62 protein-coding genes, 1 riboswitch and 1 other annotated feature (2 of these 64 only partly in view) are annotated in these 57,671 nt (G+C 39.3%); of the genes, 8 read left to right on the plus strand and 54 right to left on the minus strand.

Annotated elements, in window-relative coordinates; genetic code table 11:
• From NSQ84_RS12420 to NSQ84_RS12500, 17 genes are all read right to left on the minus strand, one after another.
• A protein-coding gene (locus NSQ84_RS12420) for a pyruvate, water dikinase regulatory protein (protein WP_063388051.1) crosses the window boundary here: on the minus strand, positions 1–45 show its 5' portion. The gene continues 765 nt to the left of window position 1, outside the view; 45 of the gene's 810 nt are visible here — the first part of the coding sequence; it begins with the start codon at positions 43–45; its stop codon lies beyond the left edge, outside the window.
• Positions 46–60: 15 nt separating this feature from the next.
• A complete protein-coding gene (locus NSQ84_RS12425; protein ID WP_094246231.1) occupies positions 61–699 on the minus strand; it encodes a helix-turn-helix transcriptional regulator in 639 nt (212 codons plus the stop codon).
• A gap of 125 nt (positions 700–824) precedes the next feature.
• Positions 825–2,888, minus strand: coding sequence for a glycine--tRNA ligase subunit beta (gene glyS / locus NSQ84_RS12430; RefSeq protein ID WP_063388049.1), 2,064 nt, complete (start codon positions 2,886–2,888; stop codon positions 825–827).
• Positions 2,881–3,771 carry a glycine--tRNA ligase subunit alpha gene (gene glyQ, locus NSQ84_RS12435; RefSeq protein ID WP_063388048.1) on the minus strand — a complete coding sequence of 297 codons (891 nt, stop codon included), beginning with the start codon at positions 3,769–3,771 and terminating at the stop codon, positions 2,881–2,883. The genes glyS and glyQ overlap by 8 nt, the downstream gene beginning before the upstream one ends.
• Before the next feature lie 69 nt (positions 3,772–3,840).
• Positions 3,841–4,014 (minus strand) — a binding site (T-box leader).
• 116 nt (positions 4,015–4,130) lie between these two features.
• Complete coding sequence (gene recO, locus NSQ84_RS12440) at positions 4,131–4,883, minus strand: DNA repair protein RecO (protein WP_063388047.1); 753 nt, start codon at positions 4,881–4,883, stop codon at positions 4,131–4,133.
• 30 nt (positions 4,884–4,913) lie between these two features.
• Entirely contained in the window at positions 4,914–5,054 is a 141-nt protein-coding gene (locus tag NSQ84_RS12445) for a YqzL family protein (protein WP_065095532.1), read from the minus strand.
• A gap of 112 nt (positions 5,055–5,166) precedes the next feature.
• A complete protein-coding gene (gene era, locus NSQ84_RS12450) occupies positions 5,167–6,072 on the minus strand; it encodes a GTPase Era (RefSeq protein WP_063388046.1) in 906 nt (301 codons plus the stop codon).
• Positions 6,065–6,463 (minus strand): cytidine deaminase, encoded by a 399-nt coding sequence (locus tag NSQ84_RS12455; protein WP_063388045.1) that lies wholly within the window; start codon positions 6,461–6,463, stop codon positions 6,065–6,067. Before NSQ84_RS12455 ends, era begins: the two co-directional genes overlap by 8 nt.
• Positions 6,464–6,561: 98 nt before the next feature.
• A complete protein-coding gene (locus NSQ84_RS12460; protein ID WP_066247547.1) occupies positions 6,562–6,921 on the minus strand; it encodes a diacylglycerol kinase family protein in 360 nt (119 codons plus the stop codon).
• 2 nt (positions 6,922–6,923) lie between these two features.
• Entirely contained in the window at positions 6,924–7,400 is a 477-nt protein-coding gene (gene ybeY, locus NSQ84_RS12465) for an rRNA maturation RNase YbeY (RefSeq protein WP_066247546.1), read from the minus strand.
• Positions 7,397–9,529 carry an HD family phosphohydrolase gene (locus NSQ84_RS12470; RefSeq protein WP_063388042.1) on the minus strand — a complete coding sequence of 711 codons (2,133 nt, stop codon included), beginning with the start codon at positions 9,527–9,529 and terminating at the stop codon, positions 7,397–7,399. Before NSQ84_RS12470 ends, ybeY begins: the two co-directional genes overlap by 4 nt.
• 60 nt (positions 9,530–9,589) lie before the next feature.
• Positions 9,590–10,552 carry a PhoH family protein gene (locus tag NSQ84_RS12475; protein ID WP_327873392.1) on the minus strand — a complete coding sequence of 321 codons (963 nt, stop codon included), beginning with the start codon at positions 10,550–10,552 and terminating at the stop codon, positions 9,590–9,592.
• A 3-nt stretch (positions 10,553–10,555) separates the two neighbouring features.
• Positions 10,556–11,749 carry a sporulation protein YqfD gene (yqfD, locus tag NSQ84_RS12480; protein ID WP_066247544.1) on the minus strand — a complete coding sequence of 398 codons (1,194 nt, stop codon included), beginning with the start codon at positions 11,747–11,749 and terminating at the stop codon, positions 10,556–10,558.
• A gap of 10 nt (positions 11,750–11,759) precedes the next feature.
• A complete protein-coding gene (gene yqfC, locus NSQ84_RS12485; protein WP_063388039.1) occupies positions 11,760–12,044 on the minus strand; it encodes a sporulation protein YqfC in 285 nt (94 codons plus the stop codon).
• A 63-nt stretch (positions 12,045–12,107) separates the two neighbouring features.
• A complete protein-coding gene (locus NSQ84_RS12490; protein WP_144596765.1) occupies positions 12,108–12,485 on the minus strand; it encodes a hypothetical protein in 378 nt (125 codons plus the stop codon).
• A 28-nt stretch (positions 12,486–12,513) separates the two neighbouring features.
• On the minus strand, positions 12,514–13,506 hold the full coding sequence (gene floA / locus NSQ84_RS12495) for a flotillin-like protein FloA (RefSeq protein WP_066247540.1): 993 nt from the start codon (positions 13,504–13,506) through the stop codon (positions 12,514–12,516).
• Positions 13,507–13,522: 16 nt separating this feature from the next.
• A complete protein-coding gene (locus NSQ84_RS12500) occupies positions 13,523–14,806 on the minus strand; it encodes an NfeD family protein (protein ID WP_242009267.1) in 1,284 nt (427 codons plus the stop codon).
• 193 nt (positions 14,807–14,999) lie between these two features.
• Positions 15,000–15,115, plus strand: a riboswitch (TPP riboswitch).
• 134 nt (positions 15,116–15,249) lie between these two features.
• On the opposite strand from NSQ84_RS12500, the gene thiC reads away from it, so the two are divergent.
• Positions 15,250–16,992 (plus strand): phosphomethylpyrimidine synthase ThiC, encoded by a 1,743-nt coding sequence (gene thiC, locus NSQ84_RS12505; RefSeq protein WP_327873391.1) that lies wholly within the window; start codon positions 15,250–15,252, stop codon positions 16,990–16,992.
• Positions 16,993–17,039: 47 nt separating this feature from the next.
• On the opposite strand, the gene NSQ84_RS12510 is transcribed toward thiC, so the two are convergent.
• Positions 17,040–18,149, minus strand: coding sequence for a galactosyldiacylglycerol synthase (locus NSQ84_RS12510; protein WP_094246241.1), 1,110 nt, complete (start codon positions 18,147–18,149; stop codon positions 17,040–17,042).
• 142 nt (positions 18,150–18,291) lie between these two features.
• Between NSQ84_RS12510 and NSQ84_RS12515 the strand changes: the two genes are divergently transcribed.
• Positions 18,292–18,846 (plus strand): hypothetical protein, encoded by a 555-nt coding sequence (locus tag NSQ84_RS12515; RefSeq protein WP_063388033.1) that lies wholly within the window; start codon positions 18,292–18,294, stop codon positions 18,844–18,846.
• Positions 18,847–19,326: 480 nt separating this feature from the next.
• Here NSQ84_RS12515 and NSQ84_RS12520 read toward each other — a convergent pair whose 3' ends face one another.
• On the minus strand, positions 19,327–19,773 hold the full coding sequence (locus NSQ84_RS12520) for a GatB/YqeY domain-containing protein (protein ID WP_063388172.1): 447 nt from the start codon (positions 19,771–19,773) through the stop codon (positions 19,327–19,329).
• A 19-nt stretch (positions 19,774–19,792) separates the two neighbouring features.
• The gene (gene rpsU, locus NSQ84_RS12525; RefSeq protein ID WP_063388032.1) at positions 19,793–19,966 is read right to left on the minus strand and encodes a 30S ribosomal protein S21; all 174 of its coding nucleotides are present in this window, start codon (positions 19,964–19,966) and stop codon (positions 19,793–19,795) included.
• 342 nt (positions 19,967–20,308) lie between these two features.
• Between rpsU and NSQ84_RS12530 the strand changes: the two genes are divergently transcribed.
• Positions 20,309–21,256: a Na/Pi symporter gene (locus NSQ84_RS12530; RefSeq protein WP_311066340.1), complete on the plus strand. Its 948-nt coding sequence runs from the start codon at positions 20,309–20,311 to the stop codon at positions 21,254–21,256.
• A gap of 72 nt (positions 21,257–21,328) precedes the next feature.
• Here the strand turns inward: NSQ84_RS12530 and deoC are convergent, their stop codons facing one another.
• The 13 genes from deoC to gpr all read right to left on the minus strand — a co-directional run bounded on the left by deoC (position 21,329) and on the right by gpr (position 35,994).
• Entirely contained in the window at positions 21,329–21,988 is a 660-nt protein-coding gene (gene deoC, locus NSQ84_RS12535) for a deoxyribose-phosphate aldolase (protein WP_311066341.1), read from the minus strand.
• 69 nt (positions 21,989–22,057) lie between these two features.
• A complete protein-coding gene (gene mtaB / locus NSQ84_RS12540) occupies positions 22,058–23,404 on the minus strand; it encodes a tRNA (N(6)-L-threonylcarbamoyladenosine(37)-C(2))-methylthiotransferase MtaB (protein ID WP_066250569.1) in 1,347 nt (448 codons plus the stop codon).
• Positions 23,405–23,409: 5 nt separating this feature from the next.
• A complete protein-coding gene (locus NSQ84_RS12545; RefSeq protein ID WP_066250567.1) occupies positions 23,410–24,165 on the minus strand; it encodes a 16S rRNA (uracil(1498)-N(3))-methyltransferase in 756 nt (251 codons plus the stop codon).
• 11 nt (positions 24,166–24,176) lie between these two features.
• Positions 24,177–25,112, minus strand: coding sequence for a 50S ribosomal protein L11 methyltransferase (gene prmA, locus NSQ84_RS12550; RefSeq protein WP_063388027.1), 936 nt, complete (start codon positions 25,110–25,112; stop codon positions 24,177–24,179).
• 18 nt (positions 25,113–25,130) lie between these two features.
• Positions 25,131–26,261 carry a molecular chaperone DnaJ gene (gene dnaJ / locus NSQ84_RS12555; RefSeq protein WP_063388026.1) on the minus strand — a complete coding sequence of 377 codons (1,131 nt, stop codon included), beginning with the start codon at positions 26,259–26,261 and terminating at the stop codon, positions 25,131–25,133.
• A gap of 142 nt (positions 26,262–26,403) precedes the next feature.
• A complete protein-coding gene (dnaK, locus tag NSQ84_RS12560) occupies positions 26,404–28,236 on the minus strand; it encodes a molecular chaperone DnaK (RefSeq protein WP_063388025.1) in 1,833 nt (610 codons plus the stop codon).
• A gap of 33 nt (positions 28,237–28,269) precedes the next feature.
• Entirely contained in the window at positions 28,270–28,902 is a 633-nt protein-coding gene (gene grpE / locus NSQ84_RS12565) for a nucleotide exchange factor GrpE (protein ID WP_268753470.1), read from the minus strand.
• 52 nt (positions 28,903–28,954) lie between these two features.
• Complete coding sequence (gene hrcA, locus NSQ84_RS12570) at positions 28,955–29,980, minus strand: heat-inducible transcriptional repressor HrcA (RefSeq protein ID WP_063388023.1); 1,026 nt, start codon at positions 29,978–29,980, stop codon at positions 28,955–28,957.
• A gap of 81 nt (positions 29,981–30,061) precedes the next feature.
• The gene (hemW, locus tag NSQ84_RS12575) at positions 30,062–31,207 is read right to left on the minus strand and encodes a radical SAM family heme chaperone HemW (protein WP_327873390.1); all 1,146 of its coding nucleotides are present in this window, start codon (positions 31,205–31,207) and stop codon (positions 30,062–30,064) included.
• Positions 31,208–31,270: 63 nt separating this feature from the next.
• Positions 31,271–33,100: a translation elongation factor 4 gene (lepA, locus tag NSQ84_RS12580; protein ID WP_327848029.1), complete on the minus strand. Its 1,830-nt coding sequence runs from the start codon at positions 33,098–33,100 to the stop codon at positions 31,271–31,273.
• A 184-nt stretch (positions 33,101–33,284) separates the two neighbouring features.
• Positions 33,285–33,632, minus strand: a complete 348-nt coding sequence (locus NSQ84_RS12585) for a DUF3679 domain-containing protein (protein ID WP_063388020.1) — start codon at positions 33,630–33,632, stop codon at positions 33,285–33,287.
• A 23-nt stretch (positions 33,633–33,655) separates the two neighbouring features.
• Positions 33,656–34,825, minus strand: a complete 1,170-nt coding sequence (locus tag NSQ84_RS12590; RefSeq protein WP_063388019.1) for a stage II sporulation protein P — start codon at positions 34,823–34,825, stop codon at positions 33,656–33,658.
• A 74-nt stretch (positions 34,826–34,899) separates the two neighbouring features.
• A complete protein-coding gene (gpr, locus tag NSQ84_RS12595) occupies positions 34,900–35,994 on the minus strand; it encodes a GPR endopeptidase (RefSeq protein WP_327873399.1) in 1,095 nt (364 codons plus the stop codon).
• A 195-nt stretch (positions 35,995–36,189) separates the two neighbouring features.
• On the opposite strand from gpr, the gene rpsT reads away from it, so the two are divergent.
• Positions 36,190–36,456 (plus strand): 30S ribosomal protein S20, encoded by a 267-nt coding sequence (gene rpsT / locus NSQ84_RS12600; protein WP_063388018.1) that lies wholly within the window; start codon positions 36,190–36,192, stop codon positions 36,454–36,456.
• Between the two features lie 15 nt (positions 36,457–36,471).
• On the opposite strand, the gene holA is transcribed toward rpsT, so the two are convergent.
• On the minus strand, positions 36,472–37,524 hold the full coding sequence (holA, locus tag NSQ84_RS12605; RefSeq protein ID WP_339211953.1) for a DNA polymerase III subunit delta: 1,053 nt from the start codon (positions 37,522–37,524) through the stop codon (positions 36,472–36,474).
• A 288-nt stretch (positions 37,525–37,812) separates the two neighbouring features.
• Between holA and NSQ84_RS12610 the strand changes: the two genes are divergently transcribed.
• Positions 37,813–37,944, plus strand: coding sequence for a YqzM family protein (locus NSQ84_RS12610; RefSeq protein WP_065095531.1), 132 nt, complete (start codon positions 37,813–37,815; stop codon positions 37,942–37,944).
• A gap of 100 nt (positions 37,945–38,044) precedes the next feature.
• Here NSQ84_RS12610 and NSQ84_RS12615 read toward each other — a convergent pair whose 3' ends face one another.
• Genes NSQ84_RS12615 through NSQ84_RS12625 form a run of 3 tightly spaced genes read right to left on the minus strand, consistent with a single transcriptional unit; the run spans position 38,045 to position 41,663 of the window.
• Positions 38,045–40,354 (minus strand): DNA internalization-related competence protein ComEC/Rec2, encoded by a 2,310-nt coding sequence (locus tag NSQ84_RS12615; protein WP_327873388.1) that lies wholly within the window; start codon positions 40,352–40,354, stop codon positions 38,045–38,047.
• A gap of 25 nt (positions 40,355–40,379) precedes the next feature.
• Positions 40,380–40,940 (minus strand): ComE operon protein 2, encoded by a 561-nt coding sequence (locus NSQ84_RS12620; protein ID WP_063388016.1) that lies wholly within the window; start codon positions 40,938–40,940, stop codon positions 40,380–40,382.
• Positions 40,941–40,973: 33 nt separating this feature from the next.
• A complete protein-coding gene (locus tag NSQ84_RS12625; RefSeq protein WP_063388015.1) occupies positions 40,974–41,663 on the minus strand; it encodes a helix-hairpin-helix domain-containing protein in 690 nt (229 codons plus the stop codon).
• A gap of 94 nt (positions 41,664–41,757) precedes the next feature.
• Here NSQ84_RS12625 and comER point away from each other — a divergent pair, with 94 nt between their 5' ends.
• Positions 41,758–42,582: a late competence protein ComER gene (gene comER / locus NSQ84_RS12630; protein WP_063388014.1), complete on the plus strand. Its 825-nt coding sequence runs from the start codon at positions 41,758–41,760 to the stop codon at positions 42,580–42,582.
• Positions 42,583–42,654: 72 nt separating this feature from the next.
• Here comER and NSQ84_RS12635 read toward each other — a convergent pair whose 3' ends face one another.
• From NSQ84_RS12635 to NSQ84_RS12670, 8 genes are read right to left on the minus strand one after another with little or no spacing between them, the layout of a single operon-like run.
• Positions 42,655–43,404: a class I SAM-dependent methyltransferase gene (locus NSQ84_RS12635; protein ID WP_235600443.1), complete on the minus strand. Its 750-nt coding sequence runs from the start codon at positions 43,402–43,404 to the stop codon at positions 42,655–42,657.
• Positions 43,392–43,745 carry a ribosome silencing factor gene (rsfS, locus tag NSQ84_RS12640; RefSeq protein ID WP_063388012.1) on the minus strand — a complete coding sequence of 118 codons (354 nt, stop codon included), beginning with the start codon at positions 43,743–43,745 and terminating at the stop codon, positions 43,392–43,394. Before rsfS ends, NSQ84_RS12635 begins: the two co-directional genes overlap by 13 nt.
• A gap of 13 nt (positions 43,746–43,758) precedes the next feature.
• Entirely contained in the window at positions 43,759–44,319 is a 561-nt protein-coding gene (yqeK, locus tag NSQ84_RS12645; protein WP_063388011.1) for a bis(5'-nucleosyl)-tetraphosphatase (symmetrical) YqeK, read from the minus strand.
• Positions 44,309–44,878, minus strand: a complete 570-nt coding sequence (locus NSQ84_RS12650; protein WP_063388010.1) for a nicotinate-nucleotide adenylyltransferase — start codon at positions 44,876–44,878, stop codon at positions 44,309–44,311. The genes yqeK and NSQ84_RS12650 overlap by 11 nt, the downstream gene beginning before the upstream one ends.
• A gap of 22 nt (positions 44,879–44,900) precedes the next feature.
• Complete coding sequence (gene yhbY / locus NSQ84_RS12655) at positions 44,901–45,197, minus strand: ribosome assembly RNA-binding protein YhbY (protein ID WP_063388009.1); 297 nt, start codon at positions 45,195–45,197, stop codon at positions 44,901–44,903.
• A complete protein-coding gene (gene aroE / locus NSQ84_RS12660; RefSeq protein ID WP_063388008.1) occupies positions 45,194–46,039 on the minus strand; it encodes a shikimate dehydrogenase in 846 nt (281 codons plus the stop codon). Before aroE ends, yhbY begins: the two co-directional genes overlap by 4 nt.
• 26 nt (positions 46,040–46,065) lie before the next feature.
• Positions 46,066–47,166, minus strand: coding sequence for a ribosome biogenesis GTPase YqeH (gene yqeH / locus NSQ84_RS12665; protein WP_232515576.1), 1,101 nt, complete (start codon positions 47,164–47,166; stop codon positions 46,066–46,068).
• Between the two features lie 5 nt (positions 47,167–47,171).
• Positions 47,172–47,687, minus strand: coding sequence for a YqeG family HAD IIIA-type phosphatase (locus NSQ84_RS12670; RefSeq protein WP_063388006.1), 516 nt, complete (start codon positions 47,685–47,687; stop codon positions 47,172–47,174).
• Positions 47,688–48,003: 316 nt separating this feature from the next.
• Between NSQ84_RS12670 and NSQ84_RS12675 the strand changes: the two genes are divergently transcribed.
• Both NSQ84_RS12675 and sigK read left to right on the plus strand, forming a co-directional pair.
• On the plus strand, positions 48,004–48,144 hold the full coding sequence (locus NSQ84_RS12675; protein WP_063388169.1) for a sporulation histidine kinase inhibitor Sda: 141 nt from the start codon (positions 48,004–48,006) through the stop codon (positions 48,142–48,144).
• 278 nt (positions 48,145–48,422) lie between these two features.
• Complete coding sequence (gene sigK / locus NSQ84_RS12680; protein ID WP_063388005.1) at positions 48,423–49,142, plus strand: RNA polymerase sporulation sigma factor SigK; 720 nt, start codon at positions 48,423–48,425, stop codon at positions 49,140–49,142.
• Between the two features lie 461 nt (positions 49,143–49,603).
• Here the strand turns inward: sigK and NSQ84_RS12685 are convergent, their stop codons facing one another.
• The 9 genes from NSQ84_RS12685 to mltG all read right to left on the minus strand — a co-directional run.
• The gene (locus NSQ84_RS12685; RefSeq protein ID WP_063388004.1) at positions 49,604–49,837 is read right to left on the minus strand and encodes a YrhC family protein; all 234 of its coding nucleotides are present in this window, start codon (positions 49,835–49,837) and stop codon (positions 49,604–49,606) included.
• A gap of 90 nt (positions 49,838–49,927) precedes the next feature.
• A complete protein-coding gene (gene mtnN, locus NSQ84_RS12690; protein ID WP_063388168.1) occupies positions 49,928–50,623 on the minus strand; it encodes a 5'-methylthioadenosine/S-adenosylhomocysteine nucleosidase in 696 nt (231 codons plus the stop codon).
• 109 nt (positions 50,624–50,732) lie between these two features.
• Positions 50,733–51,401: a YrrS family protein gene (locus NSQ84_RS12695; RefSeq protein ID WP_063388003.1), complete on the minus strand. Its 669-nt coding sequence runs from the start codon at positions 51,399–51,401 to the stop codon at positions 50,733–50,735.
• Between the two features lie 53 nt (positions 51,402–51,454).
• Complete coding sequence (locus tag NSQ84_RS12700) at positions 51,455–53,212, minus strand: penicillin-binding protein 2 (RefSeq protein WP_063388002.1); 1,758 nt, start codon at positions 53,210–53,212, stop codon at positions 51,455–51,457.
• Between the two features lie 70 nt (positions 53,213–53,282).
• A complete protein-coding gene (gene greA, locus NSQ84_RS12705; RefSeq protein WP_063388001.1) occupies positions 53,283–53,759 on the minus strand; it encodes a transcription elongation factor GreA in 477 nt (158 codons plus the stop codon).
• Positions 53,760–53,954: 195 nt separating this feature from the next.
• Positions 53,955–55,226 carry a U32 family peptidase gene (locus NSQ84_RS12710; protein ID WP_063388000.1) on the minus strand — a complete coding sequence of 424 codons (1,272 nt, stop codon included), beginning with the start codon at positions 55,224–55,226 and terminating at the stop codon, positions 53,955–53,957.
• Positions 55,227–55,250: 24 nt separating this feature from the next.
• Positions 55,251–56,180, minus strand: a complete 930-nt coding sequence (locus tag NSQ84_RS12715; RefSeq protein ID WP_063387999.1) for a peptidase U32 family protein — start codon at positions 56,178–56,180, stop codon at positions 55,251–55,253.
• On the minus strand, positions 56,177–56,827 hold the full coding sequence (locus NSQ84_RS12720; RefSeq protein ID WP_063387998.1) for an O-methyltransferase: 651 nt from the start codon (positions 56,825–56,827) through the stop codon (positions 56,177–56,179). The genes NSQ84_RS12715 and NSQ84_RS12720 overlap by 4 nt, the downstream gene beginning before the upstream one ends.
• A gap of 120 nt (positions 56,828–56,947) precedes the next feature.
• Positions 56,948–57,671, minus strand: partial view of an endolytic transglycosylase MltG gene (gene mltG, locus NSQ84_RS12725; protein ID WP_327873387.1) — the 3' portion only. It continues 407 nt past the right edge of the window; 724 of the gene's 1,131 nt are visible here — the last part of the coding sequence; the start codon falls outside the window, past its right edge; it ends in the stop codon at positions 56,948–56,950.

Consider the following 57,671-nt stretch of genomic DNA (forward strand, 5'->3'; position numbering starts at 1 on the left):
TTCCCCGACTGAGTCTGAAACAATATAGATCGTACGATTATTCATTCGGATCCCCCATTCTTACATAATATCGTCATCAACTAATCTTACCAATATTTTTGTAATGTTTGTTTTCGTAATTCTTCCTATCACTTCAAATCCGCCGTCCACTTCTTTTACAACGGGCAGTGCATCGATTTGCTTTTCAATTAAAATCCTTGCTACATCAATAATAAGATCTTCCTTTTTGCATACGGTTATATTTGGCATTCTAGTCATAATAATATTGACGGGGATTTGGGTTAATTCCTGTTTGCCGATGCTTGCCCGGAGGAGATCTTTTCTCGACAGCACTCCCACTAGCAACGATTGATTATCTACCACAAATAATGTCCCGACATCTTCCAAAAACATTGTACAAATTGCATCATAAACAGAAACATTATCGTTGACAACGACTGGGATCGACTGAAAATCTTTTACTTGGAGCTTTTTTAATTTCTCTGCAAGCAAATTGGCGCCTGATTTCCCTGTATAAAAATAGCCGACTCGCGGCCTTGCGTCAAGGTATCCAGCCATTGTTAAAATTGCTAAATCAGGTCTTAGCGTAGCTCTTGTCAAGTTTAAACGATCTGCAATATGTTCACCTGTAATTGGCCCATGCTCCTTAACGATTTGCAATATTTGTTCTTGCCGTTTATTAAGCTCTATTGTCCTCACCACCTTGAAAAAGAGGCTGCATTATAAAAATATTATATATGATTTCAATATTTTGAAAAGGTTTTCTATTGCTCATTACGGCGAAAGGAAAGACGATTATCCTCGGGATAATCGTCCATTTGCATTTATTTTACGATAATTTCATTCACTTTGGCAAAAGATGTGATTATTTTTGTTAATTGTACCATTTGGGACAGCCTGTTTTGTTTAACCGATTCATCCTCTGCCATTACCATAATATTATCAAAATAACGATCAATCACCGGCTTTAAAGCTTTCATTTCCAAAAATGCTTCTTTAAAATTACCCTCTTTTTGCAATTTTACAAAATTTTCTTCAAGCCGTAAATACGCTTGATACAATGTTTTTTCTTCTTCCTTCTCGAACAGCTCTTCTTTAATATTGCCCTCTTGGCCCTTAGACGAGATGTTGACAACACGAGACAGCGATTCAATTACTTCTTTAAAGTCACCCTTTTGGCTTTCTTCTGACAGAACGGCAGCCCGCTCAAAATATGCATTAACTTCATGGTAATTGGATTGTAATACCGATTCAATTATATCATGGCGGACATTTTCTTCATGAAGCGCAAATTTGACTCTCATTTGGAAGAACGACAGCAATTCTTTTCTCAAATTGTCTTTATTTTCTAAACCATATACATTTATAGCAAGGTCGAACAATTCCTCCAATTCAAGCCGCCATTGTTTGGCTCGAAGAATTTGAACAATGCCACTTGCTTGTCTTCTTAATGCATACGGATCTTGTGAGCCAGTTGGAATCAAACCGATCGAAAAAAATCCTGCAATTGTATCCAGCTTGTCCGCAAGCCCTACAATGGCTCCGCTCAACGTTTCAGGCGTCTTGTCGGAAGCATGCCGCGGCATATAATGCTCATTTATTCCTTTTGCAACCTCTTCCTGTTCACCCTTTAAAAGAGCGTATTTTTCTCCCATAATTCCTTGAAGCTCAGGAAATTCATAAACCATTTGCGTAACAATGTCAAATTTGCAAATGGAAGCAGTCCGTTTAATATAAGCTTTCTCCTCATTGGAGCATTCAAGCTTTTCGCTAAGCTTTTCTGATAATTTTACAATTCGGCGAACCTTGTCACCGATGGAGCCCAGTTCTTCATGAAAAACAATTTTTTCAAGCTTCTCCAGTGCGGTATCGATGGCAAGCTTTTTGTCTTCTTCGTAGAAGAAATTTGCATCGGAAAGTCTTGCCCGAAGGACCTTTTCATTCCCCTTGGCAATCGTTTCAATGTTTTGATCATTCCCGTTTTTTACGGTAACAAAAAACGGAAGCAGCTTTCCATCTTTATTTTTGACAGGAAAATATCGCTGATGCTCCTTCATCGTCGTCACTAACACTTCTTCAGGCAATGTTAAAAACCGGTCTTCGAATGAACCGTACAGGGCGGTCGGATATTCCACCAAGTTTGTAACTTCCTCGAGCAAATCTTCATCAACAGGGATGATCCAGTTTTCCTTTCTTTCCAGTTCCTCCAGCTGTTGAATGATCATTTGTTTTCGTTTTTCATAATCGGCGACAACAAACTGGTTCAACAAAGTATTTTCATAATCGCGTGGAGTGGAAATTTCCGCTTTCGTTCCTAAAAAGCGATGGCCATACGTAACATTTCCTGTCGGAACATCGGTAATGGAAAACGGAATGATGTCTTGTCCAAATAAGACAACTAACCATTGTATCGGACGGATATAGCGAAGATTCCAATTTCCCCAACGCATATTTTTCGGAAAATGGATGGTTTGAATAATCTCTTCTAACCCTGGGAGCAGTTCTTTCGTTTCTTTCCCTTTTTGAAATGTTTGAACAAAAGCGTACTCAACACCGTTTACTTCTTTAAAGGATATGTCGTTTGTGGAAGCTCCTTGGCTCCGTGCAAAGCCTAACGCTGCTTTTGTCCAATTTCCATTCTCATCAACCGCAATCTTTTTTGCCGGTCCTTTTGCTTCGCCAAGCAAATCTTCCTGTTTTTCATTTACATCCTCTACAAGGACGGCAAGACGTCTAGGAGTTGAATATTTTTTTATTTTGGCGTAAGAAATGCGATGTTCATCCAGCCAAGCTCCTACTTTGTCAGCCAGCTGATCAATCGAAGACAGGATGACGCCGGCAGGCATTTCTTCAAGCCCGATTTCGATAAGTAAATCCCGTTTATTCATGATTTTCGGCCCCCTTGTTTTTCAGCATTGGAAAACCGAGTTTTTCCCGTTCTTCATAAAACGTTTTGGCAACTTTTCTTGCCAGCTTTCTCACTCTGCCAATATATCCGGTTCGTTCTGTAACAGAAATAGCTCCTTTTGCGTCAAGCAAATTAAATGTGTGCGAGCATTTTAAAACGTAGTCGTACGCTGGATGAACGAGACCTAATTCCATCTGTCTGTGCGCTTCTTTTTCATACGTATTAAACAGTTCAAATAGCATGTTTGTATCGGATGTTTCGAACGTATACTTGGAATGCTCATATTCAGGCTGATAAAAAATGTCCCGGTATGTAAATCCGTTTGTCCATTCAAGGTCAAATACATTTTCTTTTTCTTGAATATAAGACGCCAAACGCTCTATTCCATAAGTAATTTCAACAGAAATCGGTTTGCATTCCAGTCCTCCGACCTGCTGAAAATACGTGAATTGAGTAATTTCCATTCCGTCAAGCCAAACTTCCCAGCCAAGCCCTGCGCAGCCGAGAGAAGGATTTTCCCAGTTATCTTCCACAAAGCGGATGTCATGTTCAAGCGGATCAATTCCAAGAGCCTTTAATGAATCTAAATAAATTTCTTGTATGTTTTTCGGAGACGGCTTCATAATGACTTGGAATTGATGGTGTTGATAAAGGCGGTTCGGATTTTCCCCATACCTTCCGTCAGCAGGTCTTCTTGACGGCTCCACGTAAGCAACATTCCACGGTTCTGGCCCGATGGAGCGAAGAAATGTGTATGGGCTCATGGTTCCGGCACCTTTTTCTACATCATATGCCTGCATCAAAATACATCCATGATCGGCCCAATGCTTTTGCAGCGTCAAAATCATTTCTTGAATGTTCATTCATCATGCACCTCCACAATTAAGTTATGTTCGAACAAAATAAAAACCGTCCCTAATGCAACAAAGTTGCATAGGGACGGGATGACCCGCGGTTCCACCCTATTTGCTGAAAAACGTTTCAGCCTCTCGTAAACCGTTATTGCTCTGGAACGCCGTTCCCTGCATCCTCATACCTTAGCTCGCACCATCCTAAGGTCGCTTTCTATGAAGATTGCAGGTACTCTTTTCCTTCATCGCATTTTATTATTCAATTTGACATGTATCATTTCCGCTCATTACATGACATTAAATCGCTTTTTCTAACAGCATGAGGGGGGATAAATCCTTCATTTGAAAGGTTTCACATCCATGTATATGGTTTACAACATTTCTTTTAAACTGTCAAGCTGATTTAAAAATTTTTTCGATTTCAGCGATAAACCTGCATATTCCTGATAATATTGATCAAGAACAAATCTCAGTTCTTTTTTTGTCTCAGGGGAGACGGATATTTGACCAATGCGGTTTAAGTCAATAGAATAAAACAGCCGCAACAGCTTCACTGTCTTCTGAGAAATATTGAGTCTGTAAGGATCTTTTTCAAAACAGCGGCTGCAAATCAATCCGTTTTCTTTTAATGAAAAATGAAACGGTCCGTTTGTTTCACCGCTTACTGCACATTTGTTTAATTCGGGATATAAACCGAGAACGTTGAGCATCTTTATTTCAAATATATTGGTCAAAATTTCCGCATCCTTTTCTTCATTCAGCAGATGAAGTGTTTGAAATAAGAGCTCAAACAAAAAAGGGTTTCTGTCTTTTTCATCTGTTCCTTTATCAAGGAGCTCTACAATATATGAAGCATATGCAGTCAAAAAAATATTTTCCTTAATCTCTCTAAAAGCGGAAATGATTTCTCCTTGGCTTAAATTGCCCAATCCAGAAGATTGATGATACAAAAAATTTCCATACGTAAAAAGTTGGGTAACAGCTGCGAGGCGGCTGTTCGGTTTATTTGCGCCCCGTGCCATTACACCAACTTTCCCAAACTCCCTTGTATATATTGTAACAACTTTATTGGTCTCACCATATTCCGTTGTACGAATGACAATTCCTTCCGTCTTTACAAGCATTTCTCCACCATCCTATTGGATACAGCACTACTAAACAGGGAGATCAACCTCAGTCCGCTCTTCTTCCTTCATTTGACAATCTTTCGTCCGCTCCTTTTCAAGCTCTTTAAAAAGGAGATATGTGTCAATATTACCTGTAAACGTGAATACTTTCCAGGTAAAATCTAACATATTGTCCCCACCTTTCTGTCGTTGTTCCTAAGCTATATCCAATTCATTGTTATCATAGCCTTTTTGACTCATTTTCATGTTTTGAAAATATTTCTAACTTCCTTCAAGTCAATTAATATTCGTCTTCCCTAAATCCAAAATCTCGCAATTGCGACAGGCGATTTCTCCAATCTTTTTGCACTTTGACCCACAGCTCTAAAAAGACTTTTGATCCGAGCAAGTTTTCAATGTCAACCCTTGCCCTTTTCCCAATTTCTTTCAACATTCTTCCTTGCTTCCCAATGATAATACCTTTTTGAGAGTTGCGTTCCACAACAATTGTTGCAGCTATATATACTGCATGGTTTTCTCTTTTTTCAATAGAATCAACAACAACTGCGACAGAATGCGGGATCTCTTCTCTTGTCAAATGCAATACTTTTTCGCGAACTAGTTCAGAAATGATAAAACGTTCCGGGTGATCTGTCACCTGATCACTAGGATAATATTGCGGACCTTCCGGCAAATACGCTTCAATTTGCCCTAGCAACGTTTCAATGTTGTTTCCTTGCAGGGCAGAAATTGGAACAATTTCCTGAAACTCGAACTTTTCCCTGTATTGGTCAATAAGCGGCAATAAATCATCAGGATGAACCCGATCGATTTTATTGACAACTAAAAATACAGGAGTATCGGTTTCCTTCAATCGTTCCATGATATATTCATCACCGCGGCCTAATCCTTCTTCAGCATTAATCATAAACAGAATTAGATCCACTTCTTTGAGCGTATTTTGAGCGACTTTCATCATAAAATCGCCCAATTTATGCTTTGGTTTATGAATACCGGGAGTGTCGATAAAAATAATTTGTGAGTTTTCCGTCGTATAAACCCCTTGTATTTTGTTTCTCGTTGTTTGAGGTTTATCGCTCATAATCGCAATTTTTTGACCGATTACACGGTTAATAAAAGTCGATTTGCCGACATTCGGACGGCCGATGATTGATACAAATCCTGATTTAAATTTTGTCTTATTCATGTAAATCCTCCGATGTAAATGCTTCTGGTAATAGTTGTTCAACTGTTAGCTCGTTATAGTCTCCGTTAAGATTCGCCAAAATCACCTTCATATTTTTAGGACAGAGCTCTGCTATGACTTGCCTGCAAGCGCCGCATGGCGATACAGGGCGCTTTGTATCCGCAACTATGGCAATAGCTGCGAATTCATTTTCACCTTCTGAAACCGCTTTATATATAGCAGTGCGCTCGGCACAATTGCACATGGAATAAGCTGCGTTTTCAATATTGCATCCTTTGTATACTTTTCCATCCTTTGTCAGAAGTGCTGCACCTACTTTAAATCGAGAGTAAGGTGCATAAGCAAATTCTCTTGCTCTTTTTGCTTCTTCAATCAGTTGATGGGAGTCCATAGCTTCCTTCCTTTCGTTTACGTTGCAGCTTATACTCATTATTTTACATCATTTTTCATTTAATTTCACGTTTATTTTTTCAGAAAATTCTACATTTTTCACGAAAAAACTTCAATTATTTTGGGGGCAAAAATGATGAATCCGATGACAACCGAAACGGCTGCATAAACCAATACTGCTCCTGCAGCTGCATCTTTTGCAGTTTTAAGCAGAGGATGAAATTCTTTCGACACAGCATCAGCGATTCGTTCAATGGCAGTATTGACCAGCTCTAAAGCTAACATTCCGCCAATTAATAGGAGAATGACAATCCATTCAATTAAGCTAATGTTGAAAAATAATCCGGCTGCGATCACGATGATCGCAGCTGTCACATGAATTCTAAAGTTCCGCTCGGATTGGAAGGCTGCAGCTATTCCTTGTACGGCAAAACAAAAGCTTTTCAACAAAGTCTTCATGTTTATCCTGTTCTTTTCAATCCAAATTTCTCTAAAATTTCCTTTTGCCTTGAAAACATTTTTTCTTCTTCTTCTTTTGTCATATGATCATAACCTAATAAATGCAAAAAGCCGTGAACAGATAAAAATCCGAGCTCTCTCATAAATGAGTGGCCGTATTCTTCTGCTTGCTCTTTCGCTTTTTCTATTGAGATAATGATATCCCCTAAATGAGGGGGGAGATCAGCACCTTGGATCTCCACTTCATCTTCTCCTGTTTCTTCAAGCGCAAATGAAATCACATCAGTCGGCTGATCTTTTCCCCGGTAATCCCGATTGATCTCTTGAATGTCTTTATTAGTAACAAAGGTTACAGATACTTCCGAATCTTTGGGAACACGTTCTTCTAAAGCAGCAAATTGCAGCAAATTTTCGATCGTTTCTATTTCCTCAGAAGAGAGTGTTTCCGTCTGGTCGAAAATGTCAATGGATAATGTCATGTTTTCTTCACCTTCTTTTCATGAAATTCCGGATATTCAATTCTTGAATGAAAAATCCCCTTCAATGTTTCACACAATATTTTTGCCACCGTTTCAAGCTCTTTAAACGTTATATCACATTCATCGAATTGCCCGTCTTGAAGTTTATCTTTTATGATGGAACGAACAAGCTTTTCAATTTTTTCGGGCATCGGATTTTTCATTGAACGAACAGCTGCTTCTACACTGTCAGCGATACAAATAACGGCAATCTCCCGCGTTTGCGGCTTCGGACCCGGATATCTAAACTCACTTTCCAAAATAGGCTGATCACTATTTTCTTGGGCTTTATGGTAGAAAAATTTTAAAAGCGATGTTCCATGATGCTGCAGAGCAATATCGATAAATTCTTTCGGCATTTTATGCTTCCTTAACATTTCTGCTCCCTCTTCAGCATGAGCAATAATAATGTTTTTGCTTAGCTGAGGGGACAATTTATCATGCGGATTTTCCATGTTCATTTGGTTTTCAATAAAATAGCGCGGCCGTTTCGTCTTGCCGATATCGTGATAGTAGCTTCCAACCCTTGCCAACAATCCATTCGCACCGATCGCTTCGCAAGCAGCCTCGGCTAGATTGGCCACCATTACACTGTGATGATAAGTACCAGGCGCCTCCGTTAATATTTTCCTTAATAAAGGATGATTCGGATTCGACAGTTCAATCAGCTTCATCGTCGATAAAATGCCAAAACCTGATTCAAAAAAAGGCATTAAACCGATTGTCAAGACGGAAGAGATAACACCTGATACAATCGCCATAAGAAAATAAGAACCGATCTCTAGATTCGAATAAATTCCATTTTGAATGAATAAAATAGCGGTGATCACAACAATATTAACAGCCGAAACGAAAAGACCAGCTTGTAAAATTTTCGAACGGACGTTATGTTCCCCTAGAAACAGAATGGCTGCGATGCACCCGCATAAGTAGTAAAGACCAATTGTAAAATTAAATGTGCCAGTGACTCCATCATTAAAAATCAAGCTTCCGCAAAAAGCATATATAATGCTTGTCACGAACGCAAGGCGGTCATTAATCAAAAGCTTTGTCAACATGACTCCCATCAGCACCGGGACAATAAAGCCGATATGAGAATAGTCCATTTTTTGAAATAAGCTGATAATCTTCATGACCGTTAACGTTATCGCTAGGATGATGGTAAAGAGAAGCAATGACTGGTTTTTACTCGTAAAGAACGAGTTCTTTTCTTTTTCAAAAAAATATGCAAGATAGATCATCACTAATAAGACTAAAATGAAAAGACCAATGATCGGCTGAAATGTGTACTTATTATCTAAAAGGCCCAACAATTCCAGCTTTCTATATACTTCCCTGTCAATTAATTGGCCCTCTTCGACTATAATTTGACCTTGCTTAATTTGAACCTCCTGCACTTTTTCTTTTGCTTCTTCCCGCTTTTCATCTGTTGATTTTGGGTCAAATACATAATTGGAAATAATTGCGCTGCGTCCAATCTCTTCAGCTGCTGAGCGTATCTTATCCGGCAAATTCACGTTTTGAAGCCGTTCTTTCACTTTGTTTCTCGCTTCTTCTAATTTTTCAGCCGGAATCGGCTCGCTCATCGTTTCATTGACAGCCGTAACAACCGCATCTTTCGCCAGCGTAAGCTGTCCTTCATTTGCACTTAACAACGATGTATATACGCTTTCAGGATATTTATCATACATATCTCCTAAACTGCTTTTAAGCCTGTCAAGCTTCTCTTTGCTGCTCATTTCGGCATTAGAAGAAGCCTCCATGATGGCATCAAATAAAGATTCGACCAAATCCACACTGTTGTCCGCATATTCTTTTTTTAGCACATATTGATCTTCCACGCTTTCAGCAGCTTCTTCTCTTCTCTTTTCCGTCATTTCCTTATCGACAACGGTAACAGGTGCGTAAATCGTTTGGTCGGATACTGAAAATAATTTGGCATCAAACGTGTCCGGTTCTACATTGCTGTATAAAACGGTAAACAAAATTACTCCAATAACGGGATATAAGAAAAGATGAAGGGATTGCATTTTTTTCAAAAAATGGAATATCGGCTGTTTCCTGTCTTTGCGATCCATTTTTCTTTTCATTTGTCACAGCACCTCCGATCAATTCTATGCAAAAAATGACCCGGTCATGATGAGCGGGTCTTACTTATCATCTTTTTCATAAGCCTCAATAATTTTTGAAACGAGCGGGTGCCGCACGACATCAGTTTCCTTTAAATATACGAATGAAATGCCCCGAATGCCTGATAATTTTTCATTCGCTTCAAGCAGTCCTGATTTTACTCCTTTTGGCAAATCCACTTGTGTCAGGTCGCCTGTAATGACCATTTTGGATCCAAAGCCTAAACGGGTTAGAAACATTTTCATTTGCTGAGTTGTTGTATTTTGCGCTTCATCTAAAATAACGAACGCATCCTCAAGTGTTCTTCCGCGCATATACGCCAATGGAGCAATTTCAATAACTCCTCTTTCTAACAAGCGCTCCGTATGGTCCACGCCTAAAATATCGTGTAGAGCATCATATAAAGGTCTTAAATAAGGATCTACCTTTTCTTTTAAATCGCCGGGCAAAAAACCTAAATTTTCACCAGCTTCAACGGCCGGCCGCGTTAATATGATTTTATTTACAAGCCCATTTTTCAAGCAATGGACGGCCATGACAACAGCGAGAAACGTTTTTCCTGTTCCTGCTGGACCGATTCCAAATACTAAATCATGCGTTTTAATTGCTTGAAAATACTTTCGTTGACCTAGCGTTTTTACACGAATGGTTTTTCCTTTTGCATTTTTCGCAACTTCTTCATCGTATAGGGATTCAAATTCATCGATCTTCCCACTTTTCGCCATTTTTGTTGCATAAAGCACGTCTTGTTCGTTAATCGAAATTCCTTTTCGAATAACCGAAAGAAGGGATTTCAAGATGTCTTCAACCAGTTCAGCTTTTTCTTTATCTCCTGAAACATATACCGCTTCACCGCGCGAAATGATCGATACGTTTAACTCTTCTTCAATTCTTTTTAAATGAACATCATGAATCCCAAATAAATTAATGGCTTCATTCGGATTTTCTAAACTCTGGCTGATTGTGACTAAATCTTCTGTCATTCTCTAATCTCCCTGAACCCGTTTTATTTTTACAATGTTTTCAATAACTTGGAAGTGTATTTTCAATCTTACTTTACCATTCTCGACGTCTTCGTGCAAAACTTTTTCGCCAACAATTTTGACATCTTTTCCAAGTTTTCGAAACAAGTCATTTTTCCCGGCAGCAATCGCTTGCCGTTTCGCTTCATCCACAGAATATTTTCTGTGAAAGGTTTCCGTCTCCCGAATCGTTTCTTTCTTATAGTTAACTGGAAGATCCCATTTTAAAAATTTTAATGGACGCTCGTCTCGCTCCACCGCATATTGCGGATATTCCGATTCATCATTGCGAAACATCCCCCAAATAGGAATGGAAAAAGAACGAAAGGAGAGAAAATGCTTCGTGACTGACTTTCCTGAAAATAACTGGAAAGTTGTTTGAAGCGGCACCTCCACTGTTGAAATATACCAAGTTTCGCCTAATACTTCTCCGTCTGCTGCCACTTTTCGTATTTTATCACCTTCTCCAACTACACCGGAAACTAATATTTGTCCTTTTTTCACAAAATCATGAACGTCTACTAAAGGTTGTCCTTTTTCAACATACATTTTTGCTATAACAGCTTCCTTCGCGGCCACTAAATGCCTCGGCCCCTCCACTTTGCTTTTTTGCTCTTTTTTCTTTTCGGCTACTTCCAGAGAATATGTCGTTCCTTTTAATTTGACACCGATCCATGTTATATCATCTATTTGGCTCATCAAACGATTTTGAACTGTTTGATTGCTCGATGTCAAAAACTGAAACGTCCCTCTTTTAATTCCTATTTTGTCCAATTCTTTTTGTATTAAATGCTCTGTTTTCGGACTAGCCCCTTTTATTTCAATATGCCAAATCATGTTGGATAAAAGAAATGTAATGGCAATGAACAGAACAATTCCAATAACAAAACCAAAATTTCTCCATGATTTTTTTAATAAAAATGGAAATCCTATCCTTTGGTGAAAGGTGCACTTACATTCATGTTTACGAACTACTTTTCGTAAAGCCTGTACATCTTTAAGGCGTATAAAAAAAGAAATTGCACCGTTTTCCAGCCGCTTTACATTTATTGTGACAATGCCAAGCCGCGTGCAATCGTTCAACATTCTTTCTGAGCCGGTTCCTTCCGCTATTACCTGAACGAAGCCTGTAAAATATAACAACCAATTGTTCCGCATCCCGATCCCCCTACTGATCAATATATAATACTTGTTCAATTTTCCCTTCTACAAGGAGCTCTTCTGGCAATATCGCTTTCATCACAAAATCGCTTCCTTTAATGAGCATCTGGCCTTGCTGCAGCAGAACTCGAATCTCTTTATCTGTAAAAGAAAGCAGTCCTTTATGATTTTCTATATATATATGCAATGTACCGATCATCGTAACACGGGGAAGATCCATCATGACGTCAGCTGGTATTTGCAATCCTTCTGTCAATATGCTTTTTATTCGCTGATGCCATTTTTTGCCCATAAAAGAACCCCCTTCATCCTCATATTTATGAGAGACAAAAGGGGATTAACACCATTAATTCATTTATTTTATGAAATTCGACCGATGGGGCTTTTTGGATCGGGGTTCATCTAAAATGACGCTCCAAATGACTCCTTTTGCAGCTGAATGCATGTGTAAAGCTGATGGTTTCTGTTTTTTATTTTTATTATGAAAAGATTTCATATTCGATTTGTCTTTTTCAGCTTTTTTTAGTTGGCTGGATAGGCCTGTGTGTACATTTTGAATTTGATTCCATTCATTTGGAGGGCTTGTCGAAACATTTTTAACCCTTTGTTTTATTTGTTTTGCAGCTTGTTTCCTTTTTTTCTGCTGCTCTTGATCTTTTTTATTTCTGCCAAACAAAGAAGAAATAATCCCGATTAAAATAACAATGAACAGCGGATTTTCAAATATTTCCATATGACACCTCCTTTGATGGACAGAAAGATCATTCTTCTTCATCACCAGCAGAGTTTTTTGTCATTTTTCCGATAGAATCACGCATATTTGTATCAGCGGTAATGTTTTTGATGTTCATATAATCCATAACTCCAATATTTCCTGATTTTAAAGCTTCCGCCATTGCCAGCGGAACTTGCGCTTCCGCCTCAACAACTTTTGCCCGCATTTCTTCAACTTTAGCGCGCATCTCCTGCTCTCTTGCCACCGCCATCGCCCTGCGTTCCTCCGCTTTAGCTTGCGCGATGTTTTTGTCTGCTTCCGCTTGATCTGTCTGCAGGATCGCACCGATGTTTTTGCCGATGTCAACGTCCGCGATGTCGATGGATAAAATTTCAAAGGCTGTTCCTGAATCGAGTCCTTTGTTTAAAACTGTTTGTGAAATCATATCAGGGTTTTCCAGCACTTTTTTATGATCATCAGAAGAACCAATGGTGCTGACAATTCCTTCACCTACACGTGCGATAATCGTTTCTTCCCCGGCACCGCCAACAAGCCGGTCGATATTGGCTCGCACCGTGATGCGGGCTTTTGCTTTCACTTCAATTCCGTCCATGGCAACACCTGCAATAAACGGGGTTTCGATTACTTTCGGATTTACGCTCATTTGAACGGCTTCAAGCACGTCTCTTCCCGCTAAATCAATCGCAGCACAACGTTCAAAGCTCAATTCAATATTGGCTCTTTCAGCTGCAATTAATGCGTTGACAACTCGATCGACATTTCCTCCTGCCAAATAATGGCTTTCCAATTGATTCGTTGTGACATCAAGGCCGGCTTTATGCGCTTTAATTAACGGATTGATCACTCGACTTGGAATGACTCTGCGCAGCCTCATTCCAATAAGAGTCAAAATACTGATGCGAACGCCAGCTGCTAGAGCAGAAATCCAGAGCATAATCGGCACAAAAGAGAACAAGATGCCAAGCAAAATAAGACCTAATACGATAAGACCTAGTAAAAGAAAAAATGATACATCCATGTGACATACCTACCTCCTATTCATTTTCATTAATAGCTCTTACAACAATTCGTGAGCCTTCTACTTTAACAATTTTCACTTTTTTTCCTTTCTCAATATACGTCCCTTCTGTCACAACATCCAATCTTTCCTCTCCATCGGTCATTACTGTTCCTGCCGGCCGTAAAGCAGTCACAGTTACACCCGTTTTCCCAATTAAATCTGTACGATTTTGATTGGATACATAACCTTTCTCCGTGCTGATTGAATCATTTAAAATAATTTTTTTAAACCATTTCATACGCTTACCAATCACCTTTGACAAAATGAATATTGTGAATATCGAAATGGAACCGGCAATAAAAAGAGAAACCGCCATATGTCCTATATGATCAGCTGCTAAAAATAAACTTAAAAGGACTGAAAGAAAACCGATTGCTCCAATAATTCCTCCTGGAACAAACAACTCTGCAATTATAAGCAGAACCCCAAGCACGAACAAAACAACCGTTTCCAATCCCGCAAGCCCTGCAATAAAATGACCGAAGAAAAACAAAAACAGCGCCAATAGTCCAATAAAACCAGGAATGCCAAACCCAGGAGTGTACAATTCTAACACAAATCCTAAACCGCTAATCGTTAATAATATCGGAATGGTATACATGTTTGTTACAAAACGGGCTATTTTTTCAGCAAACGTCTCCTCAGTCTCTTGGATTTTTGCACCTTCCATTCCGATCGATTTCAAAAGCTCTGCCCGGCTTTTGGCGATGCCTTCACCATACCCGACTTCCATCGCTTGTTTTGCTGTTAATGTTAGTAATTCTCCTTTTTCTGCACCATATTCGGGCATATTCAAGCTGCTGTCTACCATCGCCTCAGCGAACATAGGGTCTCTGCCATGAAGCTCAGCAGCATTTCTCATCTCTGCTTTCCAAAACGATTGCACTTTTACTTCTGCAGCATTGCCATTGGAGTCAATGACAGCCGCTGACCCAATGGTACCGCCAGGATGGTAATATATTTGATCAGCCCTTAATGCTATATAAGCCCCTGCGGAAATCGCATGTTTATTTACATAAGCGATTGTTTTGATATCTGTATCCATAATCATTTTGCCTATTTCTATCGCTGCCTCTAAAGCACCGCCAGGAGTGTTCAATTCAAAAACAATGACATCCGCCTTTTCTTTTTCCGCCTCCTGAATGGATCGTTTAATAAAATGCACCAATCCTTTTTCAATTGTATTTTCAATCGGAATAAAATAAACTGTTTTCCCTTCAGCTGATTTGGCATCAAAAGACGCACAAATAATCGACAAGATGAGCAGCAGAGCGCAAATAGCGAAAAACTTATTGTTTGATTTCAGGCCTCTCCCCCCTTATTTTTTGCCTAATATTATTACGGACAATTGCGCAGAAAGTTTCAAAAATCAACAATTCTGCAAACAAACATGAAACGAAAAAATATTTTCATTATTTTTCATATTATGTTACTATTAAAAAAAATATATAACCATCTACTAGGGGTGTCCAATTAGCTGGACTGAGAGAAGAACGCGCCTGAAGTTCTTCAACCCTTTGAACCTGATCTGGATGATGCCAGCGTAGGGAAGTAGGTAGCGGGAGTATTTTATTGCCTTCTTTTTCTATATTGAATTGATCGGGTTCGTGCTAAAGCGAACCCGTTTTTATTTTTCACGTCCCATCTCCCCTCCTATTTTTCTATGCACATCTTCAGATAAAAAAATGGAGGAGGAGAAAAATGAAACATTATTTCGAAAACATGCAGTTTCCAGCAAGCAAAAAAATTTATGTGACTGGGTCGAGACCCGATATTCGGGTTCCGTTGAGGGAAATTCAATTAACTCCCACGAAAACGGAAGCGGGAACGTTTGAAAATGAACCTGTAAAGGTTTATGACACGAGCGGTCCCTATACAGATCCTGATTTTCAGGCAGATATTCATAAAGGTTTGCCGGCTGTGCGCAAACAGTGGATTTTAGACCGTCATGATGTTGTAGAATATGACGGGCGCCAGGTAAAGCCTGAAGATAATGGATTTCGCAATTGGGAAGATCACAATATTGCCACACCTTTTCATCGAAAGCCTTTCAAAGCAAAAAAAGGTGCTGTCGTTACACAAATGCACTATGCAAAAAAGGGGATCATCACCCCAGAGATGGAGTTTGTGGCGATTCGTGAAAACATGGATCCTGAATTCGTTCGTCAAGAAGTCGCTGCCGGCAGGGCCATTATTCCGTCCAACATTAATCACCCGGAAAGTGAACCGATGATCATCGGCCGGAACTTTCATGTAAAAATTAATGCCAACATTGGCAATTCAGCTGTAACATCGTCAATCGAAGAAGAAGTTGAGAAGATGCTTTGGGCCATCCGCTGGGGCGCTGACACAATTATGGACCTGTCAACAGGAAAAAATATTCATGCAACAAGAGAATTTATCATCCGCAACTCGCCCGTGCCGGTTGGAACCGTCCCGATTTACCAAGCGCTCGAAAAAGTAAATGGCGTTGCTGAAGATTTAACATGGGAAATTTACCGTGATACATTAATTGAGCAAGCAGAACAAGGGGTCGATTATTTTACTATACATGCCGGCGTGCTGCTTCGCTATATCCCTTTGACCGTCAAACGGACGACCGGAATCGTATCCCGCGGCGGTTCGATCATGGCGCAGTGGTGTATGGCGCATCATCAAGAAAACTTTTTATACACTCATTTTGAAGAGATTTGCGAAATTTTAAAAACATATGATATTGCCGTTTCATTAGGTGACGGCTTGCGTCCCGGATCTATTCGAGATGCCAATGATGAAGCGCAATTTGCCGAATTGAAAACGCTCGGTGAATTGACGGAAATCGCCTGGAAACATGATGTCCAAGTCATGATCGAAGGCCCTGGGCACATTCCGATGCATAAAATTAAAGAAAATGTTGATTTAGAAAATGAAATTTGCAAAGGGGCTCCTTTTTATACCCTCGGTCCATTAACGACCGATATTGCTCCCGGCTATGATCATATTACGTCAGCCATTGGAGCAGCCATGATCGGCTGGTACGGAACGGCCATGCTATGTTATGTAACTCCGAAAGAGCATTTAGGCCTTCCCAATAAAGAGGATGTGCGCCAAGGTGTTGTTGCTTATAAAATTGCAGCCCATGCCGCAGATTTGGCAAAAGGGCATCCAGGCGCCCAAATAAGGGATGATGCTTTATCAAAAGCCCGTTTTGAATTTCGCTGGAACGACCAATTTAATCTTTCTCTCGATCCTGAACGGGCACGCGAATATCATGACGAAACTTTGCCGGCAGAAGGAGCGAAAATTGCCCATTTTTGTTCTATGTGCGGTCCAAAATTTTGCTCGATGAAAATTTCCCACAATTTAAGAAAAATGGCCGGTTCAAGTGATTCTGATTTCGTTCAGGAAGGTTTGAGGCAAAAAGCAAAAGAATTTATAGAGGGCGGGTCATCCCTTTATCGATAAATAATTTTCAAACTAATGCTCCTAGAAGCTTTAATGGCTTCCAGGAGCTATTCATTCATTAAACGTTTGATCAATCCCGCTGGTTCAATCGGAGCTAAACTTTTATGATATTCATCCACTTTCGATAAAAATTTTGATAGCTGCTTAGATTGCAGCGCTCGAATAATGGAGGCCGAAATATTTGTTTCCTCTTGCCAATTTCGAAAATCAAACACCATCCCGAATTTCGTTAATTTCTCCAAATTTATTTCTTCCTGTCCTGGAAGAGTGTGGTATACAAATATAGGAATTTTTTTGTATAAACATTCGCTGATTGTCACACCCCCGGGCTTTGTCATGATAAAATCGACGCGATTGTACAGATCGTTCATTTGTTCTCTTGAAGAGATGTAAGGCAAAGGAGTAATTCGTGGATGGTTTTGTTTTATTAATCGATCATAAAGCTTTCTGTTTTTTCCGCATAACACCATATAATGGATATCATCATCGCGGCTGATTTTTTCCGTTATCTTCTCTATTGAACCGACGCCTGAACTTCCTCCCGAAATTAATCCTCGATAAAAACGCATGCTATGTACATGTTCATCTTTCCTTTTTGTAAAATTTGGGTGAATAGGAATCCCTGTAACAAAAATCTGTTCTTTTTTTATACCTTTTTCGAGCAAATAATCTTTCATATATGAGTGACCGACAAAATGATAGTCAATTTCTCTTTTTCCCCAAAGATGATGAATAAAAAAATCTGTGTATACATTGATAACAGGGATGTTGATTTGAGAAGAGGCTTTCAGCCTGGCAAGCAAGTAGGAAGGAAGAGCATGAGTACAAACAATCATTTTCGGATTCAATTCATCAATGATCTTTTTTAAATGCCGGAGAAAAAGTGCCTCATAATGGAAAAACCTTTTGCCGCTCTTTTGTTCCGCAAGCACTGACCTGTGGTACATATGGCTGTATGATTTAGGAAAACGGCCAATCCATTGCAAATAAAAGGAAGATATCAGCCTTTCTATTTTTCCAAATTTCGATGACAAAAGGTCCATTTTTTCGCAATGAATGTCAGGATCAAGCCGTAACAACCCTTCCATCAGGGCATCAGCTGTTTGATGATGGCCTGAAGGTATGGTCAAAAAAGGAAGATATAAAATTTTTTTCATATCGCTCACCATTGTTATTGATGGAGTTCTTTAAAAGTTTTTTCTTAATTTCGCATGGCTATTCGAAAAAAATTTTTTATAAATAAAAACAATTCGTATGCTAAAAAATAAACTGTAAGAAAAAAAGTGAAAGGTGTTGCAAATGGGAAGGTTGAGATATTGTTTTTTTAAGTTTTGGTGCCTATTGGATCCCATTTATTACCTTTGTTCGCGGCTTGAGTATGTGAGGGACAAGGAGAATAATCGTGACATTTTCCGGGTTCGATTGACAAAATATAAAGGAAGGGAAATAATTCTTTCAGACGGTACAAAAATTAAAAAAAATGATCTTCTGTTAAAAATACATCTTCATAACGTCTATTTAATGAAGGAACTGAATCGTTTTAAGAGCGAAATTCAAAAAGGAAGATACATTTACTCTAAAACAGAAAAAGGGCTGCCAAATATCGTTCAATACTTGCGGAATCATTCACAATTTCATAATGTGAAAGGGATTATTGGAATAACTATTTTAAATAAAGGCTCTGAACGGCTGGGCTTTGAAACGTTTTCCATTCAAAATCCATTTTATAAATGGTATAAGCTTTTGACATTTACCCCTATGTATTTAATCATTCAATATCGTTTCGATAGCTTGAAGCGGCCGCCGAAATATTTAATGATGTCAAAAGAAAAACTGCTCAAACTATATGGATAGAACGGTTTTCCCTTCATCAAAAAAGAGCGTATGAACAGCTCAGGCGCCGCTTATACGCTCCGTCATGTTGATCCCGTTGAGGTTTCAATGAAAATATTTGGGTTAACTCCGAAATAAATCCTTTCCCTTTCAGAGCAAATAGTGCTGTCGTTTTTCCCTGTTCTCACAGCCAGATAGACGTGTGCTTTCTTTTCGATACGTTTTCCTTTATTGCCGCCGTATTTTCCCGATAATCTTCATTGAGATCAGCGATCTTTCCGAATGTTTTCCTTCATTGTTGCCCTCTGCTCAATTTTTTGCGGACATTTGCATAGCAGCTATATTCTTTCGCCGACAAGCTTGCTATCAACAACTGAACCACTATTGATGAATTGCAAGGCAGCTACATTCATTAATCGACTGCCGCAGTCCATAGGATGAATCCGCTGCAAAAACTTAAAAGCTTGCCGCACATAGAAAGCGGCAAGCTTTTTACTCGAATTATGAAAGCAAATCCTGAACCAATTTATTGACAAGCGAGCCATCTGCTTTTCCTTTTACTTTTGGCATAACGGCTCCCATTACTTTCCCCATATCGGATTTGGACGTTGCGTTCACTTCCGAAATTGTTGTTTTAATAATTTGTATTAATTCCTCTTCAGATAATTGCTCAGGCATATATTCAGTTATTACTGCAATTTCAGCTTTCACTTTTTCAACTAAATCTGAACGACCTGCATTTTCAAATTCTTGGAGGGAGTCTTTACGTTGCTTTAATTCTCGAGAAAGTACCGTTAATTCCTCTTCTTCAGTCAACTCACTTTTTCCGAGTTTAATCGCTTCATTTTGCAAGGATGCTTTTACCATGCGAATGACTGAAAGGCGATCTTTCTCTTTATTTTTCATCGCTTGCTTCATATCTTGATTTAAACGCTCAAGAAGACCCATAATTAATATACACCCTCTTTTAATATTTACGCTTTCTTGCAGCTTCAGATTTTTTCTTGCGTCTTACGCTAGGCTTCTCATAAAATTCGCGCTTTCTATATTCCTGCAAAGTACCAGTTTTTGATACTTGGCGTCTGAAGCGGCGAAGAGCATCCTCAAGCGATTCGTTTTTACGTACGATCGTTTTAGACATCCTTTTTCCCTCCCTCCGAACAAAGCCAGTTCATGTTCCTTATCAAAAAGAACATTTACTAAGTTAGTATAATATAATCGATTTATTTGGTCAATGTTCAAAACATCTTTCCTATTCCTTATGACTTTTTTTTACCGGACAGGTTTACAAGACTGTTTTATATCAGCTTTTGTATGGAAGAATTTCCAAATTCATCATGTATATAAGGAAATGATTCAAGATCGTTTGAAAGCCGCTAAACAGCTGTCTGAAAAAATATAACTAGTTCGATTGAAAAAAATTACTCGTTCATAAGGTCTTATTGTGACACCTTGTCCATAGACTGTTGATGAGGTGGTTTTCATGGGAATGCAATTGCTGTTATTATTTTTTTCTTGTTTCCTTTTATTTTTTTGCGGAATGGCAATGATGAAATACGGATTTCAGCAAATGTCCCATAGGCAGCTGGAGAAATGGCTGTACAACTACACGAATGCCCCAATCAAATCCTTTCTAACCGGCATGATTGCAACAGCTCTTGTTCATAGCAGTTCTCTAGTGATGGTGATTACAGTTAGTTTTGTTTCCGCTGGTTTGTTAAAGTTTAAAGATGCAATTGGAATTATTTTAGGTTCCAATGTCGGGACGACCTTTACGACCGAATTTCTAGCCGTTGAAATAGATGACTATTTAGGGATGATGTTTGCAATTTCTCTTCTTCTCATGCTTTTTAAAAACAGAATTTTATTTTCATTAGGCTGTTCATGCTTCGGCATATCGTGTATTTTTTTAGCTTTGAACGGGTTTGAAAAAGCTGCTTTTCTTTTGTCTGACCTGCAGGTTATGTCTGATCTGCTTTCCAAATCGAGTGACCATTTGCTTTTTTCTGTCGGAATAAGCGCGGTCTTCACCGGAATTATTCAATCATCAACTGCATTAATCGGAATTGTCATGAGCTTTATGAACGAACAGCTGCTGCCATTAGAAACAGGATTAGCTTTTGTTCTCGGCGCAAATATCGGCACCTGCATTACAGCTTTATTGGCCTCGATCGGCTCTAAACAAGAAGCGAAATATACTGCTTTTGCCCATCTTTGGCTGAATGTGTTTGGAGTGATCCTGTTCGTTCCGCTTATTCCTTTTTTCGCAAATAATTTAAAATTGTTAACAAATGAACCAGATTTCCAAATCGCTCACTTTAGCCTGATTTTTAACTTGATAACTTCTTTAATCATTCTCCCGTTTGCGAATCAATATGCAAATTTTGTATTATGGTGGACAAAAACTATTTCAGCATGGATAAAAAAATAATCCCGCAACAAACTGCGGGAAAACTTTTTTAAACTAAATGTAAAAATCCATCAATTCTGTGATTATAATAGATTAACGTTCACTTCCTTTTATAATCGCCACTCCAGAACTAGTACCAATTCTTGTCGCACCGGCTTCTATCATCATGATCGCAGTTTTATAATCGCGGATTCCGCCAGATGCTTTCACGCCGAATTTCGGACCTACTACTGCACGCATAAGCTTCACATCGTCAACTGTTGCACCACCGGTAGAAAATCCTGTCGATGTTTTGACAAAATCTGCTCCGGCTTTTACAGCTAGCTCACACGCATTTCTTTTCTCATCAACATTTAATAGACATGTTTCAATAATCACCTTTATCAAAGCTTTTCCGTTTGCCGCTTCAACGACAGCACGAATATCTTCTTCAACGGCATGATAACGCTGATCCTTTAATGCGCTGATGTTTATCACCATATCTAATTCCGCTGCACCTTTTTGAACCAACTCTGTCGTTTCATATGCCTTTACTTCAGTAGTTGTTGCTCCAAGTGGAAAACCAATCACTGAGCAAACTTTCACATCTGATTTTTGCAGCAAATTAGCTGCTGTTTCCACCCATACGGGGTTAACACAGACAGATGCAAATCCGTACTCCTTCGCCTCAAAACAAAGCTTTTCAATATCTGCCTGCGTGACATCCGGCTTTAAAACAGTATGGTCAATATACTTCGCAATATCCCTTTTCATGAGAAGGCTCCCTTCATAAAAAGTGGTACAGCTTACATCAAAGTCTGTTTTACGCAAGAAAAAGCTAGATTAAGAAGACTTCTGTAAATAGTCTTCATCGACTATACGGACTACTTGTCCTTCATTATATGGATAGCCAGCCTTAGTTAATTTCACCTTCACAATTTTCCCAACCATCTCTTTCGTCGCCGGAAAAACAACTTTTAAATAATTGTCCGTATATCCTTCATATTTGCCGCTGTCTGGAGCTTCTTTATAAGGTTCTTCTGGAATAACCTCCAGTACTTGTCCCTCAAATTTTGAGGCATATTCTTTTGCTAGTTGATCGCTTAATGCGATCAGCCGGTGTACGCGTTCGTTTTTTATGTCTTCGTCAACTTGATTTTCCATTCGGGCAGCTGGTGTTCCTGTCCGCTTCGAATAAGGGAAAACATGAAGCTCAGAATAACGGTGTTCTTTAACAAAGTTGTATGTTTCCATAAATTCTTCTTCCGTTTCACCCGGGAAACCTACAATCACATCAGAAGTTACCGCAAGCCCAGGCAAAGCTTCCCGCAGCCGTTTCAGACGCTCAGCATAAAATTCCGTCGTATATTTACGGCGCATCCGCTTTAAGACGCTGTTTGATCCTGATTGAAGCGGTATATGCAAATGGCGGACAATTTTATCGGACGTTTTCAGCACTTCAATTACTTCATCAGTTATTTGGCTCGCTTCAATTGAAGAAATTCTAAGCCGCTTTAATCCTTTCACTTCAGAATCAATATCGCGAAGAAGCTGCGCAAAATTATAATCTTTTAAATCTTCCCCATATCCTCCTGTATGGATGCCGGTTAAAACAATTTCTTTGTATCCAGCATCCACCAGCTTTTGAGCCTGTTTAATCACTTCTTTTGGATCCCGGCTCCGCATGAGACCGCGTGCCCACGGAATAATACAAAACGTGCAAAAATTATTGCAGCCTTCTTGTATTTTTAAAGACGCCCGCGTCCGGTCTGTAAAGGAAGGTACGTCCATCTCCTCGAATACCCGAGCTTTCATAATGTTTGTCACACCGTTGATCGGCTGGCGCTCCTTCTTAAACTGCTCAATATAATCGAGCATTTTTTTTCGATCTTGTGTACCGACAACGATATCAACCCCAGGAATGGCCATGACTTCTGCGGGTGCCGTTTGCGCATAACAACCTGTAACGCAAATAACACTGTCAGGGTTTTTGCGGATCGCTCTCCGTATTACTTGGCGGCTTTTTTTATCACCTGTATTCGTCACCGTACAAGTGTTAATGACATATACATCCGCAATCGCTTCAAAATCCCGGCGCTCATATCCCGCTTCTTTAAATAGCTGCCAAATAGCTTCTGTTTCATAATGATTTACCTTACATCCTAATGTATGAAAAGCAACAGTCGGCATGTTTTTCACCTCGACAGTTCAAAATGATAGGATACTGCAGATAATAAATAAAGAGGAGCCGTTTCCGCCCGCAATATTCTCGGACCTAGCCCGCATAAAAGAAAGCCGTTATCGGATAACTGCTTAATCTCCTCGGCTGTAAAACCTCCTTCTGGTCCAAAAACAGCGAATAATGATCCTCCCCGCTGCAAAGAATTTAAAGCACGAAATAAATTGCTCGTTTCACCTTTTTTTGCATGCTCTTCATAAGCGACAATTTTTACATCGGCTGATGCAGCATAAGAAATGACATCCTTTAATGAAGCTGGCTTCGTCACCTCAGGAATTATGGTCCGATGTGACTGTTCCGCAGCTTCTTTCGCAATTTTATTCCACCGCTCTAATTTTTTATTTATTTTACCTTCATTTAATTTTACAATTGAACGAGCAGCATTAAAAGGGATAAACTTGGAAGCACCAAGCTCCGTCCCTTTTTGAATGACGAGCTCCAATTTATCCCCTTTAGGCAGCCCATTCGCTAATATCACTTTTACCGGAAGCTCTGAATTGTTCTCGATCCACTCTAAAATGGAACAGCATACTTTATCGGCAGATATTTGAACAATTTGGCAAAGGGCTGAATATCCATCCTTTGTTACACATATAATTTGATCATTCTGTTTCATCCGCATCACCCGGGAAATGTGGTGGACATCTTCCCCGGTGATGTCAATAATATCAGTTAATTCTTTTTTTGCATAATGAATAAAATAACGCTGCATCTTCAATCCCTCTATTTTTTTGCGATAAAGGCGACCCAATCTTCCATCGTCATCGTCTCTTCAATCGTAAAACCAGCTTCGATTAAAGCTTGCTCCACTTCGTGTTTTTTGTTTTGAATAATTCCGGAAGTAATAAAATAACCGCCGTTTTCTAAACGCTCATGCGCATCACGAACAAATCGCAATATGACTTCAGCTAATATGTTTGCAACAATTACGTTTGCTTTAACATCGATATCGTCCAACAAATTGTTTTGCTTGACTTGAACAAGATGCTGCACTTTATTCAATTTAACATTTAATCGCGCGCTGTCCACTGCAACTGGATCCAAATCAAGTGCGATGACTTTATCGGCCCCCAGCAAAGCACTCGCGATGCTCAATACGCCTGACCCTGTACCGACATCAATTACAATATTTCCCTTTTGCACCTTTTTTTCAAGTGCTTGTATGCAGAGAACTGTTGTTGGATGGGTTCCAGTTCCAAACGCCATACCAGGATCCAATTCAATGATCAGTTCATCGGTGTGAGCAGGTTCATACAGCTCCCATGTGGGGACAATCGTAAATTTTTTTGAAACCTTCACAGGACGGTAATATTTCTTCCAAGCGGTAGCCCATTCTTCCTCATTAACTTCACTAATTGTAATATGGTTCCGCCCCAAATCAATATCATACAACAGCAGGTTATTTATCCGTTCTTTTATCCCTTCCACCGTCTCGCCTAAAAAGCTATTCACAGGAAGGTACGCTTTAATGATGACACCTTCATCAGGATAGTCTTCAGGATCAAGCTGATATATTTCTCCATATTGATCTTCTCTTTCTTTTATAAGATCATACGGATCTTCAATAACTACTCCACCAGCACCCGCTTCATGTAAAATATTAGAGATAGGTTCAACCGCTTCTTCCGTTGTATGGATGCTAATCTCTGACCACTTCATTTTAGTAACCCCAATCCTTTAATCTCCTTTAAACGCCCGCTTCACTTTATCAAAAAAACTTTCTTCCTGTACATCAGGTTGATTCCCGCTGATAGCCGCAAATTCCCGCAGCAATTCTTTTTGTTTTTCCGTAAGGTTAGTTGGTGTAACGACGCGAACAGTTACATATTGATCTCCTATGCCATGGCCGTGAACATTTTTGATCCCTTTTCCAGACAGTCTGAATTTTCGGCCTGTCTGCGTGCCTGCAGGTATTTTTAATTTCACTTTACCGTATAAAGTAGGAACTTCAATCTCATCTCCAAGCGCAGCTTGTGCGAATGTCAGTGGCATTTCACAATAGATGTCATCACCATCGCGGACGAAAAATTCGTGTTCCTGTACGTGGAAAACAATATATAAATCACCTGATGGACCGCCGTTAATTCCCGGCTCTCCTTTCCCTTGTATGCGGAGCTGCTGACCGTCATCTACACCAGCTGGAATTTTTACTTGGATTTTTCTGCGTTTCTTCACTTTTCCGCTGCCGCCACAAGTTGTACAGCGATGTCTGATAAATTTACCTGTTCCGTTACATTGATAACAAACGCGCCGATTCACAAAAACACCAAAAGCTGTTCGCTGCTCTGAGCTGATTTGACCCGAACCTCCGCAATGCGGACAAGTTTCCGGAGTAGTACCAGGTTTCGCTCCTGAACCGTGGCAAGTATCACATGTTTCTTCGCTAGGAATTTCAATTGTCGTTTCCTTTCCGAACGCAGCTTCTTCAAATGAAATCGTCATCGTATATTGAATATCTGCACCTGCTCGAGGAGCATTCGGATCTCTTCTTCTTCCTCCGCCAAAGATCGAACTGAATAAGTCATCAAATCCAAATCCCCCGAAATCCGCTTCAAATTCTTCACCGTTAAAGCCGCCGAAGCCTTGAGTAGCACCTGCATGACCGTAGCGGTCATATTGGGCTCTTTTTGTGTCGTCGCTTAACACTTCATACGCTTCTTTTACTTCTTTGAATTTTTCGGGCGCGTCTGGGTCTTTGTTAATATCCGGATGATATTTTTTGGACAGCTTGCGATAGGCTTTTTTAATCTCCTCTTTTGTTGCGTTCTTACTAACTCCAAGCACCTCATAGTAATCACGCTTCGCCATATATTCACACTCCCGATTTCTCACATAGAGTAAATTTTAACATTGACAAACGGAAGAAAGCAACTGTTAACCGCCTTTACTGAAAAAAGTCAAAGTCAAGACATGCCTGACTTTGACTTATCCATTTTCAGATTAAAACATTTTATTTGTCATCTACTTCTTTATATTCAGCGTCAATCACATCATCGTCATTTTTATTTTTGTTTTCAGAATTATTTTGTTGATTATTTGTCTGTGCTTGTTTAGCCGCTTCCTCATAAAGTTTTACAGAAAGGTTCTGAACGATTTCTTGAAGTTCTTCTTTTTTCGCTTTTATTTGATCGAAATCATTTTTATCAATCGCTTCTTTTAATGCGTCTTTTATTTCGTTTGCTTTTTTCACTTCTGCTTCGTCAACTTTTCCTTGCAGCTCTTTTAATGTTTTTTCTGTCGTAAAGACAAGCTGGTCAGCTTCATTTCTCAATTCTGCCTGTTCTTTTCGTTTTTTGTCAGCTTCAGCGTTTTCTTCCGCTTCCTTAATCATGCGCTCAATTTCTTCTTCGGATAATCCCGTGGATGATTTAATTGTAATTTTTTGTTCTTTTCCAGTTCCTAAATCCTTAGCACTTACGTTCACAATTCCGTTTTTGTCGATATCAAACGTTACCTCGATTTGCGGCACTCCTCGCGGCGCAGGCGGGATATCTGTTAATTGGAAGCGTCCTAATGTTTTATTGTCAGCAGCCATCGGACGTTCCCCTTGCAGAACGTGAATATCGACCGCAGTTTGGTTGTCAGCAGCAGTTGAAAAGATTTGCGACTTGCTCGTTGGGATCGTAGTGTTCCGTTCAATCAGTTTTGTAAACACTCCGCCCATCGTTTCAATTCCAAGCGATAATGGAGTAACGTCTAGGAGCACAACGTCCTTCACATCACCTGTGATGACACCGCCTTGAATTGCAGCACCTAACGCAACGACTTCGTCCGGGTTAACGCCTTTATGAGGCTCTTTGCCAATTTCCTTTTTAATCGCTTCTTGAACAGCAGGAATCCGAGTGGAGCCTCCGACTAAAATTACTTTATCGATATCGTTTTTCGTTAAACCAGCGTCGCTCAATGCTTGGCGAACAGGACCCATAGTTTTTTCTACAAGATGCGCAGACAATTCTTCAAATTTTGCCCGCGTTAATGTCACTTCCAGATGAAGCGGTCCTTGTTCACCTGCAGTAATAAACGGCAAAGAAATTTGTGTTGATGTTACGCCTGATAAGTCTTTTTTCGCCTTTTCCGCAGCATCCTTCAATCTTTGCAGAGCCATTTTGTCTTTGGAAAGATCAATGCCATTTTCTTTTTTAAATTGATCTACTAAATAGTCAATAATGACTTGGTCAAAGTCATCACCGCCGAGATGGTTGTCGCCCGCTGTTGCTCTTACTTCAAAAACACCGTCCCCAAGTTCAAGAATGGACACATCAAATGTACCGCCGCCCAAGTCATAAACTAAAATGGTTTGATCTTCATCCATTTTGTCAAGACCGTAAGCTAAAGCAGCTGCAGTCGGCTCATTGATAATCCGTTCAACTTCAAGACCGGCTATTCTTCCTGCATCTTTTGTTGCTTGGCGCTGAGCATCGTTAAAATAGGCAGGAACAGTAATGACAGCTTTTTCTACTTTTTCCCCTAAATAATCTTCTGCATACGATTTTAAATGCTGCAAAATAATAGCAGAAATTTCCTGCGGCGTATATTTTTTTCCGTCAATCTCCACTTTGTAGTCAGTTCCCATGTGGCGTTTAATAGAAATAATTGTATTTGGATTCGTGATCGCTTGGCGTTTTGCAATTTCACCTACTTGACGCTCGCCGTTTTTAAATGCAACAACCGACGGTGTCGTCCGGTTTCCTTCTGGGTTTGGAATCACTTTCGGTTCGCCGCCCTCCAGAACCGCTACACAAGAGTTCGTTGTTCCTAAGTCAATACCGATGATTTTACCCATATATCACAACCTCCTGCTAATTATCATATGTAATTACTCATTAACCTTTACCATAGATGGTCGAATAACCCGGTCTTTCAGTTTGTAGCCTTTTTGCAGCTCTTCCACAACAACATTGGATTCGAAATTTTCGTCTTTCACTTGCATTACCGCTTGATGAAGGTGCGGATCAAACGGTTTCCCAACCGCTTCGATCACTTCAACTCCTTCATTTTCAAGTGCTTGAAGGATCTGACGGTAAACCATTTCCATGCCCTGCAAAACGGATTTTGTTTTTTCATCCTCTGCCTCAATTCTCAACGCCCGTTCAAAATTATCAATTGCAGGCAAAAGATCTGATATTAAACTTTGCGCACGATATTTTTGCTGTGCTTCCATATCAAGCCTGCTGCGCCGGCGAAAATTTTCAAAATCGGCTTGAGCTCTGAGCATGCGATTTTCCATTTCCTCCAGCTTTGCCTCAAGCTCAGCGATCTTTTCATTCGCTTTCACCAATTCCTCTTCAGCATTTGAAGAAGATTGTTCTTCACCTTTTTCCTCTTGGCTGCCCTCTTGGCGCAATTCTTCTTGATCAGGCATTTCTTCTTTCTCGTTTTCGGCTTTCTCGTTATTGTATTCAACTTCTTCTTGGATTGTTTGTTCTTTTTCAGTCTGATCGTTTGCCATCATTTCACCTCCCTTAAAGTGCAAAGGAAAAGGGATGGAGAATTCCCCCATCCTATCCTTGATATAGCTTTGTTAAAACTTGTGATAAATCTTTCGAGAAAAATTTTAAAAGGCTGATGACCCTTGAATAATCCATTCGTTTCGGGCCGAGCACCGCGACTGTGCCGATTTGCTTCTCGCCAATTGAATAGGTGGCAGTAATTAAGCTGCAGTTTTCCATAGCAGATATTTTATTTTCCGTGCCAATTTTCACCGTAATGCCTGACGGGTTTGTCTTTAGCAAATCATACAGTTCATCTTCTTGTTCTATGAAATCTAAAAATGTTTGAATTTGAGAGACATCGCGGAACTCCGGCTGGCTCAAAATATTCGTTTTTCCTCCGAAATATATTTTTTCGTGACCTACATTCAGCGTGCCAGTAATCAATTTTAATAAAATATCATAATTTCTAATATGCTTCCGTAAAATGTTTGCAATTTCCTTGTATATTTTATCCTTTAATTCGCTTAGAGGCACGCCGGCAAGCTTTTCATTTAAAATATTTACGATTTTTTCCAGTTCACTCATGTCTATTTTTTCTGGAAAAGTAATCATTTTATTCTCAACATGGCCTGTGTTAGTTACAAATATGGCAACCGCCTTATCTTCGTTAATTGGAACGATTTGCAAACGTTTGAGTCGGTTCTCCGAAACTTTCGGACCTAAAACAATCGCTGTATAGCTTGTAAGCTCAGATAAAATTTGAGCTGATTTTTGAACAAGCGTTTCTAATTCATATATTTTCTCGGCGAAAATGGATCTTATCGCCATAATTTCTTTTTTCGTTAATTTTTTTGGTGACAATAAATGGTCGACATAGTATCTATACCCTTTTTCGGACGGCACTCTGCCTGATGACGTATGGGTCTTTTCAATCAATCCTAATTCTTCCAAGTCCGCCATTTCATTTCGGATTGTAGCCGAGCTGAACGTAATCGATTCCTTTTTCGATAAAGAACGGGAGCCAACCGGCTGAGCATATTGAATAAAATCATCAATTATAATTTGCAAAATTAATAATTGACGATCTGTCAGCAAGGAACATCACCTCTGTTAGCACTCATATTACTCGAGTGCTAATTCTATGATAAAGTTATCAAATGAAAGAAGAATTGTCAATTAACTAACTGCGAGAAATGCTTGAAATACTTCATTGCCTAAAAGCATTCCTTTTCTTGTTAAAAAAAGATGTGATGCACTTTCAGATAAAAGACCTTTTCTTAATTGTTCTTCAATTTGCGGGCCAAATACTTCCCCAACATCTAATCCGTATTTATCTCGGAACCGTTTTTTGGAAACCCCTCTAATCGTCCGCAATCCGAGAAACATTTCTTCCTCCATCATTTCTTCTTTTGTCAGCATATTCTCCGAAACAAAAGCCGTTCCATTATTTTTATAAATCATTTCAATATATTTTTTCAGCGGTCGAGCGTTTTCCCGCCGGATCCCGTCCAAATAGCTGTGTGCTCCAGCTCCAAATCCATAGTAATGGTTATTATACCAATACGTTAAATTATGTTTGCTTTCAAAGCCTTTGCGTGCGAAATTACTTAATTCATACTGATGGTATCCGTGCCGTTCCATTTCATTCATAACGGTCTCATACATAAACGCCTCTTCCTCTTGAGAAGGAAGCAAAAGCTTTCCTTTTCGCATTAAATTATAAAACACCGTTTTCGGTTCTACGATTAGCGAATAAGCAGACATATGCTGGACCTCTAATGAAAATGCAACGGAAAGAGTTTCTTTCCATTCTTCTATCATTTGGCCGGGAAGACCGTACATAAGATCTATGCTAATATTTTCAAAGCCTAGCGATCTTGCCCGTTCAACTGCTTGAAATACTGTTTCTTTATTATGAGTCCTTCCAATTTTTTTCAGTAATGAATCTTGAAAGGCTTGCACTCCGATGGATAGGCGATTGACTCCGGCGTTTTTCAATACAGACAGCTTTTCCATCGTTAATTGATCTGGATTGCATTCAACTGTAAATTCAACTACGGATTGCATCGGCAAAGTTTGATGTATGCTCTCCATTAAATGATCGAGCTGTTTGGCTGACAGGGAAGTAGGCGTACCGCCGCCGATAAATATCGTTTTTAATTCTTCATTTAATAATTGATCCTCCATTGCCTTTATCATTTCCAAACGCAGTGCTTGCAAATAGTCATCAACAGGCTGGTTTTGTAAAAAAAATTTATTGAAATCACAGTAGTGGCATATTTGTTCGCAAAACGGGATATGAATATACGCGGCTTCAGCCATTTTTCATTCTCCTGCCTTTCCAAAGCGCTAATGCCGCAGCAATGGCTGCGGCACTCGTCAACATCATTTTTGGTTTTCATCCATTTTCAGCACAGCCATGAAGGCTTCTTGCGGCACTTCGACAGAGCCGACTTGTTTCATTCGTTTTTTTCCTTCTTTTTGTTTTTCAAGAAGCTTCCGTTTACGCGACACATCTCCACCGTAACATTTTGACAACACATTTTTACGTAAAGCTTTAATCGTTGAACGTGCGATGACCTTGTTTCCAATTGCAGCCTGAACAGGAACTTCAAATTGCTGCCTTGGAATAAGCTCTTTTAATTTTTCAACGATAGCTTTGCCGCGTTCATAGGCGCTGTCACGATGAACAATGAAGGATAAAGCATCGATTTTCTCCCCGTTTAAAAGAATATCCATTTTCACAAGTTTTGAAGGTTTGTAGCCAATGAGTTCGTAGTCAAACGAAGCATACCCTTTTGTGCTTGATTTCAACTGATCAAAAAAATCATAAACGATTTCCGAAAGGGGGATTTCATAAACAATATTGACTCTCGTTTCATCCAAATATTGCATATCTATGAATTGGCCGCGTTTTCCTTGGCAAAGCTCCATCACCGCACCAACATAGTCGTTTGGAGCCATAATCCCGGCTTTCACATAAGGCTCTTCTATTCGGTCAATTTTTTGCGGATCCGGCATGTTCGAAGGGTTATCAACTTGAACCATGCTGCCGTCTGTTAAATAAACATGATAAATAACGCTAGGCGCCGTCGTAATTAAATCAATATGAAATTCCCTTTCAATTCTCTCTTGGATGATTTCCATATGCAGCAGACCTAAAAAGCCGCAGCGAAATCCAAAGCCCAGCGCTTGCGATGTTTCAGGTTCAAATTGCAATGCGGAGTCATTCAGCTGCAATTTTTCAAGAGCATCACGTAAATCGTTGTATTTTGCCGTATCTATTGGATACATCCCGCAAAAGACCATCGGATTTAATTTTCGGTACCCCGGCAGTGGCTCGGCAGCCGGATTGACAGCGCTAGTGATCGTATCACCAACTCGTGTGTCACTGACATTTTTAATGGAAGCCGTTAAATAACCGACGTCGCCAACCGTGAGCTCCTGTACAGGATGCGCTTTTGGCTTGAATACACCGACTTCCGTTACTTCAAATTCTTTCCCCGTCGCCATCATTTTTATACGGTCTCCGACTTTTACCGTACCATCAAAAACGCGTATATAAGCAACAACTCCACGGTATGCATCATACAGAGAATCAAATATAAGCGCTTTGAGCGGTGCGTCTGGGTCACCTTGCGGAGCTGGGACTTTTTGAACAATTTGTTCTAAAATTTCTTCGATGCCGATTCCTGCTTTTGCTGATGCCAACACAGCCTCAGAAGCATCAAGCCCAATCACGTCTTCAATTTCTTGTCGCACTCGTTCAGGCTCAGCGCTCGGCAAGTCAATCTTATTAATAACAGGCAAAATTTCTAAGTCGTTGTCAATCGCTAAATAGACGTTCGCCAGCGTTTGCGCTTCGATCCCTTGCGCCGCATCCACAACTAAAATGGCGCCTTCACAGGCAGCCAAGCTTCTCGAAACCTCATACGTAAAATCAACATGTCCAGGGGTATCAATTAAATGAAAAATATATTCATTCCCGTCTTTCGCTTTATATGATAACTGAACCGCATTCAGTTTAATTGTTATACCTCTTTCGCGTTCAAGATCCATCGAATCGAGCAGCTGCTCTTTCATTTCCCTTTGGGTAACAGCAGCTGTTTTTTCCAGAATCCGGTCAGCTAGTGTTGATTTCCCGTGATCTATATGAGCAATGATGGAAAAATTGCGAATTCTCTTCTGGCGTTCTAATTTTTCTTCCCTTTTCATATTTTTGTCACCACTCCTACTAGCCAACTACACTAGCTTTGATTATATCAGTAGAAAATTGGAGATTCAATGAAAATTTATTCTGTGATTGAATACGCAAAACAGGGATCAGAATGACTGTCTGAACCCTGTTTTGAAATAGACTAGACCTGCGGATTGCTTCAAGTCTTTCTTTTAAATTTGTTTAGGTGTATGCTTCAATCAGCTCCAATATTCCTTCAATGATCGCTGATGTTCCTTTTTGCACTAGATTCGCAAGCGATTTTCCAATTTGAGAGAAGAAATTGAATGCCTCTATTTTTTCAAGCTGCTCCTGCTTTTTTTGTAAATCGTGGCTTGTCACTTGATTTCCCAAAATCGTGGCTTCCAGTTTTCCGTCGTCCTTTTGCTTTAGTTGAACGGCTTCGACTGTCTCTTCCGTCTCATAGCCTCTCATTTGTTGAATGCCATGGCTCGCTTGCTGTATGCCAATTATTACTCCTAAAAACATAATGAAGGTTAGAAGCAGACTTTTGGCCATAAACTTCGCCATCAAACATTCCTCCTTTCAAGCCGTCACTCGTTCTGAACGCTCCCGCTCACCTTTTCTGCCTGCCAATAATATTCGCTAAATATGTTTGCAACAGCTTCGACAGTTCTGCTGAGTTCTTCCATGTTATTATCAACTCCCCCGAATTCAATCAGCAGCGAATTCTCTGATAAGTCTTGATTGTAAACGCCGTTAACTCCTTCGCCTTTTTTGGAAAACACACCACGGCTTAAGCCCGGATATTTCTTTTCAAACAATTTGTGCAAATTTTGTGCAATTTTTTTATTTTTATCAGCATTTGGATTATTCCCGCCAATTACAAATGCAATTTTGGCATAACTCTTTCCATTAATCGTAATGGTTGTTTTATCCCTTTTTTGTGAATCACGGTGGATGTCGAAAATGTATTGAAGATCTCGATTCGATGCCAATGCTTCTTGAACAACAGGTCTTGATGCATCATATGATTTGTAATATTTCCATTTTTTCTCATTTAATACAGTTTGAAAATTCGTTTTGTCCACAACCGCTCCTATTCCTCTTTCTTCAAGCTCTTGTCCAAACTTTTCTCCGACTAATGTGACATTCGCCTTTGAATGAAAAGGAGATTTTGCCCCATTTAATAAAGGATAATAAGATTCGGTCGTGTGAGTATGATAAATAAATACGACTTTTTTTCCATTTGTTGTTAAGTTAGGAGACTGTTTTGGCTTTTCCTCGCCTTCCACATCTTCAAGCTTGTCAATCGAAGCTTCCCTTTCCTCTAAAAGCACTTCTGTCGGGGGAGCGGATTCAATCGGCATGTTCGTATAATTCGTCCCTTCTCCAGCCACAATGATGTCGCCATCGAACAAAGTAAACCCTGGAAGCTCCCGTCCGAGCAAGCTGCGCGGATCATCAGGATTTATGCTTGTCGTTAATTGAAAAAGGACGGAAGAAACTGAAAAATCCGGTTTACTTTCTTCTAATCCTTGAGAAAAATAATGGTTTTCAAAGTTTAATAAATGAAGAAACATTCTGCCGTTTATATTTCCCGTGATTTCATGAATAGAACTAGAGGCGGGACGATATTCAATCTTAATCGACGTCAAAAGCCCTGTAATGAAAAACATAAAAATGATTAAAAAAAATCCCGCTAAGATGATTTTTTTTAAGCTTGTCCTATCAACTGTTACGACCATTCTGCGATGCTTCATGAAAATCCTCCTCCAAGGCTTGTCTACAAAATATGTATGACAGCACTGGGAGGAATAGAACTTTTACTTTGTTTTTAATGTGTGTAAGCCCCGGTATTTTCCTCATTCACCGCGGAATGGAGCGCCATGTTTAAACCGCTCGCAAGCACATTCGCCATATCTTCAATAAACATATCTACTTCTTTTGGTGTTACCATTAAATTATGTCCAAGTGGACTCAGCACTTCATGAATCAGCATTCTCTTTTCATTTTCTTCCAGGGTACCGATTATCCCTAAAAACTGCTTTCTCTCTTTTTCCTCAGGCAAATCTTCATCCGTCAGCTTCTTTTTTTCAGCAAAGCTAAACCAAGACGGAGCCAACGCATTTTTTGGGCGATTTCCTTCCCGCATTTCTCTGCCGAGATGCTTTAATATAAAATCAATCGTATCACTAGTTATCGTTACAGCATCAACTACTGTCGGAATTCCGATTGATATAACCGGAACGCCTATCGTGTCCACACTCAATTCTTTTCTTTTGTTTCCTACGCCGGATCCAGGATGGATGCCGGAATCGGCAATTTGTATTGTGCTGTTTACACGCTCTATTGATCTTGCAGCTAATGCATCAACGGCAATAATGAAGTCAGGTTTTGATTGTTTTACAACTCCCGTTATAATATCAGATGTTTCAATTCCCGTTAGCCCCATCACTCCTGGTGCAAGGGCGCTGACAGGTCGATAGCCTTCTTTGACGTTTTCTGGTTCAAGCTGAAACAAATGTCTTGTGACCAATAAATTTTCACATGTTAAAGGGCCTAAAGCATCTGGAGTGACATTCCAATTGCCAAGACCGACCACTAAGCAGCTTGCATCTTTAGAAATTTTCAGCTGTTCCAAAAAAGAACTGAAATGCTTTGCAAACATTTTGATTACTTTTTCCTGCAGTTCGGTATCTTTATTGCGGATTCCCTGCACTTCCAGCGTTAAATATTTGCCTTTCTTTTTGCCGATTGTCTCAGCACCTTTATCCGTAATGTCCATATGGACAATTTTCATACCGTCTTCCTCTTCTTCTTGAACGATGACCCCTTCCATTTCTTTCTTTTTTTCAAGGGCCAAATCTCTCGCTTCAAGCGCCAAATCCGTTCTGATTGAATATTTGCTTAAATCAAGCGCATTGTTCATCATTGTCACCCCAAGTTCATTTTTATCTATTTTTTCCAAAGTCATTTCATTTCATCCCATTTCTTAGCTTCAAAGGGGGATTTCATTTACATTAGTATTGCAAAAGAAAAAACCGTTTGATAGAATAACTTTTGTTCTATATCCAAAAAAGAATGCGGCAGCTTTGATTTTATATAGTCAGTAGGAGGTGAAACAATGGCTAACATTAAATCCGCTATTAAACGAATGAAAACAAATGAAACACGCCGTGCCCGCAATACATCAATGAAATCGGCTATGCGTACAGCAATTAAAAAGTTTGAAGCGTACGTTGTAAATAAAGATGTTGAACAAGCAAAAGAAGCGTTTAAAGTAGCTGCGAAAAAAATTGATAAAGCTGCTTCCAAAGGAATCATTCATAAAAATGCAGCCGCTCGTTTCAAATCACGCTTAGCTAAAAAATTAAACAGCTTATCAGCATAAAAATAAAAGCAATCATCAAGCTTTTATCCCGCTTGTTGATTGCTTTTTTTCTTGCTGAAACAGCTTCAGCAGCAAAAACTCTAACGCTAATTGTCTATCTTTTTTTCCTGTTTTTATTTCAAAATCTGTCTCCGCAAGAGCTTTTATGATGCTCTGCAATTCACTGGCAGAAAACTGCTTCTCCTGTTTTAAAGCCAGCTTAATGCGAAACGGATGAACCTTTAAGGATGACGCCATCCGATCCTGTCCGTAACCGGATTTCGAAAGCTGCTTCACTTGATATAATAGACGGAATTGTTGTGTAAGGAGGCTTAAAATTTTAATCGGTTCTTCGTTTATTTTTAACAAATCATAAAAAATTTTAAAGGCTTCTTCTGTTTTCTTTTTGACGACGGCATCAATTAAATCAAAAACATTTTGTTCAAGCGAGCGTGCGACGAGCTGCTTGACCATTTCTGCAGTCAACTTATTTCCGCTTCCAACATATGCACATAATTTTTCCATCTCTTTATCTATGATCATTAAGTTGCCAGATGTTTTTTCCATAAGCTCATCGATCGCTTCTTTTTCCATCGCCACATTTTCTGCTTCCGCTTTTTCCTTTATCCATTTGACAGTTTCCTCTTCTGAAAAGGAATTCATTTCAACTACTGTTGCCGCTTTCTTTATTTGTTTTGTCAGCTTTTTTCTTTCATCAATTTTTTCATGTGGAAGCAAAAAGACAAAAACAGTAAACGGGGCAGGATTTTCTACATATTGTTCAAGTTTTTTAAGATTATGCTCCACTTTTTCTTTTTTCTTTTCGCTCGTCAAAAAATAAGGATTTTTCACAACAACCATCCTGCGTTCACCTAAAAACGGCATCGTTTCCCCATCTTCAACAGCCGTTTCTATATTTGTTTCTTCCATATCATAGACGGAATAATTAAATTCCCGTTCGTCTTCATTAATTGCCTCGGTTAACAATTTGCGAATTGTTTCATTTAATAAAAATGATTCTTTTCCATAAAATAAATAAAGAGACTGAAATTGTTTCTTTTTAAATGAATTCCATAAATCGACAATCATCTTAAGATTCCCCTAAAAAATGAAGTGTGCTTCATTCATCATATATGGAAAAAAATTTTTTCGCAACACTTCAACATAATGGAGAATTGGCAGCGAAGCCAATCCTCCGATTTATATGAACGTTTTTTGTAAGCCCCGGGACACTTACAAAAAAACGATTACCCATTCATATATTCTCCCTTTCGAAAAAGAATATAGTTGTTAATCGTTAACATGAATCATTTTTAAGAATGTAGATTTTTTTGCTGAAATCGCTTATACTACTTATGACGATGAGGAGGGGTATAGATGAACGAATTTGAACAAAATGTAAGCAAACGTAATGATGCTGTTGATTCTGCCGTCGGTTTTATTGTTTCTTTTGGCTTTTTTGCCACATTGTTTATCATTGCAACAGCGATTAAATTGATCGGCTCGTAAAGAGAGAGGCTGCAAACGGCAGTCTCTTTCTTTTTGCTCCTTGTACAATCCGGACCCAGCCGTCCAATCATCTCTCCATTTTCAAGCTGTCAAAACTGCCCTATTTTGTTAATGTATCGTATGGCGGGTAGAATAAAAAGGTTCCTTGAGACTTTCGATATTTGTATTGGACAGCACCCAGTTGATCTGTACGAAAAATGGATACGTTTTGTTTTTTTAATCGATTCAATACTTCTTGATGAGGATGTCCGAAACGATTGTTTCTTCCTGCTGAAATGACCCCGATCTTCGGATCAATTGTTTGTAAAAATATATCGCTAGTCGAAGTTCTGCTTCCATGATGCCCGATTTTGACCACATCCGCAGTCATTTTTGGATATTGTTTAATCATGTGCCGCTCTCCGCTTTCTTCAAGATCACCGGTAAACAGCCAGCGCAACCCGCCTATTTTTGCCATTAGGACGAGAGAATCATTATTTTTAGAATCCGATTTTGTGAAAGGAGAGAGAACGTGGAAAGCTGTTCTGCCTGTGATCCGATCTCCTGCTTCTAATTCAAATATTTCAATTCCTCGATTTTTCGCTTCTTTTACTATTTGCTTTTCAAGCTCTTCTCTGGAAAAATATTTTGGAATAACCAATTTGTTTACTCGAAATTGTTTGATTAAGGTTAATGACTCGCCGATATGGTCATAGTCTCCATGAGTTAAAAACAAAATTTCAATTTCCTCTACCCCTTTCGACTGTAAATAAGGGATCAGGACGTCCAATGCGATGGAAAACGGTTTTTTTCGCATCTGCCAGCTTTCTTTTTCAAATACAGCCATTCCTCCTGTATCAATTAAATAACTGTTACCTAAGCCGGGCTCTCTAATAAAAATGCTGTCTCCTTGTCCGACATCAAGAACTGTTACTTCTCCCGGCATGGTCATTTTCCCTGCTATCAAAAGCAATGCAGTGAGCAAGCTGCTGCACAATATCGGTTTTCCCCATTTTTTCATCGGCTTATGCTCCATTTGAAAGAAAACAGAAATAAAAATGACGCATTGCAGCAAAAATAAATAAACAGTCGGTTTTCCAGTTGTTATCATGAAAAAAGGCAAATTACTGAAAAATAATGCTGTTTTGGACGACAAAGTAAAAGAAGTGTGAAGAAGGGAAACAAATATTGAACCGATGGAAGAAGAAATTACGGTTAAAATGAGGGTGATCATGGTAAGCGGCAGCAAAAAGAACGTGTATAGCGGCACAAACATAATATTCATGATAAAGCTCAATAGAGAAAATTGATAAAAATAGTAGCATATAATCGGCAGTGAAGCAGTTTGGGCAACAAATGAAACTGCTGCCAACAATTGCAATGAATTCCTGCATTTTTGAAAGATTTGTCTTGATAAAATTAGTGAAAATGTGACTGCGTAAGAAAGCTGAAATCCAAGATGAAAAACTTCATACGGGTCAAGAAATGTCATGAGAAGAAAGCTGAATGAGATTGAATCAGAAAGGGGCATATTTTGTTTAAAAAGTGTTCCTCCCATGATCAGTGCTGCCATAAGAGAGGCGCGGACGACAGGCGGAGCTCCTCCTGTTAACAATGCATAAAAGGGGAGGAAGCAAATCAAAATCATAATGGTTTGTTCTTTTGAAATGCCCAGCCGCAAAAGGAAGAAGTAAAGTGAGGCGATTAATATGCTTACGTGAAGACCTGAAATCGAAAGAATATGAACAATCCCTAGCTTTCGATAAGCGGCAAGATCTTCTTCTGGAATATTGTTCTGATAGCCTACCGTCAAAGCAAGGACGAAGCCGGCTGTTTTTTCTGGAAATTTATGATGAATCCATTCAATCATTTTTTGCCGGTAATTTTCCAAATGATCTTTCCATGACGGCTTATATGTACAATGCCCGATTTTGTCGAGCTTATACAGCCAGTGGATTTGCTGAAAATACAAATAGCGCTTATAATTAAACGCATTTTCATTTGTGTTATTTTTCGGTTTTTCAAGCTTTCCTGAAAAATTGCATATATCACCTGGCCGTATATTATTTGTACTTTTCATCTCTTGTTTTGTTTTCAATGTATAATGGGCCGTCAGCTTTTCTCCCTGATTCGTCTCGACCGCAAATGTCATCAGATCCCCGTCGATTTCAGGAGAGGAGATTACCTTTCCTTTTGCTGATAACATGCCTTCGTGATAATTTGTTTTATTTTGTTGATCATACCAATGAAAATATGGAAGCATGAACAAAAACGAGCAAGCAACGATGAAAGCTAATTTCCTTTTATGTTGAAGCCATAAGAAAAAAAGAAGTGCAGCAAAAATGAAAAAAGGAAGAAGGGAAGGAAAAGAGGTAGCGGAAACAATCGCCAACAATGCGGAAATCGCGACATATGCCCACTGGCCTCTCAAAAAAATAACCTCCTTTTCGATTAGATCAGCCGAAAAGTTGACGGGCTTGTTCATTCCATTTTTTCAAGTCCGTTTCTGATACGCCGAGATGTTTTAAAGCATTTAAAAGCTGCTCAACATATTCGCGCTTTTCTTCATTTTTTAAATCCAAAGTCGTTTCATCGAATGCGACTTTTTCTATATGAACACCTGCTTGTTCAAATAATTCCATTGCATATGGATGATTTTTGTAATCTTTTGCATAATATACACTTTGAATACCCGCTTGAATAATCGCTTTTGTGCAAGCTAAGCATGGAAAATGCGTGACGTAAATTTCCGCTCCTGCTGTTGCCACTCCAAATTTGGCGCATTGCAATATCGCATTCATCTCCGCATGGATCGTTCGAACACAATGGTTATCAATCACATAGCAGCCTTCATCAATACAGTGAACTCCTCCTGCGATCGAGCCGTTATACCCCCCCGCAATAATCCGTTTATCGCGGACAATCGTAGCACCGACAGCAAGCCTTGTACATGTGCTTCTCAGCGCAAGCAAATGGCTTTGCGCCATGAAATAATGATTCCAAGAAATTCGATCCACTTTTACCCCTCCGAATTTTGTAAACATTCTTTTTCAGTTTATCGACAAGTCTTTATGTTCGTCAACGCTAATCTCATTTTTGATCTTTTCAAACGTTTTTTCTCCTATACCGGTAACCTCCAATAAATCCTCTTCTTTTTGAAACGGCCCGTTTTCTTCACGGTGTGCGATAATTGCTTCCGCTTTTGCTGGGCCGATTCCCGTTAATTTTTGCAGCTCTTCCTTTGTCGCCGTATTAATATTGATTTTTTCTTTCTCTTGCGGTCTTTGTGAAGCATCAGCATTTGCGCCGCTTTCATCCATAAGAGCATTTTCGTCAATTTTTTCGCCTAGCTTTGGCACATAAACAACCATACCGTCTGTTAGCTTTCTGGCAAGATTCACACGATTTCCGTCTGCCTGGTCATTCATTCCTCCAGCTTTTTCGATTGCTTCAAACACCCTGCTGGATGACGGCAATTCATAAACGCCAGGCTTACGAACAGCCCCCTTTACATCAATAAAAATCATCGTCGTCTGTTCGTTACGGCGCTCATTCTCTTCTTCGTCATCACCTTCTCTGCTTTTTTGCATCGGCGTTCGTTCATCCGTTTCCAGCAATGGTTCATCGGAAACTTCGATCTCGTTTGAATCACGCCAGTTGTTGATGATAAAAAACAAAATGGCAGCGAAAATGATTAACAAAAAAACCCCATACTTTTTTATAAAAAGGAAATGGTTCATGCACATGAATTCCCCTTTCTAAATATTCATTCATAAAATAAGGCAGCAGAACATATCGTGTAGGAGAACAATGTTAAAAAAGGAGGGGTGAAAAGTGAAAATAGGGTTTATAGGAACCGGCAATATGGGGCGTATTCTCATTGAAGCTTTTTGCGAGGCAAAAGTATCAACACCCTCATCGTTGTTTATAACGAATAGAACGATTCAAAAGGCATATGCCATCAAACGGAAATATCCTGAAATACATGTTTGTACATCAAGTATAGAGGTCGTTCATCAAAGCGATTTCATATTTCTATGCGTTAAGCCTTTAGATATACACCCCCTTTTAAAGGAACTGAAAACTGGTTTACAAGGACATCAATGTTTAATTTCCATTACGAGCCCGATTTCAGTCGAGCAAATCGAATCGGCTGTTCCATGCCAAGTAGCCCGAGTCATACCAAGCATAACAAACAGGGCTAAAGCGGGAGCTGCTTTGCTGACATTTGGAAATAGATGCAGCGAACATACAAGAAATATCATTCTTTCCATGTTTGAAAAAATATCAAAGCCAATCTTAATAGAAAATAACATTACCCGTGTTGCATCTGATATCGTCAGCTGCGGACCGGCTTTTTTCAGCTTTTTGCTGCAAAAATTTATTGAAGCTGCTGAGGCGGAAACAGACATTTCGAAAGAGGATGCGGTTCAATTAGCAAACGAGATGATGATCGGCATAGGCAAGCTGCTTGAAAGCGGGTATTACACGCTTCCGACATTGCAGGAAAAAGTGCACGTAAAAGGGGGAGTTACCGGAGAGGGGATTAAAGTGCTTGAAAATGAACTAGGCGACATGTTTCATCATTTATTTCAAAGCACCCATGCAAAATTTGATGAAGATTTACAAAAAGTGAGACATCAATTTGACAATGAATAATATTCTGCAGGGCTCATGAAAATTCCTGCTAAAATGAAAAAAACCATCGAAAAAAAATTACATTCGATGGTTTCAACTTTTTTTCGCAATATAAAATATTCGTTCCGCCTGCTCGATGTCCGGGCTTTGAAAAATTCCATCCGTTATGTCAACGATCGTAAAGCCGCACTTTTCCAACATATGTCGGTACTCAGAAATTGAAAAAGTTCTTTGATAATGGTCTTCATCCAACCGTACATAATCCGTTCCATTGTTCACAAAGAAGGTTAATTCATGAATGACACTGTTTGGATATTCACCGTCAAAGCATTTCCAAATATAGCTGACATCCTCATCATTATCAGCGAATACAGCATGTTTAAATATTTTCTCCATTTTATGAACAGAATGGGCATCAAACAGAAATAAGCCGTTTCGGTTCAAGTGGTCGTATACGGCTTGAAACGTTTTGACCACATCCTCTTCCTTCAACAAGTAGTTGATGGAATCGCAATTTAATAACACCGCATCAAAAGGCTTGTAGCCTTTAAGCTCCCTCATATCTTGTTCAATAAAGAGCGCATCAAACCCTTTTTTCATCATCTTTTCCTGGGCAACGGCGAGCATTTCTCCGGAGAGATCGACACCTGTTAGCTCATACCCAAGCTCTGCCATCCTATACGATATTTCTCCTGTTCCACAAGCTAAATCTAGCACCCGGTTCCCGCCGTTTCCATATCGTTGAATCGCTTGATGCAAAAATTGCGCCCATTCATCATAAGGAACATCTTTCATTAATCGGTCGTACACAGATGCAAAATGCTTATAAATCAAGCTAACCACTCGCTCACTTCTTCGCGCGGAGCATCTCCCCATAATTTTTCTAAATTATAATAGCTTCTTTCATCCCTATGGAAAACATGAGCGACGACATCTCCTAAATCAATGAGAACCCATTTTGCCTCGTCAAACCCTTCGAGACGCTTGACGGGAATTCCGTTTTCCTCTGCTTTCTCTTTCATTTCTCTGGCAATTGCTTGCACATTTTTTTCGTTATTCGCATGGCATATCATAAAATAATCAGCTATTAGAGAGATTCCTTGCATGTTTAATACTACGATATCTTCTGCTTTTTTATCGCTGCCTGCTTTAACAGTTAAAGCTAGAATATCACGCGAATTCATCCACTTCACTCCTTCAATTTTTCATTACGAGCGCATTATAAGTTTTAAACGTTTCAGGGTAAATCGGCTGCTTTTTCTTCATTAAAAATGCAATCGTATTGGATATCGACTGAACGAGCGCTTCATTTAAATCTTTTTGTGCCAATTCCCTGACTTCATCGACTCCGGGGAAGCTTCTACCCGGTTCAATATAATCAGCTAAATAAATCACTTTTTCAAGAAGAGTCATGTTTTCTCTTCCGGATGTATGGTAGCGGATCGCATCTAAAATTTCTTTATCAGAAATGCCGACTTCCTTCTCGACTAAATAGGCGCCAACAGGTGCATGCCAAAGTTCTGTATTATATTCCAGCAAGTCCTTCGGCATATTTTGTTCAATAATAATTTTTCTCATTTCATCTTTTGGCCGAAATTTGGCATAATCATGAAAAATAGCTGCTAATTCTGCCTTTTTCACATCGGCGCCGTACCGCTTTGCCAAACTGATGGCTGTCTCCATTACGCCTAAAGTATGTTGATAACGCTGTTTCGTTATCGCCTTTTCCACAACTGCTAACGCTTTTTCACGTTCCATATAATCGATTCTCCCCTATATATTGAATAACTTTTTTGGGCAGAAGATAGTCCACCGCTTGTCCGTTTTTCAATCGCTCTCTGATCATTGTAGAGGAAACATCAAACTGAGGAACTTCCACCTCTTTTACGAAAAATGTGCTCTCATTCGAGTATCCGTTACGTTTCACGCCGACAAATTGCACCATATCCATCAATTCCTCTACTCGATGCCAATGAGGCAAATTTTCAATCATATCTGAGCCAATAATAAAATAAAATTCTTCGTTTGGATATCTTTCTTTCAATATTTTCACTGTGTCATACGTAAAAGACGGACCCTCTCTTTCAAGTTCAATTAATTGGACTTGAAAAAATGGATTTCCTTCAATTGCTCTTTTCAGCATATTTACCCGGTGGTGTGTTTCTGTCACCGGCTCCTTTTGTTTATGGGGTGGAATATTGTTCGGCATAAACCATATTTTGTCCAGATTAAGAGAATGAAGAACCTCATTGGCCATTAATAAATGTCCGTTATGGGGCGGGTCAAATGTCCCCCCAAAAATTCCGATTTTACCCAATTTTTCCGCACCATCCGTTCGTTTATTCAGGCAAAATGATTTGTTTTTTTTCTTTTGATTCTTTATATAAAACAATGACATTTCCGATGATTTGGACGAGATGGGCATTTGTCCCATCAACAAGTGCTTGAGCAACTGCTGCTTTATCTTCATCACAATTTTTCAGCACGTTCACCTTTATGAGCTCTCTTGCTTCTAAACAATCGTTCACCTGCTGAAGCAAATTTGAATTTACTCCGCCCTTTCCAATTTGGAAAATCGGGTTCAGATGATGTGCAAGAGAGCGTAAAAAACGTTTTTGTTTTCCAGTTAAAGTCATGATTTTCCTCCTAATTTTTCATATACGAGCTTTTTCATTCGACTGACATCAGGTTCCGCATTCGTCCATATTTGAAACGCACATGCCCCTTGATAAACAAACATTCCTACTCCGTCAACAGTTTTAAGGCCCAGCTTTTCAGCCTCTTTTAATAACATCGTTTTCAACGGATTATAAATGATATCAGCAACGACAGTTCCGCCGTGAACGCGTCCAGTTAATTCAATCGGCTTTTCTTCGATATTCGGCTTCATCCCGATGGATGTCGTTTGAATGATGACATCATATTCATTGGACGTTTGATCGAGTTGTTGGAATGAATAAACGTTTCCTTTTGTCTCATAGCTGCAGTTTTCCTTTAACAAATGAGCCCGCTCTGCTGTTCTGTTTACAATATCAATGAACGCAAAGCCTTCTTTCGCCAGCGTTGTATAGATCGCCCGAGCGGCTCCGCCCGCCCCGATCAGCAGCACTTTTAAATCTCGAGGATTGGTATTGTCAATATGCTCTTTCAATGACAGGTAAAATCCGTATCCGTCTGTGTTAAAACCGATTAATCTCCCGTCTTCGTTTTTTACTGTATTTACCGCATGAAGCAATTGAGCCGATTCATCCAACTCATCAAGAAAAGGAATGATTGACACTTTATGCGGAACCGTTACATTAAACCCCTTTATGCCAAGAGCCTTCATCCCTTTTACCGCTTGTTCAAGCTCTTCCCCTTTTACTTGAAATGCGTGATAGCGGGCATTCATATTTAAGTAATCGAAAGCATCGTTATGAATGAGAGGGGAAAGCGAATGACCGATCGGGTCGCCTATTACTCCGTAAACTTGCTCCATTTGAAATCCTCTCCACCTTTTTGTTTTTATATTAATGAATGACGGACGCCCACATGTACATCTTTAGGTGCATAAGCAACGACTCTTTTCGGTCCATCGTGGATCGTTACCCATCCAAGACCTGAAAACACGATATCTTTCTTTTTTCCATTTATAGTGAATTCGTGCGGGACAAGTTCTGGAAAGGATTCGACTGCTTCTTTTCTAGGAGGGGTTAAAAGCTCCCCTAAATGTGCTGCATATAAATGATCCGCCTTCTCCAGTTTTGTTCGATGAATGTCAATGCTGTTCGGAATATAGCACACAATGGAGGAACGTCCTCCCTTTATATAATCCAGTCTTGCCAATCCGCCGAAATATAAAGTTTGCCTTTCATTTAACTGGAACACTCTAGGCTTAATTTCTTTTTTCGGCGATAGAAGCTTTAGGTCGCGCTTATCAATAAAGTGCGCCATCTGATGATCATTGATAATGCCTGGTGTATCGTATAAAACTGCGCCGTCATCTAACGGAATTTCAATTAGATTGAGCGTTGTGCCGGGATAATGGGAAGTTGTAATGATATCCCCTTCTCCTGTAACCTCCTTCAAGATTCGATTAATAAAAGTTGATTTCCCAACATTTGTACATCCAACAACATACACGTTTTCTCCGTTGCGATAATGATCTATTTGCTCTGCCGCTTCTTTAATGCCATGTCCTTTTTCTGAGCTGATTAAAAGCACATCCAATGGCGTTAATCCATACTCTTTTGCTTCTCTCTTCATCCAACGAATAACCTTTTCTTTTTTCACCGATTTTGGAAGGAGATCTGCTTTATTGCCGATTAAAATGACTGGATTGTAGCCGATAAAACGCTGTATGCCGTTGATCCAGCTTCCGTTAAAGTCAAAAATGTCGACAACCTTCACAACAAGAGCTTTCGTATTGCCAATGCCGTGCAAAATTTTTAAAAAGTCCTCATTTGTTAACGAGACATCTTGAATTTCGTTATAATGTTTCAGCCGAAAACACCTTTGGCAGATCGGCTGTTCTTTCTCAAGAGCAGCTTTTGGAGCATATCCAATTTCAGATGGATCTTCCGTTTGAATTTTTACTCCGCACCCGACGCAAACCTTCTCATCCAAACTCATCACTCCTCCCAATGCAGCATGCCTTTCTGTTTTAACAATTTTAAAATTTTCCTTTCAATTTTCCTGTTGATCCGGGTCCAAAAGCCGTCAGTAGACGATACAGGCACAACTAAAATCGTATGAAAACCGCAGAGATTCCCTCCGAGAACATCTGTCAGCAGCTGGTCGCCGATCACAACAACTTCTTCTTTTTTCAGCCCCATCTGCTCAGCCGCTTTTTTAAACGCTTTTGCACGGGGTTTTCCCGCTTTCGAAATGAACGGAATATTCAGCGGTTCAGAAAACGAACGGACGCGTTTTTCGTTATTATTTGAAACAATTGTCACTTTAATCCCGTTCTGTTCCATCATTTCAAACCAATTTTTCAATTTCGGAGTTGCGTTCGGCCTGTCCCATTCTACTAAAGTATTATCTAAATCGGTAATAATACCTTTTATACCTTTTTCCTTTAAAAAATGAGGATAAATATGAAAAACGCTTTTCGCATATTCTCCGGGCAAAAACCTTTTCAGCAAATTGAACACCTCTTAATTCAATAAATAGACTACTGTTAAACTATTTTTCATCATACCGAATTTCGAGTTTACTTTCAAAACAATATTGTTTTCACAAAAAAATTCGACAATTTTTTAACATATTCAACAGCTGTGGATAATTTTATACACAATATCCACCTATTCATATCAATCTTTAGTAAAGTATATAAACAAACTACCCACAGCTTTTCCACCGAAGGCTGTGGATAACAGAACGGTTGTTCTCTATTAAAAAACATGGTAAATTTATGGTAATAAATAAAGGAGGTGCTTTCTCCATAACATGATCGCTTCTATGAAAAATTTATCGGACGAATTTTTAATTGAATCTTACTATAAAGCAACCGAAATGAGGCTTAGCAAAGAATTCATCGAATTAATAGAATTGGAAATAAAGCGCCGCTCGCTCTCTCACTTATTAAAAGCATCATCTTAGCGGTGTCTTTTTTTTTTGCTTAAAAACCTACCCCCGGCGCATGGCTGCATGTTCCACAGCCGCTAAACTCCTTTAACAGATAATCGTTGATGTCAATCCACAATGACTTAATACCTTTCAACTGATGATCTCCGATACCAATCCATTTTTCTTCACTGTCTCATTATAACTAAAACTCAGCTGTTTTCCATACTCTTTCCCCTTTTTCATGAAGGACATACAAGGACAAAGCCGCAATCACATACAATTTAATAATACGTAATGCGGGGGTGAAAAACATGTCTGGAATTTTGACTGCACTAAGCTATTTTATAAAAGAATTGGTTTTTCTCGTTTCATATGTAAAAAACAATGCTTTCCCTCAACCGCTTTCCCCAAATGAAGAAAAAAAATATCTCCGCCTGATGGCCGAAGGAAATGACGAAGCAAGAAATATATTAATTGAACATAATTTGCGCCTTGTCGCTCATATTGTCAAAAAATTTGAAAATACAGGTGAAGACTCGGAAGATCTCATATCCATCGGCACAATTGGTTTAATTAAAGCGATTGAAAGCTATTCCGAAAACAAAGGGACAAAGCTTGCTACATATGCCGCAAGATGCATTGAAAATGAAATTTTAATGCATCTCCGTTCCTTAAAAAAAACAAAAAAAGATGTTTCCCTACACGATCCTATTGGCCAAGATAAAGAAGGAAACGAAATCAGTTTAATAGATGTGCTAAAATCAGAAAATGAAGATATTATCGACACGATTCAATTGAATATGGAGCTGGAAAAAATTAAGAAATATTTATCGATTCTAGACGAAAGAGAAAAAGAAGTCATTATCGGTCGGTTTGGATTGAATACGCAGCAGGAAAAAACGCAGCGTGAAATTGCGAAAGAGCTCGGCATTTCGAGGAGTTATGTTTCCAGAATCGAAAAAAGGGCACTTATGAAAATGTTTCATGAGTTTTACCGAAATGAAAAAGAAAAAAAGATGTCAAAAGAATAAAAGGAAAAGCATTTTCAACGAGATTTTGTGCGAAATTTGCGAGAGTTCCTGAATGATTTACTCGCGTATATCTGCAAAATTCATTTTAAAGTGGCTTTCCGATATGTGACATCCCATAAAAACTCAAAATTAACCTTGCTACAGGTTTTCCAGCGCATTGGCGCAAATCGAGATATAAAAACGAATCTCAAAATTGACCGATTAATAAAAATCGCAGAAAGCGAATCCGCTGTTTGACGTAAAATGGTGGTAACATTATTTGACAGGATGCGAACGTTACGGTTGAGAGCCCATTACAACTGCTTTCAATCTGTAAAAAGGCAGCCTTTATTGCAGCGCTAGTTGCTGTTTTCATATGAAACAGAACAATGCCGCCTTCATTCACCTAATGTTTTATCAAAAAAGAGGGGCTCAAAAGAGTCAGCTATACTGACTTTTTTGAGCCCTTTTTCAAGAAATGATTAAGATTGCAATTTATCAAGCTTTTTTTGATATTTCGATGACAATTTAAAAAATAGAATAGAACTGGCTAACATCATCGTTGAAGTTCCGATTAGCATTATTTCTTGTATATTTGTCCGAGGTGAATGATTAGGAATCCATATTCCGATGTATAAAAAGGTTCCGACAGCTAGCAGAACGAGAGCAAAATGCTTATAGTCTTCTATTAATTCTTTTAATTTTTTCTCCTCCATGATATCACCTAATCGAATTAGTTATTCTATATTATAAAAGAATAACATATCGATTCGTGCTGATAGGCTTGTAATAGTTTCCATTTACATTCAACTTAGTTCTTCAATCATTTTCAGAACCAATTCCGATGAATTGAAAGCCGCTTTGTCTAAAAATTGTTCAAAGGAAATGTTCGACTCTTTTCCGGCGATATCTGAGAGCGCCCGGATGATGACAAAAGGCGTTTGAAATTTGTAGCACACTTGCGCGACAGCAGCAGCTTCCATCTCAACAGCGTACAAATGGCTGAATTTAGACCGGACAAAAGCTACTTTATCGGGGTCGTTCATAAAAGAATCCCCCGTTGCGATCGCCCCTTTTACCGTCTGAATTCCTGAAATGTCTTTTGCTTTTCTTTCAGCGATTTCAATCAGTTTTTCATCGGCCTTAAAGGATGGAGGAAGCCCGGGAACTTGACCATATTCATATCCAAAAGCCGTCACATCTACATCATGATGGCGAACCTCTGTGGATATGACAACATCCCCTACGTTTAAAGACTCATGAAATCCTCCGGCGGAGCCGGTATTGATCACATAATCCGGCTGATATCGCTCCAGCAGCAAAGTTGTGCTTACGGCTGCATTCACTTTTCCAATTCCTGATTTTAATAAAATCGTATCAGTTTGATTGTATTTTCCAATCATAAAACTGCAGCCTGCAATCTCCTCTTCTTTTGTACAATCCAATTTCTCGCGCAGGATGCGAACTTCTTCTTCCATTGCACCAATGATTGCAATTTTCATATTCCAACATTCCTTTCTATCATGAATAGCTATAAAAATCATAAAAAAAGATCCCTCAAGTGTTTGACAGTCAGCTTTTTACACATGAGGGTCTTTTTTGTTTTTCAGTCTATTTTAATACTTCAACTCTAGTCGGTTTCCAGCCCTCTCCGTCTATCCATGTAATGGATACTCTATATTTTTTTCCGTCTGCTTTGTTTTGAATCGTTCCTTTCGCATCATTCGGGCTTCCGTTATTGCCGATCCAAAGGGTCTGCATATTTTCAAGAGAAACACCTGTTGCATAGCTTAATGCTTTCTCCATTTCCTTCCAATCTACAGATGACTTTTTATAAGTCGTAACGTGCTCACCTGTCTGGACTGTTCCGATCGGTTTCCAATTTGGATTTTCAATGATTTGTTCAACATCGGAACCCGCTTCTCCTTCAGTTACTGTTGCACCTTCAAAAGGATCATCGCTCGATTCCTTTTCTTCATTTGCTGATTGTGTATTTTCGTCCTCTTCCTCCTTAATTTCATTACTTTCATTCTGTTCAGCTGCTTTTTCTTCTTCCCGCTGATCGTTAGATTGTTCAGCTGTCTCTTCTTCGATATTTTTAGATGAGCTTGATTGCTCTTTTTGTTGTTCACTGTTGGAATTCGCTTGTTCAGTACCGCCTCCCAAAAAAAGCTGAGAAGCAATAACGAGGATGAGTAAGGCGACAATTCCAATTAAAATATTTAAAATCAAATTCGTTTTTCGTTTTTTATCCCGAATTTCATAACGAGAACCCGCCATTCCCCGTCAACTCCTTTGTTTCTCCAATCTTTGAGTTATTATTTTAACATACTTTATTCTTCATTAACATTATAAATCTGTTCAACCATTTCGTAAAAAACATCATTTGTCTTTGCTCTACCGCTCGTTTTGTTCATATCAACAACAACTAAGGCATATTTCGGATGTTCCGCAGGAAAAAAACCGGCAAACCATTTATGATATAATTTTTTTCCATTGTCGTTCAATGTTCCCGTTTCGGCAGTGCCTGATTTGCCGGCTACTTTAACAGGCAAGCTTTGAAACGCTCTGCCGGTTCCATCAGGATGAGCGACTACTTGAAGCAGGAGATCCGTTAATTTTGATGATGTTGCAGGGGAAATTTTTTCTCCTTTCATCAAATGGTTCTTGAATGTATACATCGTTTCTCCGTTTTTATATAAAATTTTATCCACGACTTTCACTTCTCTTTTTTCTCCTCCGCGAGCAATTGTAGCCATCATATTCGCGACAGCTAGAGGAGTAACCTTTACATTTTTTTGTCCGATGGAGGTTTGTGCGATGGCCTTTGCTGACCTTTTGTCGCTGTCATCTCCCCAAATCGTTCCTCTTTGCTCCCTTGGAAATTGTTTAAATTGATCGTAATGGTATACTTTTCCCGACCAGCCTGAGAAGCTGAGAAGGCCAAGCTTTTCTGCGTATTCCTCAATTATATTGCTCTTTTTTTGTATTAATTCCTGACCGATCGTAGCAAACGCATAATTGCAGCTTTTCGCAAAGCTTTCTTCAAACGTAAGCGTTCCAGCCCGCTTTTCTTCCTCTTTTTCTGTTTGGCCGTAGACATTCCGGTCACAATTAAATGTTCTTTCCGGTTTGATCATGTTTGTGTCGATCGCTGCTGCAGCGATAACGGTTTTAAAAACAGAACCAGGAAACATTGCCGAAAGCATTTTATTTTCATATGTTTTTGGATCATTCCGGTCCAGATCCGGTTTGGAGGCCATTGCAACTACTTCGCTGTTTTCAATGTCTAACAGAACGAGGCCGCCTTCATTTATTTGATGTTTTGTTAAAATTTGTTCAGCTTTTTCTTGCAAATGTTTGTCAATCGTTGTTTGAACGGCAATTGGGTAAAATGGATTGGAATCGGCAATATATTTTACATTGACGCCGAAAAGAGGCCTGCCGAGACCATCAACATGATATAAAAGTCTTGACGCATCTTCCGGCTGCAAAAATTCATCAAACGCCTCCTCCAGTCCAGTCACGCCTACTTCAGGACTTAATGACGTGATCTCTTTGTCAGGGTATCTTTTTTTCCATTCTGTTTCATTTTCGCTTGTCATCCCAATAAGATGGGAAGCAATATTGTCTGATTGCTCTGTTTTCATAAAGATGCCGAATACTCCCGGAATTTTTAACTTATTGATGGCTTTTATATCCTGTTCATCAAGTTGAAATCCTTTTTCTTTATTCAACAAAATAGGTTCATTTTTCGTTCCTTTCAATAATTGTTCGATTTCATCCTTGCGAACAGAAATGGCTGCCGCCAATTGATCGATCGGCCATTGATAATTTTTCAGAAATGGAAATAAAACGAGCGTAGGCAAATATGTTTCGTTCAAAGGTTTATTTTCACGATCAATAAATCGCCCCCGCCCATCATCTATAATTACTTCTTGTGTCCTCTGTTTGACGCTTTCTTTCATCAAATTGACATCTTGTTCTGAAAATGACTCGGTTTCAAGCAGTTGAATTTGCGCAAGTCTATATATGAGAACACCCATTAACAAAATGATGAAGACGCCTATATATTTTATTCGCTTATTCATAAAAAAACACCTCGTCTTATATTTTCGACGAGGTGCGCACATCTTAAACTATATTAAAAGGCTATCAACATTAATCAACACGTACAATTTTGACTGTCATATCGCCGCCAGGCGTCTGAACTACAACTTCTTCCCCTACTTGACGGCCGAGCAGGCTTTTAGCCATCGGAGAATCATTGGAAATTTTCCCTTCGAAAGGATCTGCTTCTGCACTTCCGACAATTGTATAAGTTTCTTCTTCTCCATCAGGCAATTCAATAAACGTAACAGATTTTCCAAGTGAAACAGTTGTTTTATTTTCTGTGTCTTCTTCAATAATTTTCGCATTGCGAATCATATTTTCGAGCGTTGTAATGCGTCCTTCTACAAAAGCTTGCTCTTCTTTTGCTGAATCATATTCAGAGTTTTCTGATAGGTCGCCAAATGATCTTGCCACTTTTATTCGTTCTACAACTTCTTTTCGCTTTACCGTTTTTAAATACTCAAGTTCTTGTTCAAGTTTTTCTTTCCCAGCTTTCGTCATAGGAAATACCTTTTCTTCCGCCATAATAGTCCTCCTTTTCTTTATATCCCCCTAATGGTTCCTAAAAAATGAAAGAACTTTTCTGCCGTTCTTTCGACAGAAAAGAATCTTTTATAACATAGTTATAGAAGGAAATATTTATCTATGATATGTTATTACAAAATAATCGGCAGTTCAAGAAACGTTTTGCTTTTTTATAAAAAAATCCAGATTCTTCCCCTATCTTGTCTCTTTTCTCATCATATTATACGGATATAGCGGATGCTCGCACTTGAAGCGGATTATTTGCAAAGGATGTCTTGCTGCATCCAATTCATTTCCATCTTCATCCCAAATTTTATCGATGACAATGCGAAAATTGTCAATTTGCGGACCGAAAAATTCTACTTCGTCACCGGGTCTGAAATGGTTTCTTTGCTGCAATGTCACCATTTTCGTTTCTGGATTCCAGTCAAGCACAAGCCCGACAAAGTCGTATGCTGTTTTTTTGCTGTGAGTGCCAAATAATTGCTCTTGATAACCAGGCACTCCTTCAAAAAAGGCAGGAGCCGTTTCTCTGTTCGCGCATTTATCCAATTCTTCCAGCCATTCCTGTTTCATGACAAAATGATCGGGATCGGCGCAGTATGCATCAATGACTTTGCGATATACACTGACAACAGTTGCAACATAGTGAATGGATTTCATGCGGCCTTCAATTTTCAAGCTGTCGATCCCCATTTCAATCATTTTCGGAATCGACTCAACCAATTTTAAGTCTTTAGCGCTCATTGCAAATGGCGAGTCTTGCTCATCAAACATAGGCACTTCTTTGCCTTTATAATATTCATATAAATCATAATCCCACCGGCAGGACTGACAGCATCCTCCTCTGTTTGAATCTCGCGCTGTCATATGATTGCTTAATGTGCAGCGGCCTGAATAGGCAATACACATCGCGCCGTGAATAAACGTTTCGATTTCAATATCTACTTTTTCTTTTATTTCTCTAATTTCTTCAGCGCTCGTTTCCCGTGCTAGAACGACCCGCTCCAAACCTTCCTCCTTCCAAAATTGGACAGCTTTCCAATTCGAAAGGGATTGCTGAGTGCTTAAGTGGACTTCCAATTTTGGAGCTACCTTTCTGCACGTTTCAATAATGAGGGGATCTGCGACAATGACCCCTGACACTCCTGCATCTTCGAGCGCTTTTAAATATTGATCGAGTCCAGGAATGTTTTCATTATGTGCATAAATGTTTGTCGTCACATATATTTTTGCCCCGTACTGATTAGCAAATTGAACTCCTTCTTTAATTTCCTCAATAGAGAAATTATCGGCATTGGAACGCAAGCCGTACTCTTGTCCGCCAATGAAGACGGCGTCAGCACCGTACATGACGGCGATTTTTAATTTCTCCAAATTTCCGGCAGGTGCAAGAAGTTCAGGTTTTTTCGTTATGACCCTTTTGCCGTTGATAATTGTTGAAATTTTATCTTTCACAACCGGCATGCGAACTCCTCCTTTAACGTTTTTTTAATAAACGGTCTCTTTAAAGAAAAATCCTGTATCCAACGGGCGGTTTGGCGGCTGTATTTCCTCAATTTCAGCGTACAGCTTGTCTTTAACATTTTCATATTGCTCTCGATCCTCAGCGCATAAATCGATCGCCTTTCGATACTTTTTCGTCACTTCTACAATATATTCCGGAGTTTTCAGCACGCCATCTATTTTAAAAGAATCAATTCCTGCATCAACCAGTTCCTCCAACTCGTCAATGATGCAAATATCATTCGGACTCATAATATGGGTTCCATTTTCATCCTCAAAAATTGGATATTTGTTATTTCTCTCTTTATCATGCAAAAACATATTTTTGCCGTATTTATAATTGTGAATTTCCATCGCTTTCCCACGATATTCAAAATAATTGCCGATAAGAGATCTTTTGGACTGAAACATGCACGTCATTCCGTGGACTTGGACTTCTATTTCCACTTCTGCATGCTCTTTCGTTTCAATGACAGCTTCCATGCTTAACTCCCGAGCTAGTACTGCACGCTTGGCGCCTTTCCTTCCCCAATAGTTGCATGCATACCAGTTGGTCGCGGTTGTTTCCGTATTCCAATGGAGCTTCATCTCCGGAGCAACTTCCCTAACAGTCATTAACACAGCTGGATCACCGAATACAATCGCATCTGCCTTCGCATTATGAACAAATTTTACATAATCTGCAAGCTCGTCTACTTTATCATTATGAAAAATTGCATTCATTGCAACGTATACTTTTTTTCCATATTGATGGGCAAGGTCAATCGCATCTAATACATCTTTTCGATGAAATTCCCCTGCAAGCCTTAAGCCATAACGCTGTTCGCCGATGATAAAAGCATCTGCGCCAGCTTTGCAAAGGCTCTCAATATTTTTGACATTTACAGGTGTGACGAGCAGTTCGGGTTTTTTCATTCCCCTTCACCCCTTTTTATACTGAAGGCTAATCCGTCGCCTATCGGAATAATAACGGTATCCCATTCGGACTGATTCATTAGCCATTCATTATATTCTTTAATTTTCTTCGCTAAAGATTTTAACCTTTTTGATTCTATCATTTCTTCAGCGACTAGTCCTTTAAAAAGAACATTATCCGAAAAAACGACCGCTCTTTTTGACAGCAAAGGTTCATATGCTTGAAAAAAACGTTTATATTGCCCTTTGCTCGCATCGATAAAGAGCGCATCAAACGGGCCGTCAAGCTTGACTTCCTGTACGATTTCTAGAGCATCACCGTGATAAATGGTAATTTGATTTTCAAGACCGCAAGCTCGAATATTTTGTTCCGCTAGTTCAAATCGATGAGGATCTATTTCAATCGTTACAATTTTTGTGTTCGGCAGCGCTTTTGCCATCCGAATCGCCGAATAGCCGATCGCCGCCCCAATTTCCAATATTTTGTTCGGCTGATGGAGCTTTAAAATATGAAGCATGACAGACAGCGCCCGCTCTTCCATAATCGGCACCTTCTGCTCTTTTGCATATGCTTCTAATTGAACTAATTTTTCATCTTTGTTAGTAGAAAAATTTGCTAAATATTCCTCGATTTTTTTGTTTGACAAAATGGACACTCCTAAAAAACTCCCTTAATCAAAGAAGAGTTCTGTTCGAACTCTTCAAGTTTGTTTTTTTAGCTCGATATATTTTAACATAAAAGAAAAAGGAATGCGAATCGCAAACCTTTAATCCTTTTCCGTAATATGCTTAGCTTTTTCTTTGTTATGCTCATCCAGCGTCTTCGTAAATATAACTTCCCCTTCTTTCGTTGCGAGAAAATAAAAATAGTTTGTATCGGCAGGATTTGCTACAGCATCTAGTGACTGCTTGCCAGCATTGGCAATCGGCCCCGGCGGAAGTCCTTTATTTTTATATGTGTTATAGGGAGAATTGACTTCTAAATCTTTATAGTATACGCGCTCCTTATGCTTTCCTAATGAATATAAAACGGTTGGATCTGTCTGGAGAGGCATGTTCTTTTCTAAACGATTGTAAAAAACGCTGGCTATTTTTTCCCTGTCGGCTTTTTCCGTCGCTTCCTCCTCCACTAAAGACGCTAATGTTAAAAATTGATGAGTGGAAAGACTCAGCTCTTTCATTTTGTTTCTATAAGGAACAAGCATTTCATCTGTCTTTTTAATCATTGTTTCAATGATTTCCGACAACGGAGGAGATTCCTCATAAAACGAATAAGTAGCCGGATACAAATATCCTTCCAATGCATATTTTATACGTCCGTTGAAAATGTCATCTGTTATTGTATTAGGATACTTTTTTTGCATTTGTTTGATAAACTGTTGGTTTGTTAATTGGTTCATAATTTCTTTTTTTGAATAGGGAGTATGTTTGGCGATGATGTCAGCAATTTCTGATAGTTGCAATCCTTCCGGGATCGTCAATTTAATAGCT

This window comes from Aeribacillus sp. FSL K6-3256 (assembly GCF_037965805.1).
GTDB classification, from domain to species: domain Bacteria; phylum Bacillota; class Bacilli; order Bacillales; family Aeribacillaceae; genus Aeribacillus; species Aeribacillus composti.

What these genes read in the sequence shown, in the direction of transcription:
- yhbY (WP_063388009.1), bottom strand. Translation starts at nt 45,197, where the DNA reads ATGACTTTAACTGGAAAACAAAAACGTTTTTTACGCTCTCTTGCACAT.
- NSQ84_RS12515 (WP_063388033.1), top strand. Translation starts at nt 18,292, where the DNA reads ATGGGAAGGTTGAGATATTGTTTTTTTAAGTTTTGGTGCCTATTGGAT.
- NSQ84_RS12590 (WP_063388019.1), bottom strand. Translation starts at nt 34,825, where the DNA reads ATGAAGCATCGCAGAATGGTCGTAACAGTTGATAGGACAAGCTTAAAA.
- glyQ (WP_063388048.1), bottom strand. Translation starts at nt 3,771, where the DNA reads ATGAACATTCAAGAAATGATTTTGACGCTGCAAAAGCATTGGGCCGAT.
- NSQ84_RS12585 (WP_063388020.1), bottom strand. Translation starts at nt 33,632, where the DNA reads ATGGCGAAGTTTATGGCCAAAAGTCTGCTTCTAACCTTCATTATGTTT.
- NSQ84_RS12685 (WP_063388004.1), bottom strand. Translation starts at nt 49,837, where the DNA reads ATGGAGGAGAAAAAATTAAAAGAATTAATAGAAGACTATAAGCATTTT.
- thiC (WP_327873391.1), top strand. Translation starts at nt 15,250, where the DNA reads ATGAAACATTATTTCGAAAACATGCAGTTTCCAGCAAGCAAAAAAATT.
- yqeK (WP_063388011.1), bottom strand. Translation starts at nt 44,319, where the DNA reads ATGGAACGTGAAAAAGCGTTAGCAGTTGTGGAAAAGGCGATAACGAAA.
- NSQ84_RS12445 (WP_065095532.1), bottom strand. Translation starts at nt 5,054, where the DNA reads ATGTTAGATTTTACCTGGAAAGTATTCACGTTTACAGGTAATATTGAC.
- deoC (WP_311066341.1), bottom strand. Translation starts at nt 21,988, where the DNA reads ATGAAAAGGGATATTGCGAAGTATATTGACCATACTGTTTTAAAGCCG.
- rpsT (WP_063388018.1), top strand. Translation starts at nt 36,190, where the DNA reads ATGGCTAACATTAAATCCGCTATTAAACGAATGAAAACAAATGAAACA.
- NSQ84_RS12470 (WP_063388042.1), bottom strand. Translation starts at nt 9,529, where the DNA reads ATGAAAAGAAAAATGGATCGCAAAGACAGGAAACAGCCGATATTCCAT.
- floA (WP_066247540.1), bottom strand. Translation starts at nt 13,506, where the DNA reads ATGGATGTATCATTTTTTCTTTTACTAGGTCTTATCGTATTAGGTCTT.
- lepA (WP_327848029.1), bottom strand. Translation starts at nt 33,100, where the DNA reads ATGAAAAGGGAAGAAAAATTAGAACGCCAGAAGAGAATTCGCAATTTT.
- NSQ84_RS12625 (WP_063388015.1), bottom strand. Translation starts at nt 41,663, where the DNA reads ATGAACCATTTCCTTTTTATAAAAAAGTATGGGGTTTTTTTGTTAATC.
- NSQ84_RS12710 (WP_063388000.1), bottom strand. Translation starts at nt 55,226, where the DNA reads ATGCCGGTTGTGAAAGATAAAATTTCAACAATTATCAACGGCAAAAGG.
- yqfD (WP_066247544.1), bottom strand. Translation starts at nt 11,749, where the DNA reads ATGCGGAACAATTGGTTGTTATATTTTACAGGCTTCGTTCAGGTAATA.
- NSQ84_RS12520 (WP_063388172.1), bottom strand. Translation starts at nt 19,773, where the DNA reads ATGGGTCTTCTTGAGCGTTTAAATCAAGATATGAAGCAAGCGATGAAA.
- NSQ84_RS12695 (WP_063388003.1), bottom strand. Translation starts at nt 51,401, where the DNA reads ATGGCGGGTTCTCGTTATGAAATTCGGGATAAAAAACGAAAAACGAAT.
- NSQ84_RS12700 (WP_063388002.1), bottom strand. Translation starts at nt 53,212, where the DNA reads ATGAATAAGCGAATAAAATATATAGGCGTCTTCATCATTTTGTTAATG.
- rsfS (WP_063388012.1), bottom strand. Translation starts at nt 43,745, where the DNA reads ATGAATTCGCGTGATATTCTAGCTTTAACTGTTAAAGCAGGCAGCGAT.
- NSQ84_RS12490 (WP_144596765.1), bottom strand. Translation starts at nt 12,485, where the DNA reads ATGGAAATATTTGAAAATCCGCTGTTCATTGTTATTTTAATCGGGATT.
- holA (WP_339211953.1), bottom strand. Translation starts at nt 37,524, where the DNA reads ATGATTGTCGATTTATGGAATTCATTTAAAAAGAAACAATTTCAGTCT.
- mtaB (WP_066250569.1), bottom strand. Translation starts at nt 23,404, where the DNA reads ATGCCGACTGTTGCTTTTCATACATTAGGATGTAAGGTAAATCATTAT.
- NSQ84_RS12715 (WP_063387999.1), bottom strand. Translation starts at nt 56,180, where the DNA reads ATGAAAAAACCCGAACTGCTCGTCACACCTGTAAATGTCAAAAATATT.
- glyS (WP_063388049.1), bottom strand. Translation starts at nt 2,888, where the DNA reads ATGAATAAACGGGATTTACTTATCGAAATCGGGCTTGAAGAAATGCCT.
- NSQ84_RS12510 (WP_094246241.1), bottom strand. Translation starts at nt 18,149, where the DNA reads ATGAAAAAAATTTTATATCTTCCTTTTTTGACCATACCTTCAGGCCAT.
- dnaJ (WP_063388026.1), bottom strand. Translation starts at nt 26,261, where the DNA reads ATGGCGAAGCGTGATTACTATGAGGTGCTTGGAGTTAGTAAGAACGCA.
- ybeY (WP_066247546.1), bottom strand. Translation starts at nt 7,400, where the DNA reads ATGACATTATCCATTGACATTTTCGACCAGACGGAAACACTCTCTTCT.
- recO (WP_063388047.1), bottom strand. Translation starts at nt 4,883, where the DNA reads ATGCTTGTAAAGACGGAAGGAATTGTCATTCGTACAACGGAATATGGT.
- yqfC (WP_063388039.1), bottom strand. Translation starts at nt 12,044, where the DNA reads ATGGGCAAAAAATGGCATCAGCGAATAAAAAGCATATTGACAGAAGGA.
- greA (WP_063388001.1), bottom strand. Translation starts at nt 53,759, where the DNA reads ATGGCGGAAGAAAAGGTATTTCCTATGACGAAAGCTGGGAAAGAAAAA.
- NSQ84_RS12530 (WP_311066340.1), top strand. Translation starts at nt 20,309, where the DNA reads ATGGGAATGCAATTGCTGTTATTATTTTTTTCTTGTTTCCTTTTATTT.
- NSQ84_RS12455 (WP_063388045.1), bottom strand. Translation starts at nt 6,463, where the DNA reads ATGGACTCCCATCAACTGATTGAAGAAGCAAAAAGAGCAAGAGAATTT.
- sigK (WP_063388005.1), top strand. Translation starts at nt 48,423, where the DNA reads ATGTCTGGAATTTTGACTGCACTAAGCTATTTTATAAAAGAATTGGTT.
- grpE (WP_268753470.1), bottom strand. Translation starts at nt 28,902, where the DNA reads ATGGCAAACGATCAGACTGAAAAAGAACAAACAATCCAAGAAGAAGTT.
- hemW (WP_327873390.1), bottom strand. Translation starts at nt 31,207, where the DNA reads ATGGCTGAAGCCGCGTATATTCATATCCCGTTTTGCGAACAAATATGC.
- NSQ84_RS12460 (WP_066247547.1), bottom strand. Translation starts at nt 6,921, where the DNA reads ATGAAGACTTTGTTGAAAAGCTTTTGTTTTGCCGTACAAGGAATAGCT.
- rpsU (WP_063388032.1), bottom strand. Translation starts at nt 19,966, where the DNA reads ATGTCTAAAACGATCGTACGTAAAAACGAATCGCTTGAGGATGCTCTT.
- NSQ84_RS12675 (WP_063388169.1), top strand. Translation starts at nt 48,004, where the DNA reads ATGAAAAATTTATCGGACGAATTTTTAATTGAATCTTACTATAAAGCA.
- aroE (WP_063388008.1), bottom strand. Translation starts at nt 46,039, where the DNA reads ATGGAGCAAGTTTACGGAGTAATAGGCGACCCGATCGGTCATTCGCTT.
- dnaK (WP_063388025.1), bottom strand. Translation starts at nt 28,236, where the DNA reads ATGGGTAAAATCATCGGTATTGACTTAGGAACAACGAACTCTTGTGTA.
- era (WP_063388046.1), bottom strand. Translation starts at nt 6,072, where the DNA reads ATGAATAAGACAAAATTTAAATCAGGATTTGTATCAATCATCGGCCGT.
- gpr (WP_327873399.1), bottom strand. Translation starts at nt 35,994, where the DNA reads ATGAACAATGCGCTTGATTTAAGCAAATATTCAATCAGAACGGATTTG.
- prmA (WP_063388027.1), bottom strand. Translation starts at nt 25,112, where the DNA reads ATGAAGTGGTCAGAGATTAGCATCCATACAACGGAAGAAGCGGTTGAA.
- mtnN (WP_063388168.1), bottom strand. Translation starts at nt 50,623, where the DNA reads ATGAAAATTGCAATCATTGGTGCAATGGAAGAAGAAGTTCGCATCCTG.
- NSQ84_RS12610 (WP_065095531.1), top strand. Translation starts at nt 37,813, where the DNA reads ATGAACGAATTTGAACAAAATGTAAGCAAACGTAATGATGCTGTTGAT.
- NSQ84_RS12545 (WP_066250567.1), bottom strand. Translation starts at nt 24,165, where the DNA reads ATGCAGCGTTATTTTATTCATTATGCAAAAAAAGAATTAACTGATATT.
- NSQ84_RS12475 (WP_327873392.1), bottom strand. Translation starts at nt 10,552, where the DNA reads ATGACAGAAGATTTAGTCACAATCAGCCAGAGTTTAGAAAATCCGAAT.